This window comes from Propioniciclava sp. LT432, assembly GCF_059515965.1.
The window spans coordinates 56,254-113,515 of sequence record NZ_JCAKNE010000015.1 but is presented as its reverse complement, the minus strand read 5'-3'; the positions used below and the strand labels follow the sequence as shown (position 1 = coordinate 113,515).

Here is a 57,262-nt window from a genome sequence, read left to right as displayed (position 1 = left end):
GCCGAGTCCGTTGAGGAACACGGCCGCCGAGTCGGCGCGATAGGTCGCGGCTGTCGGGTCACCGGCGGAGACCTCGACCACCCTCGTCCGGTGGGCGGGGTCGGTGGCCGTCGTCCACGCGGAGTCGATCCCCAACAGCAGGGCCGGCAGGCCAACCAGCAGGCCCAGGACGACCAGGGCCCGGCGCACGTGCGTGCGGGCGCTGCGACGGCGGGACCGGTCGGCGAGCACACCACCACTCTAGGAGCCGGCCTCCCGGGCGGGCGGCTACGGCGTCGTCGTGGTCAGTTCACCACCGAACGTCACGGCGTTGCGGCAGGTGGTCGGCGCCGGGTCCGTGTCGGGGGGAGTGCCCGGCCGGTTGCACCTGACCTCCAGCTGGAGCCTGACGGGACCGGTCGCGACGAACGGAGTCACGAAGTGGTAGTCCGTGGTGCGGAAGCTCTCCAGCGCCTGGGTCAGGAGGACCCGGGTCCCCAGGCGCAGGGTCAGCACCCCACTGTCCCCCTGGGTGTTCTCGAGGACGAAGTCGGTCAGCGCAAGGCGCTGGCCCTCCGGGACGGTGAACGTGTCCGTCTCGGAGGTCCCCGTGGGTGTGTCCACCGTGAGGCGGTCGGTCGCGGGGGCGACGACCACCACCGGAGCGCTCGGCGCCGGTTCGGTCGGTGGCACGCCCGTGCCCGGGCTCGCCGACGGATCGGGCTGCGCGGCTTGGGCCTTCTCGGCGCTCGCCTGGCTCTCCGCCTTCGCCTGGTTCGCCTCGGCGGCCGCCTCCTGTGCGACGGCTGCCTGCGCCTCGGCCTGCCTGACAGGCTCCGCCACGGCGTCCTTGGCAGCCGCCTCGATGGTGGGGCGCAACACGAGGAACCACAGGGCGAGCAGGAGCAGTGCCAACGCCACCAGCGCGGCGATCGCCTTGAGGATCCAGGGTGGGAAGACGGGGTCCTGGACGTGACCCGCCTCCAGCCGTACCTCCTGGGCCCCTTGGGGTGCGACGACCAGCGCGAAGGGCATGGTCCTCGGGGAACCTCGCCACAAGCGGTTCGTCGCCCGAACCCGCACGTCGGCGAAGCTGGCGGTTCCGGGCTCCACGGTCAGGCTCTCCGGACGGGTGGCGACGACGAGGGCGTCCGACTCCACCACCGGCAGGAGCAACACCGTCACGGGTACGTTCCCACGGTTGTCGATCGCCACCTGGTGCCGACCGCCGTACTTGCCGTGGGAGGTCCGGGGAACCAGTTCCGCGGTCGTCTCCAGGAACGGCAGGACCTCCACGACCGCTTCGGGCACCACCGATTGGTCGGGGTGCTCGGTCGGGACGACGTGCACCCCGAAGCCCAGTTCGCCGGCGGGGACGTGGGACGCGCGCGGAGGGTGGATCTCGACCGTGGCCGTCCGCTCCGTGCCGGGGTAGAGGGTGAACTGGGACGGTTCGACGGTGGTCCAGGCGGCGGGGATGCCGACGATGTCGAGGCGGTAGTCCTCGACCACCTCGCCGGCGTTCCTCACGTTCAGGGGCACGGTGACGCGCGTTCCTGCCTCAAGAGTCACCCGGTCGGTCTCGAGTGTCGCAACGGTACTCACCCCTACAGGGTCCCGGTCCGAGACGGCCGCGTCAGGGAGCAACGGAGCGGACAACAGGGCAGCGAATCTGCCCGTTGAGCCCGCGTTGAGTGCACGTAGAGGATGCCCTGTCAGGCTCCCGAAAGGGCCACGAGGCCCGACATGACGAGTCCTACCCCCAGGAGGCAGTTCCATGGAACGTGTTCCCGTCGTCGTGCACGCGCGCGACCCGATCTCGGCCGCTGGTGTGGCCAGCCAGTTGAGGCATCGCCATGAGGTCACCGTCCTTCCCACGGAAGAGATGGACGCGGCCCGCGTGGCCATCATCGTCATCGATGCGTTGGACGAGGACGCGCTGCACCTCCTCCGCCAAGTCCAACGGCAGCGCGCCTGCCGCACCGTCCTGGTCGCGAGCAAGCTCGAGGACGGCGACCTCGTCTCGGCCGTCGAGGTCGGCGTCGTGGGCCTGGTGAGGCGCGACGAGGCCACGCCCGACCGGCTCGTCGACGTCGTGACCCGGGCGGCATCCGGGGAGGGGAGCGTGCCGCCCGACCTGTTGGGCCGGCTGCTCGACCAGGTCGGACGCCTCCAGCGGCAGGTCCTGACCCCACGGGGCCTGACGTTCACCGGCCTCGCCAAGCGTGAGTTGGAGGTCCTCAGGCTCGTGGCCGACGGGTTCAGCACCGTCGAGATCGCCGCCCAACTGGCGTACTCGGAGCGCACCGTCAAGAACGTGCTCCACGACGTCACGACGCGGCTCCAGCTCAGGAATCGCTCCCACGCCGTCGCCTATGCGCTGCGTCAGGGCCTGATCTGAGTTGCCCCTTCGTGCCGGTCCCGATGCCCCAAGGTCTGTCCGGCGGTCGTCGCGATCCCTCGGGGTGGGACGGGAGTGTAGGTGTCGAACGATGGAAGGGGTGCGAGCATGCGCCGGAGGAACCGCTGGACCGCGGTCGCGTTGGGGTGCGTGCTGACTCTCTTGGTCACCACTCAGGCCGGTGCGGTGCCCCTCCCGCCCGACGAGCCGCCCGGTGCCGGCTCGTCCGCCCTGCCCTCGGCGTCCGCCCCTGCCCCCCGCGTCGCCTTCACCGACGACAAGGATGAACTGGTGAGGAGGGACGAGCGCTGGTGCACTGCGTCCACGAGCACGGGCCCCTTCGACTGCTCCACCGCCGACCCGATCGAGGCCGGGGACGCGCACGTGGGCGAGGCGTCCGCGCGAGGGCGCGACCTGGTCTTCGTCAGCGACCGCGACGAGGCCTCCGGTGAGGTGTACGTGCGACGGGGACTGGGCGACGTGCCGACCCCGGATCCGTACCCCCCGCCCTCGGAGTCGCCCGCTCCCTCGCCCAGTCCCGCCGTGGACACCTTGGTGCGCATGACCTGCGACACCGCGACGGAGTCGCACCCGGTCCTGTCCCCGGACGGCGGCAAGGTCGCGTACGCAGCGAACGCGGGGGACGGGTGGGCCATCTGGGTGGCGTGGCTGTCCGACCCCAGCACCACCCTGGACGAACCGTTGCCCTGCGCCGACATGCCGCGCGCGAAGGTCGCCGACGGGCCGGGCGACGACCTCTGGCCGACCTGGGTCGGCGACGACGCCGTGGCGTTCAGCCGGAGTGGCTCCGCGCCACTGGACCCGCTCGGCGACCTGTACGCGGCAGACCTGGGGGAGCGGGGACAGGAAGTCCCGGCGACCGACGCCGTCCAGCTCACCAGCGGGCCGGCCGCGGAGACGCAACCGCGTGCCTTCCGCCAGCAGTTGTGGGGAGACGACCTCGAGTACTCCATCGTCTTCACCTCGACGCAGTTCAGGTCCGATGGTTCGCTGGCGATCATCGGCGACCTGCTCCCGGGGGAGATGGGGTTGCGAGCACCGTTGTCGTTGTGGCCGGGCGAACCGATCCAGAGCAGCGAGGCCACGGTCGTCCCCCTGGCGTGGACCGAGGAGTGGGGTGTGGGCTTCACGTCCACGCGAGACGACCCCCGAGGCGATGTCATGCTGGTGGCCCTGCAGCAGGACAGCGCCCGGGAGTTCACCTACGTGGCGGACCTGGAACTGCTGCAGACGGTCTCCGCCGATCTCGGGACGTCGGAGTCCCATGTTGCGTTCGTCCTCCAAGGGCCCTGGGACGACCAACTGGTCGCCGTCCACACCCGACACACACGCTCGGCTGACGTGTCCGACGTGGTAGCGGCGGACGGATCTTCCCGACGCATCGTGGCAGCCGGGGTGGAGGACGTCGCCGGCCAGGCCCGCGCCCTCGACGAGTCCTCGCCGACCTACTCCCCGGACGGGACACGCATCGCGTGGTCCCGGGTCGTGGGGGGTGGACGCGAGATCGTGACGGCCAAGGCGGATGGGACCGACGTCCGGCCCCTGCTGACGGACCGACCGCCATCCGCCCGGGACCTCGAGCCCGCTTGGTCTCCTGACGGGACGCGCATCGCGTTCATCCGCCGCGACAACGATCGCGAGGGTCCCGACCAGTCCCACGTCTTCGTGGCGACCGTCGCGACGGGAGTCGCGGTCCACCTCACGAGCGAGCCGAAGGAGGCCGCGTTCTGGGACGAGGGGCCGTCCTGGTCGCCGGACGGCCGGCAGCTCGTGATCGCACGCCGGGTCTCCCCCCACCCCGACCTGTCCGTCAGCATCGACGCCCCGCCGGACGCCACCCGCGGCGTCCCGTTCCAGTCGACGATCTCGGTGACCAATCAGGGTGGGGGCTCCAGCCCGGGTGGCTGGCTGTACATCAGGGCACCGTTCCCCTTGGCGACGAACGATGCTCGGTGTACCAGCCCCTTCGAGCCACCCACGTTGCTGGACTGCACCCTGGGGGCCCTGCCACCCGGCGGGACTGTGGACATCCAGGTGTCCGGTACCCCCGCCGAGCTCGGTACGAGCACACTGACGGGCCAGGTGGTCCCCTTCGGCGATGACGTCGAGACCGTCAACAACGAGGCCAGCGCTGACATCCGGGTGAGCGCCCTGCCTGATGTGGCGGTCCGCCTCGAGATCCCCACTCACCTCACACTCGACACGCCGGCGACGGCCACCGTCACCCTGACCAACGCGGTGGAAGCGGGGTCGACCGGGCCCTTCACCATCGAGGTGCTGTCCGTGCTGGAGGGGAGCGAAGCGCCTCGGGTCGACTTCACTCCGACCGTCCCCGGTTGCACCCCCGCTGGTCCGACGGGGTCCGACGAACTGTCGGCCACCCGTTGCGATGTGACGGACCTGGCGCCGGGCGCGACGACCACGCTGGTCCTTCCCGTCCGTGGCGCCATGGAGGGGGACGTGACCGTCCGCGCGGTCGCCGATGTGCTGCGGGACACGGACCTCTCCGACAACTCCGCCGAGGCGTCGGTCTCGGTCAGCTACTACCCGCCGGTCATCGACCTGGTTCCTCAGCCCGACCCGTCGTCGCCGGCCCCGTCCACCGTGGTGCGGATGGCCCCCGCGGCCCCGTCCGCAGGTGCCGGCGCGGTCCCGCAGCCCCAGGTGACTGTGGCGGCGGCGCTACCACCAGCCGAGCCCGTCAGCACGCTGTGGGTCCTCGACGCCCTCACGGGGGAGGGAGCGCCCCTCGCGATTCCGGCGGACCCGACGTGCCCGCCCACACGGGTGTGCTCTCCCACGCCGGTCGAGGGACGCGTCCCCGCGTGGTCCCCGGACGGTCGGTCGGTGGCCCACGAATACCGGGGTGACGTCCGGATCGCGACGCTGGCGGTGGCGGGCACGGTCGGCGCGGCCGGCACGCCGGTCACCGTGGCGACGGTCGTCCCGGTGACCGGCTTCGGCACCGACGGGACGCCGCTGCCGTCGCGGCCCCAATTGAGCGCTGCGACCGATCCCGCGTGGTCACCGGACGGACTGGAGTTGGCGGTCACGGGTCAGCCCGCCGGGCACCCCAGCCAGCTCGGCATCCATGCCCTGCGGCCCGACGGCACCGGACTGCGCACGCTGGCCCAGTCCCGCGGACCCGAGGGCGAGCCCGCGTGGCAGCCGTTCGCCGACCTGGCCGTGACGCTGGTCGCGACGCCCAACACGGGCCCGCTCGGCCTGTCGACCGTCCTCACAGCCACGGTGCGCAATGCGGGTCCGGCACGGCTCCCCGAGGCCACCCTGGTGGTCGACCTGCCGGTGGGACTTGCCCCGGGGGAGTCGCCCCCAGGGTGCACGCTCGCAGGCGGTACGTTCACCTGCCGCGTCACCGACCTCGCTCCAGGGCAGGAACTCGCCGTCGCCCTCCCCGCGACGGGTTCGGTGGCCGGCGATCACACCGTCACCGCCGTGGTGACGACCGACGTCCCCGACGGGGGCCCCGCCCCCAACTCCGCGACCGCCCTGATCACGGTGCAGGCGCCGCCTCCGGCCGACCTCGTGGCCGACCTCGCGGTCGAACTCACGTCGCCCCCCGTTGGCCACGTCGGGGGCAAGGGCTCGACCGTCGTGACCGTCCGCAACCTCGGACCCCAGGCGTCCACCGCGGCGACGCTCACCCTGCGCCACCCCGCCGGAGTGGTGACGGTGTCCGACGCGGACCCCTGCCTCAACGGCACGGGCAGCTGTCCGATCGCCGCCCTGGCCGTGGGTGAGGCCGTCACCTTCACGGTGACGACGACCTTCACGGCGGCCGGGGCCGGTGACGTCACCGCCGGCGTCACCCTCGACGACCTGGGCACGGCCACGAGCGTGCGCGACCCGGACGTGGACAACAACCAGGCGCTCATCGCCATCACGGTGCTGCAGCCGACCCTGCGCCTCTCGCCGACGGTCGTCACCCCCAACGGGGTGACCTTGGCGAGCGGGACCGACTTCCCGCCCGGCGCCCAGGTGGTGCTCACGTGGGACGTGGGCGCGATGCAGCGCATGGAACCGCTGACGGTCGCTCCCGACGGCACGATCGGCCCGGTCCAGATCGTGGTGCTCCGGCGTGACCAACTCGGGTTGCGCAACCTGATCGCGACCGACGGGTCGGGCGAGGGCTTCACGCCTGTCCGCGCCGAGTTGCTCGTGGCGCCGCGCAACGTCTCGCCTCCGAAGTTCGTCGAGAGGAACTGACCATGATCTCCGCGATCGACGAGGCACTGCGGTCCCTGATCCGCGCGGAGGTACTCGCCGGGTCGGACGTCGACGTCGTCCTCGACGCACCGACCAAGGATTGGGCCGCGCGGCGCAATGCCCCGACGATCGACGTCTACCTCTACGACATACGTGAGGACCTGCGACTCCGGGAACGCGGGTGGATCGACGTTCGTGATCCCGACGGCACGGTCGTCAGGCGTCCGTCGCCCCGGTTCTTCAAGATGTCCTACCTGATCACCGCGTGGACACAGCGACCCGAGGATGAGCACCGCCTCCTGGCGTCCCTGCTGCGGTGCTTCCTCAAGTACGAGGCGCTGCCCCCGGCGTTGGTCGTCGGTGAACTCGCGGAAACCGGCCTGCCGGTACGCCTCTCGGCGGGGCTGCCCCCGCCGGAGGATCGGGGCTTCGCCGATGTCTGGTCGTCCCTGGGTGGGGAACTCAAGCCGTCCCTCGACGTGGTGGTGGTGGCCCCCATGGACACCGGAGTCCGGTTCCAGGCCGGCCCGCCCGTGCAGGAGGGCCCCATTCTCACCCTCGCCGACCGGACGAGCGGTGGTCACGACCTGCGGCGCCAGCGACACGTCGTGCCGCCGACCGTCCCGTCGGGCGCCACTTCGGGTGGCTCCCCGGAGGGACAGGGGGAGGATGCGCCCTCACGCAAGCCGACCCGACGGCGGGCCGCCCGATGAGCGCGGCCGACGACGGGCAGGAGCTCCGGGTTCGCCTCGGATCGCTCCTGGTCCTCGTGCGGGAGTTGGTGGCGGCGAGGCGGTCCACCGACCCGACGGCGGACGACCCGTTCCGCGGCCTGTACCTCACCGACGAGGCGATCGACCGGGTGATCGACAGCGACGCGGACGCACTGCTGGACCTGGCCGGGGGCCTGGCGTGGGCCTCGGACGCCGTCGTGGCTCCCCAGGCACCCGGCCGGCTGGCGACCCTCGCCCGCACGTGTGGGCTGGCACCGCTGGACGTCGACCTGCTCATGGTCGCCCTCGCGTGTGACCTGGACCCCCGGTTCGAGCAGGTCTTCGGCTACCTCAACGACGACGTGACCCGGCGGCGTCCGTCGGTGGCCGTGGCTTTGGCGCTGTGCGGCGTCCCGCTGGCGTCCGCGGCCGGACGGGAACGCCTGACCTGCGGTCCGCTCATCGAGGCCGACCTCATCGTGGTCGAGGATGCGGACCGCCCGTTCCCGGGGCGCGCGCTCCGCATTCCCGACCGGGTCGTCGCCCACCTCCTCGGCATCGACGCGCCCGACGCCACGATCGCGCGCGTGCTCAGGGAGGTTCCCGCGGTCGCCTGGGGGGACGGGTCCCGACTGGCGGGCGCACTCGCCGGTGGCGCCACCGTGGCCTACCTCCGGGAACCGCCGACGGGGTCGGGCCTCCTCGTCGGTGTCGATGCACTGGCCACCATCGGACTCCGGGCACTGTCGGTCGACCTCGAAGCCCTCGCCCGGCACGAGAACCCCCTCGCGGCCGCGCGGAGTGTCGCCCGGGAGGCGCGCCTGCTCCGCGCGGGCATCGTGGCTTCCCCTGTCACGGACGCCGGAATGGGCCCCGAGTTGCTCGCCGCGCTGACCCCCGCCCCGTTGCCGCTGTTGCTGGTGGGCAGCGGCCCGTGGGACCCTGCGTGGTCCACGGACGTCCCCTTGTTCGTCGAGATCCCGAAGAGCACCTTGGTCGAGCGGGGTGACCTGTGGCGGGAGGCGTTCAAGGACACCGTCGTGGACTTCGACGCCGGCTACGCGACGTCGCAGTTCCTTCTCCGTCCCACTCAGGTGGCGCGCGCGGCGGGCGCGGCCCAACTCCAGGCGCGGCTGTCGGAGGACGGGCGGGTCACGGTCGAGCACGTCCGCGCCGGTGCCCGCAGCGAGAACGGCAGCCCGCTCCAGCGGCTCGCCCGACGCATCGAACCCGCCGTCGGGTGGAGCGACCTGGCCCTGCCGGTCGCGACCATGACGTCGTTGCAGGAAGTCGCGTCACGCGCGCGGCATCGGGAGCGCGTGCTGGGGGACTGGGCGATGCGTCCGGGCGGCGGCCGCGGTTTCGGGGTGGCGGCCCTGTTCGCCGGGGACTCCGGCACGGGGAAGACGATGTCCGCCGAAGTCGTGGCCGGAGAACTCGGCCTCGACCTCTACGTCGTGGACCTGGCCACCGTGGTCGACAAGTACGTCGGCGAGACCGAGAAGAACCTGGACCGGATCTTCCATGCTGCGGCCGGCGTCAACGGCGTCCTGCTGTTCGACGAGGCGGACGCCGTGTTCGGCAAGCGGTCCGAGGTGAAGGACGCCCATGACCGGTACGCCAACGTCGAGAGTGCCTTCCTCCTGCAGCGGATGGAGAGCTTTGACGGCCTCGCGATCCTCGCGACGAACCTGCGCGCCAACATCGACGAGGCGTTCACGCGCCGGCTGGACGTCATCGTCGACTTCCCCATGCCGGACGCCGCGCAGCGGCTGGTGCTGTGGCGCTCCTGCCTGCGCACCCTGCCGCAAGCGGAATCCCTGGACCTGGAGTTCTGCGCCCAGTCGTTCGAACTGAGCGGCGGTGGGATCCGATCGGCCGCCGTCACGGCGGCCTACCTCGCGGCGAACGCCGAGTGCCCGGTCACGATGGCACACGTCGTCATGGCCGTCCAGCGGGAGTATCGCAAGCTCGGGCGCCTCCTGGTCGAGCAGGAGTTCGGTCGCTACCACGCGATGCTGACATGAGTGCGCGGAAGGGCAGGACATGGTGCCCGTTGGGCTGCCTCCCCGCCTGTCCTCCGGCCCCGTCCACGATGGATCGTGGAGCCAGCACGAAGGGAGTTCACCATGCATGCGCACGACCATGACCATGCCGAACGGGAGTTCCTGCGCCCTTTGTCGCGCGTGGACGCGGGGAAGAGCGACGCCACGATCCTGCGCGCCGCCGCTGCCGGGCGGACCGACGTCGTGGGGCCGGACGGGTTGCTCCGGCTCCAGCGGGTGGTCGGCAACAACGCAGTCCAGCGCCTCGCCCGGACCGAGGAGGACCCGGTCACCGCTGTGCTGTCCAAGAGCAGCGGGTCGGCGCTGGACGGGCACGTCCGTCAGGACATGGAGCAGCGCTTCGGGACCGACTTCAGCGGAGTCCGGATCCACACAGGCTCGGACGCCCACGCGTCCGCCTCGTCGGTGAACGCCCACGCCTACACTGTCGGATCCAACATCGTCTTCCAGCGGGGCATGTACGAGCCCGATTCGCAGGCCGGCCGGACGATGCTCGCCCACGAGTTGACCCACGTCGTCCAACAGCGCTCCGGTCCCGTCGACGGGACGCCCTCGGCGCTCGGGGTGAAGGTGAGCGATCCCGGGGACCGCTTCGAGCGGGAGGCGGCTTCCAACGCCGAGCGGATCGTCGCCATGTCACCCGCCCCGGTTGCCGCCCCCGCGCAGGGGATCCAGCGCGTCGAGGCGACCGTGCAGCGGGACGAGGCGGAGGAGGAAGAGGTCCAAGGATCGTTCGAGCCGGGTGTTGCCGTGCAGCGGGATGAGGACGAGGAGGACGTCGCCTGAGCTGTGCCTCGAGGCTGAAGGAGAGTCCATGACGTCCCTTGCGACCCAAGCCCTGGCCGAGGCCCGGCGCAGGGCACGGCTCGCAGCGCCGCGGGCGGCGACGACCCCCGCGGCCCCGCCGCCGAACGCCATGCTGCAGGCTCTCCAACGCAGCGCGGGGAACGCAGCCGTCACCGCGCTCCTCCAGGCGAGGGGCCGTCCCGAGGGGACCGCCAAGGCGGACGCGCTCGACGCGGCGATCGCCCAGGCCCGCGGCAGTGACCCGGACCTGCGGGTCCTGGAGGACGGCCTGCGCGCAGCCACGAGTGTCGGCGTCCCGTTCGACATCGACGGAGCGGACCGGAAGCCACCCGCGGCCGCCCTCGCCGTCACCCGAACGGGGTTCGGTCCCTCGTCGGTCGCGGCCGCGAAGCCCGCCCGTCCAGCCAAGCCCGTACGGGCGAAGTCCCCGCTGGTGAAGGTTCCCAACCCGCAGGCGACGCCGCGGTCCAAGGGCACGGGGGCGGCTCCCTCGACGGGGACCGTGACGGCACCGTCGGCGTCCGTGGTGCCCGCGACGGGACCGGTCCATGTCTCGGCGCCGCCGGCCCCGCCCACTCGACTGGCACCGCAGGACGATCCTGCCTTCACGGCCGTGACGCGAGCGACCAAGCAGTACGCGCGGGGAAAGAAGGCGCACCCTCCCGCAGCCGCCAAGGCCCGGGAGGCGCAGGCTGCGGCCGTCGCGCCGGCGAACGACGTCGCGAGCCAGGCGGAGGCGGCCAAGCTCGACACGATGGATGCCCAGCCGGCGGGTTCGTTCGACAAGGTCGCATTCATCGCGGCGGTCAAGGCGGCGATCGAGGCGAAGGGCCCGAAGAACCTGGAGCAGGCCGCCGAGTTCAAGAAGTCGGGGCAAACGGGCCAGGTCAAGGACGAGGTCAAGGGCCTCGTGGGCGGCAACAAGGAGAAGTCGGCCGAGGCGATCGAGACGGCCACCGACGCCCCTCCGGATGCCTCCAAGGCCGTCGCGAAGCCAGTGGTGCCGATGTCGGCCGAGCAGCCGGGAGGTGTGGCGTCCATCGCGGCGGGCGGCGCGGTGCCCAAGCCGGCCCCCGCCGACCAGCTGAACCTCGCGGCCGGCAAGCAGCGGGCCGACTCCGAGCTGGCCCAAGCGGGTGTGTCACAGGAGCAGCTCGCCACCTCCAACGAGCCGGCGTTCACAGACGCGCTCGCCGCCAAGAAGGAGGCGGCCGCCCACGCCGAGACCGGTCCGGCGCAGTTCCGCCAGGCCGAGGCGGCGACGTTGGCCCAGAGCAAGGCCGGGGCCGACGCGGAGACGAAGGCGGCGGTGGGCGGCATCCAGTCGGCCAAGGTGGGAGCGCTGGCGCAGGTCACGGGCAACAAGTCGGCGACCAAGGCGAAGGACGAGGCCAAGCGGGCCGAGGTCGCGGCGAACGTTCAGGCGATCTTCGCGGCGGCGCAGGCGGACGTGAAGAAGACGCTCGACGGTATCGACGCGAAGGTCGACAGGGCCTTCGACTCGGGGGAGAAGGCCGCACGGGCCAAGTTCGAGGCGTTCGTCGAGGCCAAGATGTCGGCGTACAAACGCGAGCGCTACGGGGGCTGGCTCGGCGGCCTCAAGTGGGCCAAGGACAAGCTCGTGGGGATGCCCTCGACCGTGAACGAGTTCTTCGCGGCGGGCCGCGAGCTCTACCTCAAGGAGATGAACGGGGTCATCACCGGCGTCGCCGACATCGTCGCGGCGGACCTGGGAGCGGCCAAGGCCCGGATCGCCAAGGGGAAGGCCGACGTCGCCGCCTACGTGAAGACGCTGGGGCCGGACCTCGCGAAGGTGGGCGCCGAGGCGGCCGAGCAGGTGGCTGACCAGTTCGGCAAGCTCGAGTCGGAGGTGGACGACAAGCAGAACGCCCTCGTCGACAGCCTCGCCAGCAAGTACGTCGAGGCGCGGCAGGGCCTCGACGACCGGATCGAGGCACTCCAGGCGGAGAACAAGGGACTGGTCGACAAGGCCATCGGGGCGATCAAGGCCGTCATCGAGACGATCCTCAAGCTCAAGGACATGCTCCTCGGCGTCCTCGCTCGCGCCGCGGCGGCGGTCGGGAAGATCATCGCCGACCCCATCGGGTTCCTGGGCAACCTCGTGAACGCCGTCAAGTCGGGCATCGTCAACTTCAGCACCAACATCTACGACCACCTGAAGAAGGGCCTCCAGAAGTGGCTCCTCGGCGCGCTGTCCGAGGGCGGCATCGAACTGCCGGAGAAGTTCGACCTCAAGGGAATCGTCCAGCTGGTCCTATCCATCCTGGGGCTCACCTGGGAGCGCGTGAAGGCGCGCATCTTCGCGAAGGTGCCCGGGCTGCAGCCGGTCTGGGACAAGGTCGTCGGCGCGTTCGGCGTGCTCCAGGTGCTCGTGACCCAGGGCATCGCCGGCCTGTGGACGTGGGTGCTGGAGAAGGCCGGGGACATCAAGGAAGCGGTCATGGCCCAGATCAAGGACATGGTGGTCGTCCAGATCGTCAAGGCCGGCATCACGTGGCTCATCTCGATGCTCAACCCCGCCGGAGCGTTCATCAAGGCAGCCAAGATGATCTACGACATCGTCATGTTCTTCGTCGAGAAGGCGGCCCAGATCAAGGAGTTCGTCGACTCCGTGCTGGACTCGGTCGAGTCGATCGCCGCTGGCGGCGTCGGTGCGGTGGCGTCCAAGATCGAGCAGACCCTCGGAAAGCTCGTCCCGATCCTGATCGGGTTCCTCGCCTCGCTGCTGGGATTCGGGGGCATCTCGGACAAGGTCAAGAAGATCCTCGAGACAGTCCAGAAACCCGTCATGAAGGTCGTCGACTGGGTGGTCGGCAAGGCTGTCGGTCTGGGCGAGAAGTTCATCGGAATGGCGAAGCGTGTGGGCGGCAAGGCCAAGGCCTGGGTGAAGGGCAAGGCTGACGCCGGCAAGGCGTGGGTCGGGAACAAGGTGGGGGCGCTCCGTGACCGGCTCTTGGGGATCACCTTCAGGCGGAACTTCGTTGTGCGCGGCGAGCATCACTCGGTGTACAGCAAGAAGGGGGACCCCGGGCAGCTCTACACGGCTTCCGTCGAGACGCCGACCACGACGGCTGCGCCCACAGCGAGGATTCACAGCCTGCATGCTGACTTCCAAGCCGCCACGAGGCTGTACGTCGGCCTGGCGCAAGATGCTGCGGACGGGGACTCTGCCAAGGCGACCGCGCTTAGGGCCGCAGAAGCCACCGCACGCCGCCTTCTCGCGGACATCACGCGGGAGACCGCTGTGTACATGGGTGGAGGCGTCGATCCGCGGAATCCACGCGTTCCGGCACCCGGGGTCGGACGCATCGGCACCCATGGGAGCAAGCCCCTCAGTCTCCGAACCGGGGAACGAATCCACTGGCTCGAATCCGAGCATGTGATCCCCTACAAGGTCGGGCGCTTTGTCTGGGGAGCCTTGATGCTCGGACTTCCGGAACGCGGAGGCATTGAGGACAAGGGACAACGCACGATCATGATCTATGAGGGTGCAGCGGATCGAAAGACCCCCGACGACAATCGTGCCAGTGACGCCTTCGAGCAATGGCTCGATGAGAGCCGGATCCATCACTTCATCCGAGAAGCGAACGGTCCAGACGAGGCGCGAGAGCCCCTCCACACGCTAACGGATCGACTGGAGCAGGAACGGCAGTCGGCAGTGGAACGGACGAACCAAGCCATCGAGCAGGAAGGCGGGCAAACGGAACCGGGGTTCAACGAGACGAACGCTCAACGTAGGGCACCTGCCGGAAGTGAACAGCCCACCCCGGCTGCCGACCTGGTGGAGGCCGTTTCCAGACTCCAATTGGCTGACGTCTTGGCGTTGGTGACCGCAGCACAGCGAGTGCGAGGAGTTCGCCGCCGACGTCGCTGATGCGACGGGGGGAGTGATGCACAGCTGCATCACTCACACGGGTGGAACATGGCCCATGGCGAGTCGCGCGAAGTCCGCGACAGGACCCGTTCGCATGGCATCACGCTCGCGTCCGGCGCGTCTGGCGAAGCCCCCGTCACAGGCTCAAGCGCGCTCCTCGCGTGAAACGAGAGGGACTGGACGCCGGCGTCCGAACGGTTGCCCCTAAGGGCAGGGCGTCCGACCCAACCAGACGACCAGACGGACGTACCGGAAGCGATCGGGCAGGAAGACGCTGAGAGCACCCTGCAGTAGCTCTCGAGGAGGCGGCATGCCCAACTACCTATCGCCCGGTGTCTACGTCGAGGAGGTCGAGGCCGGTAGTCGGCCCATTGAAGGCGTCGGCACAGCCGTCGCTGCCTTCGTCGGCCTGGCGGAGAAGGGTCCGATGCACCAGCCCACACTCGTGTCGAACTGGACCCAGTTCACCGAGACGTTCGGCGACTTCATTCCCAACACCTACTTGGCCCACGCCGTCTACGGCTACATGCAGAACGGTGGGAGCAACTGCTTCATCGTGCGCGTGGGAGGCGGTGCCGACAACGGCAACGGGCACAAGCAGGCTTCCGTCGAGGCGGGAGCCAAGGGTGACCACAAGGCCCTCCAGGCGGGCCCGATGACCGCGGCCCTGGGTGGCTTCACCGTCACGGCGACCAACCCGCGGCACAAGTCCGTGAGCCTCGAGGTGTTCCCGCCCAAGGGCGACAACATGGGCGACGACATGTTCACGCTCAACGTCCTGGTCGACGGCAAGGTCGTCGAGAACTACGACAACGTGAGCACCAAGGAGGGCGAGAACTACGTCCTCACGCGCACCGCTCAGTCCAAGACGGTGAAGCTCGAGGCCACCGCGCCCGATGCCCCGCTGGTCAAGGTCGCCATGGGACCGGTGGCGCTCGCGGCGCCCGAGCCCGAGCCCGTGGCCCCCGCTCCCGCCGACCTGTCCGCCGACGACTACGTGGGTGACGTCTCCCAACGCACCGGCTTCAGCGGGCTGGAGGCCATCGACGAGGTGACCATGGTCGCCGTCCCCGACCTGGTCGCTGCGCTCGAGCAGGGCGCCATCGACCTCGAGACGTTCAAGGCCGTCCAACTGGGCATCATCGCGCACTGCGAGCTCATGGGTGATCGCATGGCCATCCTCGACCCGCCCCCGGCACTCAACCCGCAGCAGATCCTCAACTGGCGCGTCAACGAAGCGGGCTACGACTCGAAGTACGCGACCCTGTACTGGCCCTACGTCAAGGCCTTCGACCCGGCGACGGGAACCAACATCCACGTTCCCCCGAGCGGCCACATGGCCGGCATCTGGGCCCGCAACGACGACACCCGCGGCGTCCACAAGGCGCCCGCCAACGAGGTCGTCCGGGGCGCGGTCAGCCTCCAGACCCAGATCACGAAGGCCGAGCACGACCTGCTCAACCCCGTCGGGATCAACTGCATCCGTTCCTTCCCCGGCCGCGGGATCCGCGTGTGGGGCGCCAGGACGTTGTCCAGCGATCCGGCATGGCGCTACCTCAACGTCAGGCGCCTGTTCAACTACCTGGAGGAGTCGATTCTGGCCGGGACGCAGTGGGTCGTCTTCGAGCCCAACGACCCGCAGCTCTGGGCGCGCATCCGCCGCACCATCAGCTCCTTCCTCGTGAACGAGTGGCGCAAGGGCGCCCTGTTCGGATTCACCGCCGACGAGGCGTACTTCGTCAAGTGCGACTCCGAGACCAACCCCGCCGAGGGGATCGACGCCGGCCAGGTCGTCTGCCAGGTGGGGGTCGCACCGGTGAAGCCCGCGGAGTTCGTCATCTTCCAGCTGTCCCAGTTCTCGGGCGGCGTCAGCCTCGTCAGCGAATAGCTCACGACCACCACGAAAGGCCTGAACAATGCCACTGCCTGATGCATTCGACTCTGCACCCGCCAATGGGTTCCGGTTCATCCTCGACGGGATCGAAGTCCCCAAGGTCATCGAGGTCTCCGGTCTCAACCTGGAGGTCGACAAGATCGAGATGAAACAGCAGACGAAGGACGGCAAGTACATCGTCCGCAACGTCATCGGACGTCCCAAGGCGGGTCAGATCACCATCACCCGGGGCCTCACCGACAGCAAGACCATCACAGACTGGCTCAAGTTGGTGATGCAGGGCGACCTCCAGGGCGCCCGCAAGACGGCCGCCGTGGAGATCACCGACTACGCCGGTACCACCATCAAGACGCTCAACTTCACGAACGTCTGGGTGCAGAAGGTCGAGGTGAGCACCTTGAAGGCGGGTGCGACCGAGACCGCGACCGAGAAGTTCACCCTCTGCTTCGACGAGGGCTCGGTGGCGTGATGGCCCGCTCGCGCATCAACGGCTCGCTGGCGGATCTCGGTGCTCCGACAGACCTCGACCGTCCGGCTTCGTTCGTGCCCGAGCGTCCAACTCTTCGGACGGAGTTCGCCTTCGAGCTCCCGCGCGGCTTCGTCGACGCGGAGGGGGTCGTCCATCGGAACGGGATCATGCGACTCGCCACCGCCCGTGACGAGTTGCTGCCCCTCTACGACGCCCGGGTCATGGAGAACCCCGCCTTCACGACGGTGGTGCTCCTGGCCCGGGTGATCACCTCGCTGGGCACGGTGCCCTCGATCACCAGCCAGGTGATCGAGAACATGTTCGCGTCCGACGTCGCGTTCCTGCAGGACTTCTACCGTCGGATCAACACCGAGGGGCACACACGCGCCGCGGTGACGTGCCCGGAGTGCTCACACCGCTTCGCGGTCGACCTCTCCGGTGGGCGCCTGGGGGAATCGTGACGTACGCCGCCGACCGCATCTATGAAGAGGTGGCGTACGTGGCCTTTCACTTCCACTGGCAGCTCGACGACATCCTCGACCTCGAGCACGGCCAACGCCGCCGGTACGTGACGGAGATCGCCAACCTGAACGAGCGCATCAACGAAGGACGATGACGATGCGCTGGCCCTGGAGTCGCCGTGAGCCTGCCGAACCGACTGAGCCGGCCGGTCCGGCAGCCTCGCCGACAGCAGGCATGCAGGGCGTGGAACGCCCGACGGCTGCCTGGGCGTCCCTGCCGACCCTGCAGCCGACGCTGGGGGTGCCGAGCCTCACAACGTCCCCGATGGCGTTCGCCACGGGTTTGGCGGCCTGGCGCAGCAGTGCGTTGACCGGCCGGATGCAGCGCCAGGTCGACCCGGTGATGCACCGGGTGGGCCCGGACCTCACCGGCGGTGATTCTCCCCGATCCCACCCCACGGGGGCCATGCCGGCGATGCCCGTGGCGCAGCGACGCGCGGCCGCTTCGGGCGTCTTCCAGCGTCAGGGGCAGCTTTACTCCACCGACTTCGCGCAGGCGTCGGACGCCCCCGGCCCGGCCGTCCCGCTGGCCCCGCCGTCGCGGGCGCTCACGTCGGCGACGGACGACGGCCTGCCGGTCGTGCAGCTCACGAGCGAGCCGCTGCCGCCCGAGTTGCTGGTGGCGGAGTCGCGGTCCGTCGAGCCGTCCGGGGACCCGTCTCCCGCTGAGCCCCTGCACGTCGACCAGTCCCTGCCGGACGAGGCGGACGTGCCCTTCCTGCCCGCCGTGACCCCGGCGGAATCGGTGGCGCCGGTCGCACCCCTGACAGCGGACGCCACACCCTCGCCCCGCCGTGACTCCGTGTCGGACGTGTCCTCGCGTGCGTCGGTGCGTCCGGAGCCCTCTCCCGCCGCTGTGCAGCGGCTGTCCGCGACGGGCCCCCTTCCGGTGGCACGCCCCAGCTCGGTCCCCGTGGTCGCGCCGGACGCCACCTCTGAACCGGACGCCGTGGCCGCGCCGCACGCGGTCGCCGCGCCGGGCGCTGTGGCCGTGTCGGATGCCATCGCCGAGCCGGGTGTCGTCGCGAGGCCGGCCCCGGCGGACATGTCCTCGCGTGCGTCCGTGCGTCCGGAACCGTCACCCGCCGCTGTGCAGCGGTTGTCTGCGACGGGCCCCCTTCCGGTGGCGCGCCCCACCCCGGACGCCGTGACCGGACCCGATGCCGTAGCTGCACCGGACGCTCTGGCCGTGCCGGACGCCATGGCGGAGCGGGGCAGCGTCGCCGCGCCGGACTCTCCAGCACAGGGGACGCCCGCGACGCCGGCGACACCGAGCGTCCAGCGCACGGAGGCGACAGAACGGGTCGGCTCTGCGGGATCAGCCACCACGTCGAGCCGTCCGCGACTCGGACTGGGCGCGCCGCTGCCCTCGGGGACGGATTTCCCATCAGCACCTCCCACGGATTCCCGCTCGCCCGAGCGGACCGGCGAGACCCTCACCCGCGTCGGAGTCGAGTCGCCGCCGCCTGTCCGGCCACCAGACCTCCCGGTCGCCCAACGTCAGGCGTCCGACGGACGAGGCCCGGACGGTGTGGGCGCGGGCGTGCAGCCGTCTCAGGTGAACGAGGGCTCAACGACGGTGGACATCCCTTGGGTGGCCGGGGCCTCCTCCTCGGGCACCCCGAGAGCGGCCACCGGCGGTGACCAGCCCTCGGAGAGGGACTACGTACCTGCCGCCCCCGAGGCGACAACCGCTGGAGTCACGAGCCTCCCGTACTCACCCGTCGAGCCCACCGCAACGGGAGACCCGCCCGTCTTGGCCGTTCGGGCGGAGTCGCCCAATCTGGGCTCGCTGGGGGACATGGGCGATGCGGACGACCCGGCGCACCAGGAGCCGACGCACGTGGAGCCGGTGGACGTCGTGGCCCCCGAACCCGCGCGCCAGCCCACCACAGTGGACCTTGCTGTCGCGCAGCGTGTTGCCACGAGGCAGGTGGGCGATCCGGGCGACCCAGCCCCCAAGCTCGGAGAGGTGGTCCAACGCGCAGCGGGTGGGGCTTCGGAGCCAGGCGAGGTTCATCCGTCGCCCGTGGCGGGCCGCGTGCCGTCAGATCGCGAACCGCTCGGTGCCGTCGATGCCCCTCTGCGTACCGATGCGTACGGGGTTGGTGAGCGCGACGCCACGTCAGTGGGTTCAGCCGGGGCACCTCACGATGCGCGCGACGCGGTGGACGAGGGCCCGTCAGGGCCGACCCACCTTGTCGCTCCGGAACCCATCGCCGAGCCGGAGGGCTTGGAGTTGTCCGTGGCCCAGCGAGCCCTCCCGGACGAGGGCGGATCGCAGGGTGGCAGTTCCGTCGCGGCTTCCTCGTGGTCCGCGGCTGCGACGACCCACCCCGACGGGACCGGCGCCACCACCTCCCGTGTCGGACCGCACGCGCCAGCTGGCGGGGTTGATGGCGCCCCAGCGCGAGGAACCACGGCCGAGACGTTGGACCTCGTGACACCAAGCCCTGTGCACCAGCCCGCCCCCGTGGACCTGAACGTCAGCACGCAAGGCTCCCGTGTTCATGGCGCCACGCTCCAGCGCGACAGCATGCACGCCGGCGTGTCGGTGTCGGCCCTGCCGCTCGTGCCCCTCCAGCGCGTGGCCGACCTGCCCCCGTCGACACCCCTCATGTCCGTCGGGGGACCGCGTGTGGCTCGGCGGGGGAAGAGCGAGAGTGGGTCCACGACCTCAGCTCCAACGTGGGACGACGCTCCTGCCATCGACGCGCTGGAACCCGGCCCGGCGGTTCAGCTCTCCGACCCGACCCTCGACGTGACCCTCGACCTGGCCCCCGACCGCCAGGAGCCGACAGGCGCTCCCACCGTCGTCCAGGGTGCGTGGCTGCCAGGGCGGCGTGCGCAGCCCACCAGGCCGGCCCCGATGATCGGAATGCCGCTCGGGCGGCCCCGACCGCCGGCACCACTCCCCGTCGAGACCCCGGCCGGGCCCGAGCCGGAACCGCAAGCTCCGACAGTGCCCGAACCCGCGGCGTCAGCCGAGGTGGTCGACGAGGTAACGGCGGTGCCCCCCCGGACTCCGGAGCAGTTCTCGGCCACCCAAGCCGCCGGAGTGTCGGGCGTGGCCGGTCCAAACATGCCCGGAGGGGCGGCGTCCGACCCTGCCACCCAGGTGGAGGAACTCGCCCGCCAACTGTTCGACCCGCTGATGCTGCGCCTGCGTGCCGAACTGCTCGTCGACCGGGAACGGCGCGGGCTCAGGACCGACCGATGGTGAGAGGAGAGCAACCATGACCATCCTGCAGGACGTCCACACCGCGTTGTCGGTGGCCTTCGTCGTCAAGCTCGACGACCAGAACCTCGGCACCTTCAACAGCTGCGAGGGTCTGGGTGTCGAGGTCGTGATGGAGACCAGGGAGGAAGGCGGCAACAACGGCTTCGTGTGGCAGTTGCCGACCAAGCTCAAGTACTCCAACATCAAGCTCACCCGTCCTTTGGGCCGCGACACCGAGGCCATCGCGAAGTGGTTCGCCGGAATGGCGACGGGGTTCAAGCGCGGGGCCACGGGCACGATCGAGGCGATGACCGCCGACGGCACCGTCGTCGCGACCTGGGGCCTCATCGACGTGGTGCCGGTGCGCTGGTCAGGACCGAGCCTGTCCGCCGACTCCCCGAAGGTGCTGACGGAGACCGTCGAGATCGCCCACCACGGCTTCATCGCCAACGGGAAGGGGTGATCGTGATGTCGCCGAGCCCCGTCGCGTTCTCCGCCATCGGTTCCGGCGGCGCCGCTGCCGCCGGCGGACGCCCGAAGCTGGAGCACGCCTACCTGCAACTCCACGAGCCGTCGCCCGACGGGTCGCTGTCCAAGCCGGGGGCCCAGATCGGGAAGATCGACTTCCAGTTCAACCCGAAGGAGCTGAGCCTGAGCAAGTCGGCGAAGTGGATCAGGGAGACGGGCAAGGGCAACAAGAAGAGCGCACCGCCCCAGTACCAAGGTCCCCAGCCCTCCAAGCTCACGCTGGAGATGTTCTTCGACGCCTCGGACAAGCAGGACGACAGCGTCGTCAGGCGCGTGGAGCAGCTGTTCGCCTGTTGCGTCCCGACCGCCTCCTCGCACTCGAAGAAGAAGGCGTCGCCCCCGTGGGTGCTCTTCCGGTGGGGCGGGCTCACCGGCTTCCTGGCCTACATCAGCAGCGTCAACGCCAAGTACACGGTGTTCACCTCCGGGGGACTCCCCATCCGGGCGGTGTGCACCGTCCAACTCGACGAACTGGCGGGGGAGACCCCGGGGCAGAACCCGACGTCCGGCGGGCTCGTGCCGCGCCGGGTCCACGTCCTCCTGGAGGGGGACACGCTGCCGGGCATCGCCTACCAGGAGTACGGGGACGCGTCGATGTGGCGCGCGGTCGCCCGGGCCAACGGGATCGACGACCCGCTGCGGCTGAGGTCGGGCCGGACGATCCTCCTCCCCGCCGCAGAGGAGCTGTCCCATGCCGGGTGAGGAGACCAGCAGCACCCCCGTGATCAAGGTCACGGGATCACCCCTGTCCCCTGAGGTGGCCGCCCGGCTGGCGAGCGCCACGGTGGACGACTCCCTCGGCGTTCCCGACCTCCTCGTGCTGCGCTTCCTCGACGACGGCGCCGACGTGCTCGAGCGCGCGCGCCTCGAGATCGGCGCCGCCATCACGCTCGAGGTCCAGCAGAGCGGGCTGGGGGCGCCGACGCCCCTGTTCAGCGGGGAGGTGACCGCGGTCGAGGTGGAGCTGACGGCAGGCGGCATGCGGACGGTCGTCCGGGCGTACGACCTCTCCCACCGGCTCCACCACCGGAGCCACGTGGAATCCTTCGTGAACCAGAAGGCGTCCGACATCTTCGGGACGAAGGCGAGAGCCGCTGGGATCCGCGTGGGCGAGGTGACGCCGTCGTCGAGCGTCCTGGGCCACGTGGCCCAGCCCGGGATCAGTGACTGGGCATTCCTCCAGCACCTGGCCGTCCGGGACGGTGCCGTCCTGGGCGTCAAGGACGGCAAGCTCGAGTTCCGCCGGGCGACGCCCGCGGCGTCCGGGCCGAGCGCAGCCAGTGCGCGCCAGAACCCGCTCGTCCTCGAGAGGGGCGTCAACCTCGTCTCCCTGCGCGCGACGGTGACCGCCGCCGACCAGGTCCCGTCCGTCGAGGTCCGCTCCTGGGACGTCAAGACCAAGAAGGAGATCGTGGGCAAGGCGGCGGCGAGGACGAGCAGCGCCGTGCTGGCGGAGGTCGACCCAGCCAAGCTCGCGGACCGGGTCAAGGCAGCACCGTTGGTCGCCGCCGAGCCGGCACTGCGCGACCAGACCGCCTGCACCACGATGGCGACCGCCATCGCGGACCGGATCGCCGGGACGCACGCCGAACTGGAGGGCCACGCCCGTGGCAATCCCCAGTTGCGCTCCGGCACCGCCGTGAACCTGGTCGGGGTGGGCAAACCGTTCAACGGGCGGTACACGCTCACATCGACCCGTCACGAGTTCGGTACTGATCGTGGCTACCTGACCGCCTTCACCGTGAGCAACTCCTCCGACCGTACGGCGTACGGCCTCGCCACGGCGGGGGAGCAGGGCCGCGCGGCGGGTCGCATGCTCGGCGTCGTGGTGGGTGTGGTCAACAACGTGAACGACCCGGACAAGCTCGGTCGTGTGCAGGTCAGGTTCCCAGCCCTCTCCGCTGACTTCGTGAGCACGTGGGCCCGCACGGTGCAGGTGGGAGCCGGCGCCAAGCGTGGGATGGTCGTCCTGCCCGAGGTGGGCGACGAGGTGCTGGTGGCGTTCGGTCACGGTGACTTCGACGATCCGTACATCCTCGGCGGGCTCTACAACGGCAAGGACGAGCCCAGTGTCCCCTGGGCCAAGCACGTGGGGGACGGCGGGACGATCGAGCGGCGCGCGTTCGTCTCCCGGACCGGGATGGTGGTCGAGATGCTCGAGTCCCCCTCAGGGGAGAAGATCAACCTCTCGACCAGCGACGGGAAGCAGCGGATCACGCTCGTGCAGAAGTCCGACGCGACGATCGAGATCATCAGCGAGGGTCCCGTCACGGTCACGGCGAAGAAGGACGTCACGGTGTCCACCTCCGGGGGGAACATCGCCCTGGAGTCGTCGTCAGGCGACATCACGCTCAAGGGCACGAACATCACGCTCGACGCCAAGACGGACGCCGTGGTCAAGGGTGGGGCCAACGTCAAGCTCACCGGCCAGGCCTCGGGTGAGCTGACGGCCACCAACGTGAAGGTGGCCGCCCAGGGCATGGCTGAACTCTCGGCGAGCGGCGTCACCACCGTCAAGGGCTCGCTCGTCAAGATCAACTAGGAGGATCGATGCTGCCTGCCGCGCGCGTCACGGACCTGACCGGTCACCCGGGCGTCATCACCGGACCCGGTGTTCCCACGGTGCTCATCGGCAACCTGCCGGCCGCCGTGGTGGGCGACCTGCACACCTGCTCCTTCCCGCCGCCGGCGGTGCACCCGCCGACCCCCTTCCCCAAGGGGTCGGCCACCGTGCTGATCTCGTCGCGGCCCGCCCTGCGGGTCGGTGACATGGCCGGTTGTGGCGCACCGATCCTCCCGCCGGGTTGCCCGACCGTGCTGATCGGAGGCTGACGTGGCCGAGGAGTTCGTGGGTCGCGGCTGGGCCTTCCCCCTGCGGGCGGACCCCACGGGCGGCATGGCCCTGGTGTCGGGGGTCCGGGAGATCGAGGAGAGCATCCGCCTCATCCTCGCGACCGCCCCCGGGGAACGGCCCATGCGCCCCGAGTTCGGTTGCGCCGTCCACGACTACGTGTTCGCCCCGGCCGACTCGAGCACGGCCGGCGACATCGCCTATGCGGTCCGTGTCGCCCTGGAGCGGTGGGAGCCCCGCATCGACCTCGAGGCCGTGGACGTCCGGTTCGACGCCGTGGAGCAGGGCACGCTCTACATCGACATCCGCTACTCGCTGCGCGGCACCAACGACACACGGAACCTGGTGTTCCCGTTCTATGTCATCCCCACGAGCGAACGGAGTGGATCCTGATGTCGATCTCCCTGCCCAACCTCGACGACCGGAGATTCCAGGACCTGGTCGACGACGCCAAGCGCATGGTGCAGCAGCGGTGCCCCGAATGGACCGACCACAACGTCTCCGACCCCGGGGTCACCCTCATCGAGACGTTCGCCTACATCACCGACACACTGCTCTACCGGCTCAACCGCATCCCCGACAAGCTCAACCTGGCCTTCCTCGAGCTGGTGGGCGTCCGGCCGCACCCACCCACGGCCGCCACGGTGGACGTGACCTTCTGGCTCTCCGCCGCGCAGGACGTCGACGTCGTCGTCCGCCCTGGAACCCGGGCCAGTACGCTCCGCACCGAGCACGACGAGGCGACCGTGTTCGAGACGACGCGTGAACTCGTCATCCCCACACGGTCGATGATCGCGGTGGCGACGCAGGCGGGAGGTGCCGAGGTCGTGTCCCGCGCGCGGGAACTTCGCGAGGGGGCGGGATTCGCGGCCTTCAGCGCCAATCCCGTGGTCGGCGACGCCCTCCTGATCGCGCTGGATGAGGCAGCCCCGAACTGCGCGATCGCCCTGCAGTGGAACTGTGAGGTGACCGGCGTCGGGGTGAATCCCGAGCACCCGCCGCTGCGCTGGGAGGCCTGGACCGGCGACGAGTGGCGCCCGTGCGAAACGGAGCGGGACAGCACCGGCGGCCTCAACAAGCCGGGCTCCATCATTCTTCACGTCCCGTCCGGGCATGCCACTTCCGTCGTCGGAGGCGTCCGGGGCGGTTGGGTCCGCACCGTCGTGACGGAACCCGAGCCGGACTATCCGCCCTACGTCAATTCCCCCCTGGTGCGCTCGGTGGACGGCTACACAGCGGGTGCCACGGTGCCCGCCGTGCACGCGGAGGAGATCCTGGACGAGGCGATCGGGCTCTCCGCGGGCGTACCGGGCCAGACCTTCTCCCTCCTGCGGGCCCCCGTGGTCGACGACGGAGAACCGCTCCGCCTCGAGGTGGCGTCGGGGCCGGGCTGGGAGGAGTGGGCCGAGGTCGAGACGTTCGCCGACCACGGTCCGGACGACCTCGTGTTCCGCGTCGATCGTGCGGCGGGCGTGGTCGAGTTGCCCCCCGCCGTTCGGGAACCCGACGGGACGATGAGACGCTTCGGGGCGGTGCCGCCCAAGGGGGCGCCGCTGCGCGTCCCGGCCTACCGGGCCGGGGGAGGCCCGGCCGGGAACGTCGCGGCCAGGACCATCTCCGTCCTGCGCACGTCGGTCCCGCTCATCGACCGCGTCGAGAACCGGCGGTCGGCGAGCGGGGGGACCGCAGCCGAGACGCTCGAGGAGGTCCGCATCCGGGGGCCACTCGACCTGCGCACCCGCGACCGCGCCGTGACAGCGGCCGACTTCGAGATGCTCGCTCGGCGCGCGTCCCCGTCCCTCGCCCGAGTCCGCTGCGTGGCCGAGGGGGACTTGGGAGCTCGACTCCTCGTCGTGCCGGCGGCGCCGACCGGCCCGGACGGTCGGATCTCCTTCGAGTCACTGGTTCCGCCGGAGCCCATGCTCCGCGCGGTCGCGGAGTACCTGGACGAGCGTCGGGTGATCGGAACGCGGCTGGCCATCGAGCCGCCCACCTACCAGGGCGTCACGGTGGTCGCGCGGCTCATCGCTCGGCCCCGGCACGACCCGGACGCGCTGCGCTCGGCCGCGATTGCAGCGCTGTATGGGCACTTCAACGCCCTGACCGGAGGTCCGGACGGGAAGGGGTGGCCCTTCGGTCGGCCGGTCCACGCGGGTGAGGTCTACGCCGTGCTCCAGGGGCTGCCCGGGACCGAGCTCGTCGAGGACGTCAAGCTCTTCGCGGCCGACCCGACCACGGCCGAGCGCGGCGAGCCCACCGACCGGATCGTCATCGACCCCGACGCGCTGGTCTTCTCGTTCGGCCACCAGGTCCGCGTCGCGCGGGGGGTGTGACATGCGCGGTCTCGTGCCGGGGCTCGAGTCGCCCCACCCGTTGTTGCACCAGCTCCCCGGCGTCTTCCAGGACAGCGAGTTCACGGCCCGCTTCCTCACGGCGTTCGACGATGCGCTGGCCCCCGTGTTCAGCACGCTCGACAACCTCGGCGCCCACGTCGACCCCGAGACAGCGCCGGCGGACCTGCTGGCCTTCGTCGGCGCCTGGGTGGGGGCCATCCGGGAGGAGTGGACTCCTCTTCCCGCGCAGCGCCTCGCCGTCCGCGACGCCGTCGAGACGCATCGCAGGCGGGGGACGGCGGTGAGCCTGGCCCAGATGGTGCGGCACCTGACCGGAGGCGACGTGGAGGTCACCGACTCAGGTGCCACGCGCTGGTCGAGCGAGGCCGGTGGAGCCCTGCCGGGCACGTTCCCGGCGTGGGTTCGGGTCCGCATTTCCGTGGACGATCCGGACGCACTGGACGTCCGCCTCGTTGATTCAGTCGTGAGAGAAGCAATCCCGCCGCACGTGGCGCATGAGATCGAGGTGGTTCGACGATGAGTGAGATGGTCCGAGACGGTGGCAGCGTGCTGGTCTGCACCGAGTGCGGGGCGGTGAACGAGGTCGGGGTGTCGTTCTGCGGCGCCTGTGGTGCCTACCTCGAGTGGGACGGTGACAAGGTCCCGACGGCCGATCCGGAACCGGAACCCGAACCGGAGCCCGCGGTCGAGGCCGCCCCTGAACCGGAGAAGCCGACCTTCATGAGCAGGTTGAGGAGCGAGTTCGGCATACCCGAGGCGGGCGCGGCTTCCCCGGAAGCCGGTCCCCCGGGGCCCGCGGTCCCGAGCGCACCTCCGTCGGCCTCGGTGAGCCCGTCTCCGTCGGCTGCCGTGGCCGGCGCGACGGCATCGGCTGCCGTGGCCGGGGCGGCACCGGCCCCAGCCGAGGCGGTGCCCGCGGCAGCCAAGCCCGCTCCCGCGGCAGCCAAGCCCGCTCCCGCGGCAGCCAAGCCCGCTCCGGCAGCGGCCAAACCCACGGCCGCGCAGCCGGTGGCCATGAAGCCGGCGGTCGCCCAGCCCGTGGCGGTCAAGCCCGGAGCTGAGGCACTCCCCAAGCGCAAGAAGGGCGCTGACCCGGTCGACGACTTCGCCCCGCGCCCGGGCGAGACCGTGTGTGGGCAGTGTGGGGCGGGCAACGCTCCCGAGCGGAACTTCTGTCGCCGGTGCGGCAAGCCCTTGGCCGGCTCCCCGGTCGTCCCGACGTTGCCCTGGTGGCGCCAACTCTTCCAACGCCAGCCACGCACGGTCGCCGCCGGCACGCGCAACAACGTCCGTCGCCGCTCCAAGCTGCCGGGCCGCCTCCTGGCGGTCGCCGTCATCGCCGCGATCGCCTTCTCCGTCTACCGGTTCGTCTGGCCGGAGGTGGGCGACTTCGCGGTGGAGGCGGTTCAGGACCGGGTCTCGTCGACCCAGCGGCGGGAACCGACGGGCATCGATGCCTCGTCCGCGGCACCCGACCATGCGGCCGCGCTCGTCCGTGACGGCGATCTGGGCACCTACTGGATGCCGACCCAAGGGACGGATGCGACGGGCCAGTTCGTCGAGGCGACCTTCGACGGTCCGTTCCGGCTGGTGGCCGTCCAGTTCTTCAACGGTGCCTCCAGCGAGGACTCCGTGTACCTCACCGTCGGGCGTCCGGCGGAGGTCGTGCTCACCGCGACACTCCAGGACGGTACGGAGGAGAGGCGCGAGCTGACCCTGCGGGACGATCCCAAGCAACAGGACCACCTGCTGGGGATCAGCGACGTCACGAAGGTCCGGGTGACCATCAAGACCACGTTCGGCGACCCCGCGTCAGGGGTGGCCCTCCGCGAGGTGGCCTTCTTCACCCGTTCGTGAGGGGGTGGGCGGACGACGTGCGGGGGGAACCGCGCGTCGTCACCTCCGGCCGGACGCGGTGACCCCCAACGAGGCGAGGACGGCGGCGTACTCCTGCCGGGCACGCTCTGCCTCGGCGGGAGCACCGGCATCCAGGTGCGCCATGATCAAGGTGTGCCACGAGCTGTCCCGGAAGGGATCGATGTGGAGGCTGCGCTGCGCCGCTGTGACGGCGTCAGCGGGGTGGTCGCGACGCAGTTCGAGCTCGGCGAGTGTGGCTGCTGCTTCGGCGGCGGCCTGCCGATACCGATCTCGCACCGGGAGGACCCACTCGGCCGTGCCGTCCCCGGGCAGCACGTCGTCGGTGTAGAGGTCCAGGGCGGCACCCAGCGCCGCGACTTGGCTCGCGTCGTCCCCGACACGCTTGGCGGCGGGGGCTTCGACGAGCCGGCGGTCGAACCGCTGCAGGTCGGTCACGGGCTCGCCGCCCGGGGCCAGGACGTATCCCTCTCCCTGCCGCGCGACGAGCGTGCTGGCCAGGTCCGGGGCGACCGACCGGAACCCCTTCCTGAGGCTGGACATGGCGACATGCAGGTTGTGATGGGCCGAGAGTTCGCTGAGGTCGGGCCACAGGGCCTCGACGAACACATCCCGGTGGACGAGCGAACCTGCCTGCAGGGCCAGGATTCGGAGCACCTTCAGGGCCACGGGGCGCACGGGCAGGGACAGGGGGCGTCCGTTGCGGTCCAGCTTGAACTCGCCGAAACAGGTCAGCCGGATCCCGCCCCAGGACTCGGGCGGGGGTGGTGGGGTGGTGGACGGCAGGGGTTGGGGAAGGGTGCCGCTCAGGATGGTGGCCCTGAGGCGCGGGGCCGCGCTGGGCTGCTTCGCCGGCGTGGCCTCACGGGTCCAGGTCCAGGGGCGGATGCGCATGCCGGCGTCGATGGCCGTCCTCTGCGCCAGGTCCAGTAGTTCATGGGCCTGCTCGGGATGTGCCAGGCCCATGGCGGCGTATGCCACGGCCATCGGCCCAGGGGCTCCGATGGTGCGTGCGAAGGCGACTGCCGATGCGGTTGCCCCGGTGTCGGGCAGGTCGTCCTGACTGGTGACCAGGGCGTGCGCTGAGCGTGCCCACGCCTCCAGGGTGGGCGCGCCCACCTGGCGAAAGCGCTCGCACAGCCGCTCGAGCAGCGTGATGTCCGGCCGACCCGCGCGCACCAGCGCGACGGCGATCGCGCTCTCGATGAGGACGGAGCCCCAGGTGTCGCCCATCCGCTCACGTTCGTGAGCCAGGGCGCGGGCCTCGGCGCACGGTCGCTGGTCGCCGCCTCGGCACAGCGCCACCGCGTAGGCCAGACGAGTGAGCCAGCCGAGGCCGCGCCGGGAGACCTCGTGGTGGACCCGGTCGAGCTCGTCGAGGGGACCGGTCGGATCGACCAGTGCATCCACGGCTGCGAGCGCCAGCTCCGCTGCCAACCGGGACGCCTGCCCGTCCATCCGCTCCGAAGGATCGGGGAGCGCCGCCCGTGCGAGCACGGGGTAACCCTCGGCGAGCAACCGGAGGGATGCGGCCCCAGCTCGGTCCACCTCGGGCCGCGAGTGGGGGTGCGTCCTCGCGGCTTCGCGGAGGGCATCGTCGGTGCGCCCGTCGGCCAGGAGCAGGCGGGCGCGGGCGAGCCTGATCGCTGGCTGGTTCCCGGCGAGGCTCGGGGTCACCAGGGACAACATCCGTGTGGACCCCGGGACGACGGCCTCACCGTGTGAGGCCAGGAGCGCGGCCATGGCTGGTGCGTTCTCGGCTCGAGCGCGCGCGGCGAACGCCTCGACGGGATCGCCGAACTGCTCGGCGACGTGGGCTGCCCGGTCGTAGAGCCGGCGCAGTCCGGTGGGGCCGAGTTCCCGCAGCAGGCACGCGCGCAGATGGCTCCGCAGCACCGGGTGGTGGGTGTAGGACACCTCATCCGATGCGTTGCCCTCACGGTCGACCAAGGTCACGTGACGCGCGATCCGGGACAACATTCGGTGGCTGTTGCGGGTGCCCAGCAACGCGTCCAAGCGCTCTGCGGTGACCCTCTCGAACACGCTCGAAACACGCAGCACGTGGTGCACTCGCTCGCCCCGGAGGCCGGCCAGCACATGGCCGTCGACGTAGGCCTGGATGACTCCGTCGAGCGCGGCGGGTCGCCCAACGTGACGGGGGTCTCCGCTCAGGCGTCGGGCCAAGTACCACAGACGGAGGGCTGCGGCCCAGCCGCCGGTCCAGTCGGTGACCTCCAAGGGGCTCTCGCCGCTCAAGGGATCTCCATAGACGTCAGCGAAGAGCGTGCGGACCTCCCAAGGGCGGAAGGTGAGGTCCCGTTCGGTGACGATGCTGAGGTTCGGGACGTCATGACGCGCGAGGTTGAACGCCGGAACGCGCCGCGCCGCCAGCAGCACCGGCACATGGGGGGAGACCTCGTGGATGAAGCGCCCCAACTGCTCCCACCGTTCCGGTGTCGCAGCTGCGGGGACGTCGTCGATCACCACACCGCGGAGTGGCGCGCGATCCCGCCCCTGTCGCAGGAGCGAACGGGGCTCGGGGAGGCCTGCAGGGTCGAACCATTGCACGAGGCCGTCGCGTTCGTTGGCCCATTGGACGAGCAGCGTCGACTTGCCGAAACCGACCGGGGCCACCACCAGGGCGAGCCCACCGTTCGCGACGCCGGCGAGCTGGTTGAGCAGCCGGGCACGCCTCATCGTCGGTTGGGCCGGGGAGTGTCGCGCGGCGGTCAGGTCGCGGGCGCCGTCCACCTGCGTCGGGGACCACGGCCTGCTGGTGAGGCTCAGGTCAACGCTGGGTAACGTCTCGGGGATCATCTCCGAGACTCCTTCCGGGATCGTGGGGGTGAATCAATCTCCGGGACGCGCCTGGGGCGGTGCTGGGTGTGGATCGAGTGCTTACGTCACCTGTCATTGTGCAACGGGAACGCATGCCCGGAAAGACCTACGTGACCATTCCCTGAAAGTTTCCCTTCAGGGCATGACACGAGGTGATCTCATCCTGCTGTGGGTCCACCCTGATCACCATGGACCCAGGTCCCCGGTGCCCAGCGCCGGCCGGTTGCCGAGGTGCTAGGCGCGACGCACTGTCGACAGGACTTCGGCCACCGATCGTCTGGCGGTCTCATCCTGTCCGTCCGCCGAACTCACCACAATCGTGGCTCGTTCGCCCGAGTTCAGGGCGATCACGCTGAGCTCGTCGAGGTGGCCGTCGAGTGCGATGGTCCCCGTGACCATCCATCCCTCCATCGACCCCGTGTGGACGGGAGCGGACGTCAGCGTCAACGGCTGGGCCACAGCCGCATCGAGGAGGGCGATCGCCCAGGACTGCTCGGCCACGGCCTGCAGGTCAGGGCCGGGCACCGGGGACAATCCGATCGTCACCGTTGCGGTGGCCTGGAGAGATGCTGCCGCTCGACTGCAGTCGAGCCAGGAGAGGCTGTCCACCGGGATCCACTCGGGCGGTAGCGTGAGCACAACCTGCCCGTCGGAGAGGAGACTCGCGTCCCCCGGCGTCGGTCTGCAGCCCGGCTCCGCCGGGGCGTACGGATCCGCGGGGATGCTGGGCAGGGGAGGGGCGGTGATCACGGGCCCGCCCGCGCGCGGCGTCACCGAGGGAAGGCTGCTGGTGGACGGGATCGGCGACGCACTGGGGCGCGATGTGGGGGTGATCGTCACGGCGTCCGCGGGCACCGCTGTCGGCGACTCGACGGACGCCGGCGTGGCGCGGTCGGGCCGATCGGGGGTGATCAAGCCCGTGGCGAGTCCGAAGACCATCGCACCCACGAGGGCGGCGACCAGCCCGAGACCCACCCACGGCCAGGCTCCGCGACGCCCCCCGGCGGACTCGCTCGACCCGGTGGCTCCGGTCGAATCCTGGACGTTGGTGTGATCGGTCCAGCGCGTGCCGTCCCACCACCGCAGGCGCTCCGGCGTCCCGTCGGGGTCGTCGTACCAGCCGGGCTGGGGCATGGGGCTCCTTCACTTCCACTCGTCGCGCCACCATCGTAGGCGGCACCCCCAGCACCCGCTGCTAGGCTGACCCTCCGGTTGGGGGCGTTAGCTCAGCCGGTCAGAGCAGGGGACTCATAATCCCTGGGTCGCGGGTTCGAGCCCCGCACGCCCCACGAGGTCGATGTTGTCCTGTACCGGACGTCAGAGCTTGTAGCCGATCGTCTTCAGTAGTGCCCGCCGTTCGGTGACGTCGGCGTCCGTCTCGACGCCGAGCGGTGGCTCGCCGTCCACCACGCCCACGACGCCGCGGCCCCGGGGGGTGACGGCGACGAGGATGTCCACGGCGTTCGCCGTGGCGCAGAAGATGGTGCACACCTCGGGCACCGCGCGGACGGGATTGAGCACGTTGAGTGGGAACCCGTCACGCAGCAGGATCACGAACACGTGGCCCGCCGCGATCGCGCGGGCGTTCCGGGTCGCCAGCTCGACCAGTTCTGGGTCGTTGCCCGACCTGCGCACCAGCCTCGCCCCGGACGCCTCGCAGAACGCCACCCCGAAGCGCAGTGACGGGCTGACACCGGCCAGCGCCTCATGGAGGTCGTCGACCGTCTTGATGAAGTGTGCCTGCCCGACGATGACGTTCACGTCGTCGGGCTTGTCGATGGGAACCGCGTCCCAGGACAGCGTCGTCTCGGTCACGATCCCATTGTGGCACCGCGCCGTGCGACAGGACGCGGGGCCCGGCGCTTCATCGCGACGCGCCTTCCTTGACCGGTGGAACATCCGGTGCGGGACGCTCCACCTCACCGGACGGCGTCCGTTCTTGAACCGTGAGGAGGAAGAGCAGCCACCCGGCCAGGTAGGTGACCTGGATGAAGGCCTCCGTCAACACCGGCGCCGGCGTGAACGCGGGGTGGAACATCTGGAGGGCGACCACCGAGTCGCTGGCGACCAGGGTCACACCGGCCGATGCGGCCAGACAGGCCACCCGGCGGGGGAACCGGCCCCGCACCAGCCTGCCCGTGACCGTCACGGCCATCGTGCTGATCACCAGGATGAAGGCGGGCAGCACCACCTTCATCAGCGGGCTCAGGTACGGCCACAACAGCAGGCACAGGCCCACGCCCAGGGTGCCCAATGCTGCGACGACAGTGACCTCGCGGCGGCGGGGGCGTCCGCGCCAGAAGGCGCCCGTGATGAGGAGGTACGCCAGCGCGAACGTGCCCATGCCGAACAGTTGGCCCTCCGGCGCCACGACGAACCCGACAAGGAAGGCGTCGCCCACGGCGGAGACGGCGATGGCCACCGTGGTCAGCCAGCTGGTGGCCCCGCGGGGGCGGGCTGCCAGTGCGGCCAGGAACAACCCGACGACCGGGGGTGTCTCGAGCCACCGCACCAGGTCCTGGGGCGTCCGGCCGAGGATGAGTGCCGCCAGGACGACCCCGACGACGAAAAACAGGGCAACCGAGGCCCGCTGGGCTGTGGAGAGGTGCATGGTACGACCTCCGGGGGTCGAGCACGCCCACTGCGTGTACTGGCCAGCGTGGTGGCGCAGGTCGGCCGCTGCCGGTCGTTGACGAGGACCGGCGGCCGCATGACGATGGTCCGCATGACCGCGGCTGGCTTCGCACTCTCCCTGGACGAACTGCGGTCGGTCGCGGGGTTCGCCCTGGCCTGCGCCGAGCCCGTCCTGGTGATCTTCGCCAAGGAGCGTCCCGACGACCCGCGCCCGGCCGCCGCCCTGGACGCGGCGCGGATCTTCGCTGCGGGGGCCGCCCGGTCCCGCGTCCAGCGGACGATGGCGGTGGCCGCCCACCGGGCGGGTGAGGAGGTCGGGGCCGGGGCTGCCCGGCATGCGGCCATCGCGGCCGGTGATGCCGCCGGGTCGGCGTACCTCCACCCGCTGGCCAAGGCATCGCAGTTGCGCCACATCCTCGGTGCAGCCGTCCATGCCGCCCGTGCAGCCGAACTCGCCCGCGGCGACGACCCCGTCGTCGGGGAGTACGTGGTCACCGCGGCGGCACGGCGGGCCACGCCGATCGTCCTGGACGTGTTGTCGCGCTACCCCCGCGCGCCTCAGGGGAACAACCGTGTGGCGGTCCTGATGCACCGGCTGGACAGCCTGCTCCGGGACCCACCCCCACCCCCGCGCGTCGTGGACGACGTGGGGCCCTTCTTCCACGGAACGAAGTCGGTTCTCCATCCCGGCGACGTGTTGACCCCGGGCTGGCGCTCCAACTATGGGTCGGGTCGGGTCGCGAACCACGTCTACCTGACCGCGAGCCCCGACGGGGCGCCCCTGGCTGCCGAACTTGCGTCCGGGACCGGCCCGGGTCGCGTGTACCGTGTCGAGCCCTTGGGGGCGATCGAGGACGATCCGAACGTCACCGACAAGCGGTTCCCCGGCAATCCGACCCGCTCGTACCGCACCCGTGAGCCGGTGCGGATCGTCGAGGAGGTCCATGGCTGGACGCCGCCACCGGCGGAGGTGGTGCAGCACCTGCGAGCGCGGATGGGGGAGCTGGCCGAACTCGGCATCGAGGCCATGGACGACTGAATTCCCTGGACGAGGCCTACGGCCGACTCATGCGGTGGACGGGAGAGCAGCACCTCACGCCGTCCGGTCTGCTGTGGGAGTCCCACCTGAACGAGCCGTCGCCCTCAGCCTCCCTTCGAGCGCTCGCCGGACGGCGTCCGGGTCGGCCGTCGGGTCGAGATCGACGCGGACGCGCAGGGTCGCGGGCCCTGTTTGCGCCACCTGGCCGCTTCGGACGCCGCCCGTCTGGTCGAAGACGGCACCAACGCCAAGGGCAGGACGTCCACGATCTCCCCGTCGGCAGACCTGAGGTGGAGGACGTCGTCGTGTCGGCCGGCGACCCGCACCGCGGGCAGGGGCAGCCGCTGGGGCACGGATCGGGTCGAGCCATCACCGAATCGCCGAGGTCGTAGCGCACGATCGGCACGTGCAGCCACCCCTCGTGGCAGCCGAACGCGATCGGGTCGCACTCCGAGGAGCCGTACAGGTCGTGGACCGGGCACCCGAACACCGCCGACGCCCGCGCGCGGCTCTCGGGGGTGGACGACCCGCCACCGGTGATGGCGAGGGCGGGGGTCAGGCGCAGGCGTCCGGGTACTCCGCCAGCGGAGCGCCTGCGCGGACGCCGCGCCAGTGCTCGGCGTAGAAGTGCGAGGTGGGCCGCGGCGCGTCCGCGAGCAGGGCGGCAGCCCGGCATCGCGACTACCTGCGATCCCGTCGGCGCCGCCGCGTTTCGGGCCACCACAGGTCGAGGCCAACCCGCCACTCAACCCGGGCGGCCCCACGCTTGCTGACACGGTCCATGACCGGCCTCCTTCGGCGTGTCACCAGCGTGGGTCCTGGGCAGCCCCAGTGGTGGGGTGAAGGCGCTCACCGCGCCCGCAGGTCGCTCGTCACGTTCACCTTGCGGATCGTGCCACCGAACCTCGCCGCTCGTGCCTCGACGAGGTCGGCGACGCGGGCCGCGGACTCCTCGATCGCCATGTTCGTGGTGTTGATCACCGGGCAGCCGAGCTTCCGGAGGAGCGCTTGCACGGCGTCCAACTCGTCGTAGATCTGGGCGATGTTGGCGTAGCCGTCCTTCATGCGGCTCACGCCGAGGCCCTTGACGCGCTCGGCGCGGATCTGCTGGAGCTTCTCGGCGTCGATGGTGAGCCCGACGAGGCGCCACTTGTCCACGGCGTACAGCTCGGGTGGCGGCTGGATCCCGGGGACGAGGGGAATGTTGACCACCTTGTGGCCCATGTAGCCCAGGAAGATCGACAGGGGAGTCTTCCCCGAGCGCGAGGGACCGACGAGGCAGATGTCGCACTCGGCGAGGGCGGACGGTACGGCACCGTCGTCGTTGCGGACGGCGAAATCGATGGCTGAGATCCGGGAGAAGTAGTCCGCCTCGACGCCCACGGGACGCAGGGGGACCTCGTCCGGGCTCCTGCCGCTGATCGTCGCCAGCGCACGCATGGCGTCCGTCATGAGGTCCGCGAAGGGGATGTCGAGCTCGCGGCAGGCGTTCGTGACCATGTGCGCGAACTCCGAGTTGGCCATCGTGAAGAAGACCGCGATCGGACGGTCGGCCCCCGCCTTGACCTGGTCGAGCGCCGTGAGCAGCGCGTCGAGGGTCGTGATGCGACGGTGCCGGACGAGCCGGAAGTCGACGTCGGGGAACTGCGCCACGGCTGCCCTGGCGATCCGTGCCCCCGATTCGCCGGTGGAGTCGGCGAGGAGGTGGATCTCGAGGGGGTCGGTGGCGGTGGCGTCCATGCCGGCCAGCCTAGGGCGAGGTCCGTTCCCCGGCTCGGGAAACGCGGTCAGGCGTGATCGTGTGCGTGTGCGTGCGCATGGTCGTGCGCGTGTTCGTGACTGTGGTGGTGTGCATGGGGGTGATCGTGGTGGTGGACCGTCCCACTCCGGCCCTCCTGCTCGACGACGCGCTCCCAGTCGGGCCCGGACAGGGCGATGGCGGCCGCCGGGAACAGGCCGTTGTCCTCCTTGTCGATGTGGTGGCGCAGCGCGTCCTCGAACGCCGTGACGGCGGAGAAGTCGCCGCCGGCGACGCGAGCGAGGAGGGTGTCCAGCGTGGTGTGCTCGCCGCAGAGGGTGTGGATGTGGTCGGTGAACTCCTCCTGCTCGGCCATCACGGCGAACAGCCCCACCTCTTCGGAGACCGTGTGCGGGTCGAGCAGGGACGCCACGGTCGCTGCCTGGGTCCGGACCTCGCCCACGTCGCCGGCCTCGCAGGCGCGTCGCAGGTCACCGGTGGCGTTGATCACCGCCACGTGCTCGGCCATGAGCCGGCCGATGGGGCCGATCGCTTGGCACCCGCAGTAGCTGCACATGCAGTCCTCCTGGGTCATGGGGGTCGGGTGATCCCCCGCCCACAATTATTACACAGCGAAATGTAGATAATGGCAGCGCTGACTCCCCGCACGGACCATCCCACTCGTGCAAGGATCACTCCATGCCGTTCCTGATCGTCGCCACCGACATGCCCGACAGTCGCGCCCTGCGCCAGCAGGTGCGTCCGGACCACCTCGCGTACCTCAGCGCGAACGAGGACAAGCTCCTGCTCGCAGGCGCCCGTTGGGGCGACGACGGCGAGACCTGCCTCGGGAGCGTGCTCGTGGTCGACGTCGAGACGCGCGAGGAGGCCGAGGCCTTCGCCGCGGCGGACCCGTACAGCCAGGCGGGGTTGTTCTCCGCGGTCGAGGTCACGGTTTACCGCGTGGCCTTCCTTGACCGCACCAGTCGTCTGGCCTGACCTGCCATGTCCACCCGGTGGATCGACCAGCCCGACCACGTCCGCTGGCTGCAGGAGCAGTTCGTCCGCCAATTGGCGTTCGCGCGACGGTTCCCCCACCCGGACGGGGGCGCCTGGTACCTGGGCGCGGACGGACACCCCGACCGGACTCGTCCCGTCCAGACGTGGATCACGGCGCGGATGCTCCACGTCCACTCCCTCGGCCACCTGGCCGGCATCCCCGGCTGCGCACCTTTGGCCGAGGCGGCGCTGCGGGGGCTGGTCGGCCCCCTGCGCGACGCGGAGAACGGCGGCTGGCTCGCCTCGGTCGGTCCCGGCGCCGGACAGCGGGACGACACCAAGGCCGCGTACGCCCATGCGTTCGTGGTGTTCGGCTCGTCGTCCGCGACTGTCGCCGGCATCGAGGGCGCGGACGCCCTCCTGGCCGATGCGCTGACCGTGCTCGACCGGCGGTTCTGGGAGGAGGGCCCCGGGCTGCACCGCGACGCGGGCACGGCCGACTGGGCGACCTTCTCCGACTACCGCGGGGTGAACGCCAACATGCACGCCGTGGAGGCGCTGCTCTCGGCGTCCGACTCCACGGGGGAGCGTGCGTGGCTCGACCGCGCCCACCGGATCACCACGACGGTGCTGGGCTGGGCGGCGGACAACGACTGGCGCATCCCCGAACACTTCGACCCCGACTGGCGCCCGCTCCTCGAGCACCATCGCGACCAACCCGACCACCCGTTCGAGCCCTATGGCGCGACCGTCGGGCACGGACTGGAGTGGGCGCGGCTGGCGCTCCACGTGCGGGCCGCGCTCGGGGAGTCGGCCCCGGAACCCCTGCTCGAGGGTGCGCGGCACCTCTTCGACCGCGCGGTGGTGGATGGCTGGCACGCCGATGGCGCGGACGGTTTCGTCTACACGACCGACTGGTCGGGGACGCCGGTGGTCCACCAACGCATGCACTGGGTCGCGGCCGAGGCGATCTCCGCCGCCGCAGCCCTCGCGGCGGCCACGGGTGAGGCGGAGTACGAGGCCTGGTACCGGCGCGTCTGGGACTACGCCCAGCGGTACCTCGTCCAACCGGACGGCTCCTGGGTGCACGAACTGGACGTGGCGAACCGACCCGCGGAAACCGTGTGGCCCGGGCGTCCGGACCTGTACCACTCGGTGCACGCCGTGCTGCTGCAACGGCTGCCCTTGGCGCCGAGCGCCCCCACGGCGATCGCCCGGGGGCTGTTGCGCTGAGCTAGCCGGCGCCCTCGGATCCCTCGCCCGGGTTCACGTCGCCCTCCGCGGCGGCCTCGGCGTGCGGCATGCCCGGTGTGGCCTCACCGGGGTCGATGTCGCCCTCGGCGGGTTCCTGTGCGTGGTGGCGCAACGGATCGATGTCGCCGATGTCGTCGGTGTTCTCGGAGCTCATGGCTGTGCCTCCTCCTCGTTGACGTGATGCCATTGTCGCCCGGCCGGGAGGTGCTGGCTAGGGTGACCCCATGGCGATCGACATGTCGGCGGACGCGTTCGAGGAACTGGTGAACGACGCCCTCGACACGGTTCCCGACGAACTCTTCGCGCTCCTGGACAACTGCATCGTCGTCATCGAGGACGACGCCCCCGCCGACGACCCCGAGCTGCTCGGCCTGTACGAGGGCGTCCCGCTGACCGAGCGCGACTCGAACTACACCGGCGTGTTGCCCGACCAGATCCGCATCTTCCGCAACCCCACCCTGGCGATCTGCGACACCGAGGAGGACGTGGTGGAGGAGGTGCACATCACGGTCGTCCACGAGATCGCCCACTACTTCGGCATCGACGACGACCGACTCCACGACCTCGGCTACGCCTGACTGAGCACCACCGGCACGCGTGCCCAGCCGCCGACGGGCGCGACCTCGCGCCGGGGCGCCTCGCCGTCGGCGAACCCGATCCACCCGGTGGACGCGAGCGCCTCCTGGACCGCGATGCGCAGTTCCATCGTCGCCAGCGGACGCCCCGGGCAGACGTGCGCGCCCAGGCCGTAGACGACGTTGTGCCGCGCGTTGGCCCGGGGATCGAAGGCGTCCGGATCACCGAAGACCTCGGCGTCCCGGTTGGCCGACGTCCAGTGCAGCTTCACGCGCGCGCCCGCCGGGAGGTCGACGCCGGCGATGTGGACCGGGCACGTCGTCACGCGGCGGTTCGACAGGAAGGGGTCGTCGATGCGGAGGACCTCGTCGATGGCGGCGTCCAGGTCGGCGTCCGACACGCCCGAGCGCAGGTGCCGCTGGACGTCCTCGTGGCGCGCGAGGAACGCGAACAACACCCCCACGCAGAGCGCGATCGATCCCAGGTCGCCGCCGGTCCAGTTGCGCAGGACCGACACGATCTCCTCATCGGTGAGGGGCCTGCCATCAATGGTGTCGCGCATCAAGCGGGTGGTGAGGTCGTCGGGCGCGTCGTCCCCGGCGGCCCTCCGCGGCTCGAGGATGGAGCGGATGATCGCGTCGAAGTCGGACGCCACCACGGCCGTCCGCGACCGGTCGCCTGACCGGGAGGCCTCGTAGTTCTCGGCCATCCAGGCCAGCAGGGGAGCCTCGTGGTCGGTCGGCCACCCCAGCCAGGCGCTCTGGGCGCGGACGGCGAACACGGCCCCGAGGTCGTGCACCGCGTCGACGGACGTCCCGCGCGGCAGCTCCGCGAAGAGAGCGCGGGCGATCGACCGGAAGCCGTCCGCGTGGGGAGCCAGCTCACCCTCGGTGAAGTAGCGGTCGAGGGTGGCGCGGGCCGCGCGGTGGGCGTCCCCGTCGAGGCCGTTGGGCACCTGCAGGAAGGCCGACACCGCGCTGCTGAAGCGCTCCGCGTCCAGCGCCGCCTCGGTGACGTCGGCATGACGCAGCAACACCCACTCGCCCCGGGCGTTCCGGATGACCCGGTGGTCCGGCCGTAGTTCGTCGGTGTACGCGCGGAGGTCGCGGCCGGCGGGGTCCAGGTCGTCCGGGATGTGGTCGGTCATGCCCCCATCCTGCCCGGAGCCCCCCGCCCCCGCAGCAGGCGCCACACCTGCGCGCCCACGCCGCCCGCGGCGTTCGATCCGATGACCGGGAAGCGCTCACGCAGGAGGGGATGTCCGTTCGCCATCACGAAGGGGTGCCCGGCGTACTCGAGCATGGCCAGGTCGTTGGGCATGTCCCCGAACGCGGCGACCTCGTCCGCTGTGATGCCCCGCTCCTCGGCCAGGCGGGCGATGCTGGCCGCCTTGGAGACCCCGGGGGCGCTCATCTCGAGCAGGGCGCGCCGGCCCTGCGTGACCGAGTGGGTGACCTCCGCGCGTCCCCCGAGCACCGACGAGGCGGCCGCGAGCAGCTCGTCGGGGTCGGCGTCCGGGTGCAGGGCCAGGAACTTGACCACGTCGCCGGCGTCCTCCAGGACGCTCGGCCAGCGGCCGCGCCGCGTGGCCGCCTCCTCAGCGGTGACCCGCTCCCCCCCGGGGACGTGCAGGGCCCAGGACTCCTCGGTGGTGAACCGGCGCCCCTCGTCCACGCCGAACAACAGCTCGGGGAGCGCATCGCGCAGGTCGGCGGCGAGCGACCGGATCAGGGGGACCGGAAGCGCATGGCTGTGCACGACCTCGTCGCGGTGCAGGTCGTAGACGACCGCGCCGTTGCTCGCCACCACGAGGGGGTCGGCGTCCGCGATGGGGCCGAGGACGTCCAGCCAGCGCAAGGGTCGGCCGGTGGCGACCACGATGACGATGCCGGCGTCGGACGCGGCACGCAGCGCGTCCGCCTCGGATGCGGTGATGCGGCCGGAGGGGTCGAGCAGCGTCCCGTCGAGGTCGGTGGCGATGAGGCGGACGGCGGTCACAACCGTCGGTCCGGGGTGGGGGAGGGGGCCCCTCCCGTCTCGCCGGGCGTCGGCTGGGCGGACGCCGGTGAGGGGGAACCCGACTCGGGTGACGGCGACCCGGACTCCGGGGACGCCGAGGCGGAACCGGACGCCGACGTCGGCACGGGGGGAGGCGGCGCCTGGGGCGGCGTGGCCTGGAAGATGAGGATCGCGATCAGCACCGCCAGCGCCATGAGCAGCATCATGATGAGCCAGGAGGCCAAGATGGACAGCCAGCCCGCCCGGGTCGTCCGCCCGGGCCACGGCAGCGGCCACGTGCGGGTCAGTCCCGGGGTGACCTTGTCTATCCACGGCAGTTCGTAGTCGGGGCCGGACGGCGTGCCCTTGGGTGGCAGCCAGCTGAGGTCGACCTCGGCGAGGATCCGGTGGGCCTCGTCCACGGCGGCACCGCTGCCGTCCCACGCGAGCGCCACCCACGGGGCTTCCGGGACGGCGTCCGGCGCCGGCGGCGTGTCGGCGGGAGGCACCGTGCGGTGCCCGAGGCGTCCGCCGGACTGCCCGCGGCCGCCGCGGGCCAGCACCGTGTCGATGTGCATCTTGTCGACGGTGCCCGCGAGCCGGTCCACGGCCGCGGCGTCCGCGCTCGCGCCCTCGCTCAGCAGGACGAGCATCACGTGCTCGCCCGCCTCGGAGTGGGCGGTGTAGGCGACGCCGGAGGGGGTGGCCACCAGGCGCGCGTCGAGCCACCAGTCGCCCACGCGCGGCGGGTCGACCGCCAGGAGCGGGTACAGCAGTGGCTCGGTCATCGGGGTCCATTGTGCCCGATCCCCTCGGTGGCCCCCTCAGGACAACCGGGTAAGGTTTTGCGGAGTCCGACACAACGAGGAGACAACGCGCGTGACAAGCCCAGCCCAGACCACCTCCACGCGCGAGGCGGCAGACGTCCTCGGTGAGGCGATCGCCGAGGTGCAGTCCGTGATCGTGGGCCAGGAGCACATGGTCGAACAGCTGATGGTCGGCCTGCTCGCCAAGGGGCACGTCCTCCTCGAGGGCGTGCCCGGCACCGCGAAGACGCTGGCCGTCCGGACGTTCGCCCAAGTGGTCGGCGGCGACTTCGCGCGCATCCAGTTCACGCCCGACCTGGTGCCGTCCGACATCGTCGGTACCCGCATCTACTCGGCACAACAGGAGAAGTTCGACGTCAGCCTCGGCCCGGTGTTCGTGAACTTCGTGCTCGCCGACGAGATCAACCGAGCGCCCGCCAAGGTGCAGTCCGCCATGCTCGAGCTGATGGCCGAGAAGCAGGTCTCCATCGGCGGCAAGACCTACCCGGTTCCGCAGCCGTTCATCGTCATCGCCACCCAGAACCCCATCGAGTCCGAGGGTGTCTACCCGCTGCCCGAGGCGCAGCGCGACCGCTTCCTCCTCAAGGTCGACGTGCCCTACCCGCGTGGCAACGAGGAGTTCGAGATCCTGCGCCGCATGTCGGTGCGTCCCCCCGAGGCGCGCACCATCCTCGATCCCGTGCGCGTGAAGGCGCTGCAGGACCAGGCGAGCAACGTGTTCGTGCACAACCTCGTCGCCGAGTACGTCGTCCGCCTCGTGCTCGCGACACGGACGCCGACCGAGTTCGGCATGCCCGACCTGGCGCCGGTGATCCAGGTCGGCGCCTCCTCGCGCGCGACGCTCGGCCTGGTGGCCGCCGCCCGTGCGCTGGCGCTGATCCACGGCCGTGACTACGTGCTGCCCACCGACGTCCAGGCGGTCGCCCGCGACGTGATGGCCCACCGCATGGTCCTCGGCTTCGACGCGATCGCCGACAACGTCTCGCCCACCCAGGTCGTGGAGCGGATCGTGGCCATGGTGCCCGCACCGACGCCGGTCTGGAATGAGCAGCAGCGCGCTCAGGCCCGGGAGGAGCACCGCTACGAGCCGCGTGTCGAGGCCCACCAGGCGCCGCCCGATGGCCTCTGAGCAGTTGCCGAACCGGGAGTCGCCCGGCTTCGCGCCACCCGCGGATGACCTGGGCGCCGTGGCGTCCGTCCTGCGCGAACCGACCGGTGCGACGCTGCCCCTGGGCAAGCTCGCGCCAGAACAGGCGTTGAAGCGACTCGAGCTGACGATCGTCCGGCGCATGGAGGGCTTCCTCCAGGGCGACCACCGCGGCTTGCTGCCCGGCCCCGGGTCGGAGACCAACGACGCCCGGGCCTACGTCCCCGGCGACGACGTCCGGAAGATGGACTGGGCCGTGACGGCCCGCACCCGGACGCCCCACGTCCGCGACACCATCGCCGACCGCGAGCTCGAGGTGTGGGCGCTGTTGGACGTCACTCCGTCCATGAACTGGGGCACCGAGGGTGTCACCAAGCGCGACCTGGGCATCGCCGCGATCGCGACCATCGGGTTCCTGGGCCAGCAGCAGGGCGACCGCTTCGGGGGGGTGTTGATGCGCCCCGACACGTTGGTGCGCATCCCGGCCCGCTCCGGCCGCATGGCGCTGTACTCGTTGCTCAGCCGACTGTTGTCCGAGCCGATCGTGCCCGACCACAGCGAGGGGCCCTACACGCTGGCCAAGGGCATCGACCAACTCGCCCGCACCCAGCGGCGGCGGGGGCTGCGGGTGGTCGTGTCCGACTTCCTCTCCCCGAACGACACCGAGCTCGACCCGAACGTCGCCCCCGACTGGGAGCGGGCGCTGCGCCGGCTCGCCGTGCGCAACCAGGTCATCTGCGTCGAGGTCGTCGACCGCCGCGAGGTCCAGTTCCCCGACGTCGGGGACATCCTGATCCGGGATCCGGAGTCGGAGTTCGCCCGCTACATCAACACGTCGGACGCCGACGCCCGGGCGCGCTTCAACGCCGCCGCCGCCGCCCAACGCGAGCGCGTCCGCATCTCCCTGCGCCGAGCGGGGGTGGGCCACATCCAGCTGCGGACCGACCGTGACTGGGTGCAGGACATCGCACGCTTCGTCCTGGCGTACCGGCGGGTCGCCGCCCAACTCCACCAGCCGCCCCAGGGGGTGACCCGGTGAACCTGTCGGAGATGTTCCTGCAGCCCGAGCGCCTGTGGTGGCTCCTCCTGGTCCCGGTCCTGGTCGCCGCGTACCTGTGGGCCTCCCGCCGCAAGGGGCGGCAAGGCATGCGGTTCACCAACACCGCCGTCCTGGGTCGCGTGGTGCGCCGGCAGTCGCAGTGGCGCCGTCACCTGGCCGTGGCGCTCTCCCTGGCCTCCTTGGTCGCGCTGGTCCTCGCCTGGTCGCGTCCGAACGGCGTCGAGAAGGTGCCGCGCGAACGCGCCACCGTGGTGCTGGTGATCGATGTGTCCCGGTCCATGGCCGCGACGGACGTCGAGCCCTCCCGGTTGGAGGCGGCCCAACGCCTGTCGAAGGCCTTCCTCTCGGAGTTGCCGGAGCGCTACAACGTGGCCGTGGTCAGCCTGTCCGGCAACCCTGCCACCCGCCTGAGCCCGACCACCGACCGTGTGTACGCCAACCGCGCCATCGACGCCCTCACGCTGCAGGACTCCACGGCGGTCGGCGACGCCCTCTACGTCGCACTCAGCGCCATCCAGATGGCTCCCCGCGGTGACGACGGGTCCACAGCGCCGGGCGCCATCGTGCTCCTGTCCGACGGGGTCAACACCGCCGGGCGGTCGCCGATCCAGGGGGCCGCTGCCGCGCGGGACGCGAACGTCCCCGTCCACACCATCGCCTACGGCACCGAGAACGGGTCGGTCGACCTCGACGGCAAGCGCGAGCGCGTTCCGCCGGACGAGGAGCTCATGGCCGAGATCGCGAAGGTGTCCGGCGGCACGACGTACACGGCCGAGTCGGCCGGTGACCTCAGCCGCGTGTACCAGAACCTCGGGTCGGAGGTCGGCTTCGAGGAGGTCAAGAAGGAGACCACCGCGACGTGGGCCGGATACGGCCTCGCGTTCGCGGTGCTGGCCGCCCTGGCCGCCGTCTCACTGGGGGCGAGGTGGCCGTGATGACGCCGTTGATCGCGTTCTTCCACCCCGAGCGGCTGTGGCTGCTCGCGCTGGTTCCCGCCCTGCTGGGTCTGTACGCCCTCCTGGTGGGGCGAAGCCGGTCCCGGTCGCGCAGGGTCGGCATCGACAACCTCGCCAAGGTGATGCCGAAGCAGGCCGCGTGGAAGAGGCACGTCGCCGTGGTGGCGGCCGTGGGCAGCCTCGCCTCGCTCGTCGTGGCGTTCGCCCAGCCGAAGGACGCCGTCGACGTGCCGCGTGAGCGGGCAACCGTCGTGATGGCGATCGATGTCTCCCGCTCGATGGAGGCCACCGACGTCGAGCCGAACCGACTGGACGCGGCCAAGGAGGCGGCCGTGAGCTTCGTGGACCTGCTGCCGCGTGGCTTCAACGTGTCGCTGGTGGCGTTCGCGGGGTCGTCCTCCATCATCACGCCGCCCACGCAGGACCGCGGGCTGGTGAAGCGGGCGATCGAGAACCTGCAGTTGGCGCCTTCCACGGCCATCGGTGAGGGCATCTACTCCTCACTCGACGCCTTGCAGCTCGTGCCCCCCGACCCCCTGGATCCGGACGCACCCACGCCGGGTGCGATCGTGCTGCTGTCGGACGGCACCACCAACATCGGCCGTCCTTCGTTGGCCGCCGCGCGCGACGCCAAGGCCTCCGGCATCCCCGTGTACACCATCGCGTACGGAACGCCCGGCGGCTACGTCGTCAGCAACGGCCGGCGTGAACCCGTCCCGGTCAACCCGGCTGAGCTGAGCGCAGTCTCCCGCGAGTCGGGCGGCGAGGCGTTCCAAGCGGGGTCACGCAACGAATTGCAGCGCGTCTACTCCTCGATCGCGCGGTCGGTCGGCTTCGAGAAGGTCGACCAGGAGGTCACCGAGCTGTACGCGGGCATCGCCCTGGCGTTCGCCGTGCTCGCCTCGCTCGCCGTCCTGTCGTTGGCCGCGCGCTGGCCCTGACGTCGACGACGGATCCCTCTGAGGCTGCCCGGACGTGGTGAGATGGGACGGTGACCATCGCCGACCAACTCACCACCGCCCGCTCCCGCATCGATGCCGCCTGTGCGCGCGTGGGGCGTGACCCCGGCGAGGTCGAACTGCTCCCGGTCAGCAAGACGCACCCCAGCGAGGCCATCCGTGAGGCGCACGCCTGGGGGGCCGTCCGGTTCGGCGAGAGCCGCCCGCAGGAACTCGAGGCCAAGGCGTCCGAGCTGGCCGACCTGGCCCTCGATTGGGTCTTCATCGGCCATCTGCAGTCGAACAAGGCCAGGATCGTCGCGGAGTTGGCGGCCGAGTTCCAAGCGCTGAACTCGCTGAAACTGGCCGAGGTGCTCGACCGCCGGATGCAGGCGCTGGGGCGCAGGCTCCCGGTGCTGGTCCAGGTCAACTCGTCCGGGGAGGAGACCAAGTTCGGGTTCGCGCCCGACGAGGTCGCCGCCGCCGTGCGCGCGGTGCGGCAGCTGGACGGGCTCGAGGTCCGTGGGCTGATGACGCTCGCGACGAACACGGACGACCAGGATGACGTCCGCTCCTGCTTCACCACCATGACCGACCTGCGGGACCGCCTCCGCGACGAGCACGGGGGTGGTTTCGACACGCTCAGCATGGGCATGTCGGGCGACTACGAACTCGCGGTGGAGTGTGGATCGACCTGCGTCCGGCTCGGGACGACGATCTTCGGTCCGCGCGCCTACGCCTGAGCCCGGTGCGGGGGGTCAGTTCGCGAGGTACTCGAGGTTGACCTCGGACGTCGGGTCGAAGAAGTTCGCCTCGCCCGTCCGCGGACGCACGTGCAGCACCTCGTCGGCCACGTGACGTGATCGCTTGTCCGCACGGATCACCACGCGGCGACCGCGGACCGAGACGGGTGAGTCGTCCGTCATGATCGGGGCGCAGTGCAGGAACAGCTCCGACCCCAGGTTCTCCACGAGCTCGACTTGGAGGGGAAGCGCACCGTCGGGACGCGCCGCGCCCGAGCCGACGACCTCCCAGTTCTCCGGGCGGATGCCCACCACCACCCGGTCGCCGACGCGGGAGCTCCACGGGCGCGGCAACCCGAGGTCGGTGCCGTGACCCTCGCCGATGACGGCGCGGCCGTCGGTGACGGTGACCCCGTCCAGGAGCGAGATGGCCGGGGAGCCGATGAAGCCCGCCACGAACGTGTTGATGGGCCTCTCGTAGAGGGTCGTGGGGGAGTCCACCTGCTGGAGGACGCCGTCCCTGAGCACGCACACCCGATCGCCCATGGTCATGGCCTCGGTCTGGTCGTGGGTGACGTACACCGTGGTGACTCCGAGTTCGCGCTGCAGGTGTGCGATCTGTGAGCGGGTCGAGACGCGCAGCTTGGCGTCCAGGTTGGACAACGGCTCGTCCATGCAGAAGACCTTGGGGTCGCGCACGATGGCGCGACCCATGGCCACGCGCTGGCGCTGGCCACCCGACATGGCGCCGGGCTTGGTGTCCAGCAGGTCCTCCAACTCGAGCATGGCGGCGGCCCTGACCACCTTCTCCGCAATGGTGGCCCTGGGGACCTTCGCGTTCTCGAGCGCGAACGCCAGGTTCTGGCGCGCGGTCATGTTGGGGTAGAGGGCATAGCTCTGGAACACCATGGCGGTGTCGCGGTCCCGGGCAGGCGTGTTGCTGACATCGACGCCGTCGATGAGGATCGAGCCCTCGTCGACCGGCTCCAGACCGGCCAGCATGCGCAGGGTGGTCGACTTGCCGCAGCCGGACGGGCCGACGAGGACGAGGAACTCGCCGTCGCCGATCGTCAGCGACACGCGGTTCACCGCGGGGGGCCGCTTGGGGTCGTAGATGCGCGAAGCCTGCCGGAACTCGACGGTCGCCATGGTGTTCCTCCTGGAGCTACGGGGTGGTCAACAGACGCGAGGTCACTTCTTCAGCTTGGGCGTGATGTCGCGGTCGATGACCTTCTGGGTCTCCTCCTGCAGGGCGGTGAAGACCGTGGTCACGTCCTGGCCACCGACGGTGATCTTGTCGAGCGCCCCACCGATGCGGGCGCCACCACCCGGCACGAAGACACGGGCCGCGTCCTGCGGGGCCGTGTTCTCGTTGAGTTGCTTGATGGCGGTCATGGCGTTCGGGTTCTGCTCCAGGTAGGCCTTCTCGGCCGGGTCCTCCACGGCGTCCTTGCGGACGGGCATGTAGCCGGTGGCCTGGGTGAAGGCGATCGTGTTCGCGGTGTTGGTCAGGAAGTCCACGAACTTCACCGCCTTGAGCTGGCGCTCCTTGGCGATGCCCGCGGGGATGGCGAGGCCGGCGCCACCGGTGCACGCCCCCGGCTTGGGGCCGGGCAGGTAGGTGGTGATGAACGGGAACTTCGCCGCCTTGGTCAGGCCGCCCAGCGAACCGGTGGACTGCAGCAGGCCCGCGGAGCCGCCGATGCCGAAGGTGTTGTTGGCGTCCTTGGCGATGCCGATGTGGCCGAGCTTGTACTGCTCGGCGAGGAACTCGCCCGCCTTGATCGAGTTGGCGTCGGTGAAGGCCGGCTTCCACTCGTCGGAGTACTTGCCGCCGAACGTCCAGATCATGCCCTGGAAGTACCAGTCGAGGTAGTTGCTGCCGTCCGGGATCATCAGGACGGGCTTGTCGCCCAGGAGGGGCTTGAGCTTGCCCGCCCACTCGGCGAACTCGTCCCACGTCTCGGGACCGCGGTCGACCGGCAGGCCGGCGGCCTGGAGCAGGTCGGTGTTCCAGTACATGAGGGTGGTCGAGCGCGCGTAGGGCATCCCGTAGTGCTTGCCGTCGTAGGCGTAGTCCTCACGCAGGGTGTCGACGTAGGTGTCGGCCTTGACGCCGGCCTCCTTCCAGAGGTCGTCCAGCGCGGCCGTGGCGCCGTTCAGGGCGAAGTTGAACCAGGTGACGTCGGAGGCGACGATCACGTCGGGCAGTTGGCCCCCGGCGAGCGCGGCGTTGAACTTCTGGCCGAGCTCCTCGTAGTTGGCGCCGCCGTCGATCAACTCCACCTTGGAGTCGGGGTTGGCCGCGTTCCAGGCGTCGATGATCTTCTGCTCGACCTCCTTCGACGACCCGGGGTGGTTGGACCAGAACTGCAGCGGACCCGTCGACGCCTGCTGCGCGGCGGCCGGGGCGGTGCCCGGGCCGGCGCAGCCGGCGAGCGCTGCGGCGGTGACGCCGGCCCCGGCGAGGCCGAGGAAGGAACGGCGGTTGATCATGGTGGTGCCTTTCGGTCGGTGGTGCGGGGTCGGACGCGGTGGCGTCCGGTCTGGGGTGGGGGTGGGGTCGGGGGCGGGATCAGCCCTTGACGGCGCCGGCGGTGAGGCCCTTGATCATCCGCTTCTGGAGGACCAGGAAGATGACCAGGATCGGCAGGACGGTCAGGACCGTGCCGGCCATGACCGGGCCCCAGTTGGTGAGACCCTCGTTCTGCTGCAGCTTGGTCAGGCCGACCGGCAGCGGCATGACGGCATCGGTGTCGGACATGAGGAACGACCACTGGTACTGGTTCCACTCGGTCACGATCGTGATGAGCGTGAACGCGATGACCGTGGGCCAGGACAGGGGGAGGACGACGCGGAACAGCGTTCGGAAGAAGCTCGTCCCGTCCAGGCGCGCCGCCTCCATGATCTCCTTGGGCAGGCTCAGGAAGTGGTTGCGCATGAGGAAGCAGCCGAACGCGACGCCCGCCAGCGGCACGATGATGCCCTGGAACGTGTTGCGCCAGCCCAGGTTCGCGACCAGTGAGTAGTTGCTGATGATGGTGATTTGGTTGGGCACCATGAGCGCGGCGATGACCACCAGGAACAGCGTGTTGCGCAGCGGGAAACGCAGGAACGCGAACGCGTACGCCGAGAGGACGCCCAAGGTGACCTGGACGACGGTCAGCACCGCCGTGATCACGATGGAGTTCCTCAGGTAGGTGAGGAACGGCACCGTTTCGGTGAGGTAGGCGTAGTTCTCCGGCGCGAACGGGTTCGGCCACCACGTCACCGGGTCGGAGTAGATGTCCGGGTGGGTCTTCAGCGAGGTCACCAGGATGAAGTAGAGCGGGACGGCGATGACGGCGACGGTCACGGCCAGGGCGAGGTACCCCGTGATCCTCGCGCCCAGGGACTTCTCGTCGGGGTGGCGCCGGCGCGGCGCCCGCCGTCCGTCGGACGCCGGGGAGGGGACGACGGGGCTGACCACAGGGGCGTACTCGGTGCTCATGGGCTCAGTCCTGCCTGTCCTGGAAACGGACCTGGATGAGCGTGATCACCAGCACGACCAGGAACATGATCGAGGCGACCGTGGCGCCGTACCCGGCCCGGGCGTTGGTGAAGGTCTCCTGGTACACCTGGAAGACCATCGTGGTCGTGCCGATGCCGAGCGGGCCGCCGCCGGTCATGGCCTGGATGATGTCGAAGACCTGGAAGCTCGACAGCAACACCGTCACCGACAGGAAGAACGTCGTCGGGCGCAGCTGGGGCAGGGTCACCCGGAACAGCCGGCGGACGGCCGACGTGCCGTCGATCTCGGCGGCCTCGTCGAGATCCTTGCGGCGGCCCTGGAGGGCTGCCAGGTAGATGACGAAGACATAGCCGAGGTTCTTCCAGATGTACGTGACCGTGACCATGAAGAGGGCCCAACCGGGCACTTGGTAGAAGTTGGGGGAGCTGAGGCCGAACCGGCCCAGGACGTCCTGGATGAGGCCGAAGCTGGGGTCGAACACGAACTGGAAGGCGACGCCGATCGCCGCGCCGGAGATGACGTACGGCATGAACACCAGGGATCGGACGGCGCCACGGCCGAACAGCTTCTGGTCCAGCAGCAGCGCCAGTGCCAGGCCGAGCACCATCGAGCCGACGACGGCCGCGACGGTGAAGATGACCGTGTTGGACACGATCATGAACGTGTCCGAGGAGGTGAACCACTCGACGTAGTTGCCCAGGCCGATGAAGCGCGCGGTGGGGGAGCTGATGTTCCAGTCGTAGAGCGAGAACCGGACGTTGTCGAGCAGCGGGCGGTACGTGAAGACAGCCAGCAGGATGAGGTTGGGGGCGACCAGCACGACCGCGAGAAGGACCTCCCGCAGGTTCCAGCGCTGCTTGCGCCGGGGCGGGTCGTCCGTCGTCGTGGCGCGAGCCGACACCGTGGAAGTGGTCACGCCCGAGAAGTTAGACCCGCTCGGTTTCGCGTTGCCCCTTGTTGGGTTACGGGTTGGCCAACCGCGGGCAACCAGTTGCCGAAGGGACCAAGCGCTCAGGAGCTGAGCGTCGCCAGGGTTTGCGGTCGTTCCGCCGACACCTCGGCGACGTGCCCCAGGAACAGCTCGGCGCACGCGATGGCGTCCGTCAGTGCGCTGTGGGCCTTGTAGCGGGGGAGGCCGTAGCGCGTCCGGGCAGTCCACAGGCGCAACTCCCCGGCACGCGCCTCGTCGTCGAAGCCGCGGTTGATGAACCGGTCGTGCAGGACCAGGGTGTCGACGACGGGGGTGACCAGCGGCGCCCCGTACAGCCGCTCGCACAGCAGGGACAGGAACCGCGTCTCGATCATGGCGAAGTGGGCGAGCATGGCCCGGCCCGCCAGCGCGTCCAACACCTGGTCGACCGCCTCCGCGACGGGCGTCCCGGCGGCGACCTGGTCGTCGGTGATGCCGTGGAACACCGCCGACTGGCCCACCTCGGTGTCCGCGGCCAGCACGAGGTGGCCGGCGCCCGCCAGCGTGATCGCCTCCCCGTCGACCGGCACCCAGCCGACGCTCAGCACGGTGTCCTTCCGGGGGTCCAGGCCGGTGGTCTCCACGTCGAGGGCCAACAGGCGCAAGGCTGACGCCGGAGTGCTCGGCGGTTGCACCGGCACCCGGTAGAAGTCCGCCAACGCACCGGACGCCCGGGCCGCGGCCCGGGCGCGACGACGCTCCAACGACGGTCTGAACAGGCCGGCCATCACGAGGTGACGTCGGTGCGGTAGGTGAACGCGAGCGCCTTCTGCATCGACCGGATGATCGTGAAGGCCTCGCGCAGGTGACGCCGTTCGAACGAGCTGAGCGCGGCCGGCAGGACGTGGTTGTCCGGGGAGTCGCCGTTCTTGAGCTGGCGGACCTGGTGGCGCAGGCGCACGTAGTTGATGAACTCGAAGGCGTCGGCGAGGTCGTCCGCCTTGTCCGCCGAGAGCGCACCGGACTTCGCGGCCTGCTGCAGGCGATCGTGCGTGTTGAGGTCGGTGTCGCCCTTGGCGAGGGCGAACAATCGCGCCATCTGGACGATCGGCGCGACGCCGCCCGCCTTGATGTCGAGGGTGTTGGCGTGCTCGCCGGAGTCGGCCAGGACGAAGTCACGGAAGAACCCGATCGGCGGTTCGAAGCGTTGCGCCTGCTTGGCCATGTGGGCGAGGAAGCGCGTCGCGCCCGGGGCCCGCTGGACGACCGCGGCCTGCAGGGTCTCGTACAGTCGCTGGTCCCCGTGGACGGGACGCATGTCGAAGAAGGTCTGCGCGTTGAGCAGGGCGTCCGGCTCGGGGGCGTTCATCCACCCCGCGAAGTGGGAGCCCCAGGTGGAGCGACGAACGCGCCACTGCGGGTTCGACGCCATCATGTCGCCGGGGCACCGCTCGAAGCCGCACGCCTCCAGTCCGTCGACGACCTGGTCCGCGAGCTGGCCGAACCACGCGACCTGCTCGTCGGTGGCGGAGTCGTCGATGATGATCGCGTTGTCCTGGTCGGACTGGAGGCCGGTCTCGAGGCGCCCCTGGGAGCCGAGCGCGACCCAGCAGTAGGGGACCGGGGCCGGGCCGAGCTCGACCTCGGCGATCTCGAGGAGCCTGCGGGTGAGGGCGTCCACGATCGCGGTGACGACGCGCGCGACGTCCTCGGCGGTGGCGTCCTGGGTGACGGCGTGCATCACCACCTGCGGGATGCGTCGGGCGCTCGCGACGAGGCCGGGCACGTCGGTCTGCTTCTCGACCTCCCCGACGAGGTAGCTGGGGTTGGCCTGCTCCAAGCGCATGAGGTCACCGGAGGAGACCATGCCCAGCAGCCGTCCGCCCTCCACGACGGGCAGGTGGTGCCAGCCGCGGCGCGCCAGCAGGACCAAGACCTCGAACGCCAGGGTGTCGGGGTCGATGGTGACCGGGTCGGGGGTCATCACCGTCGCCACGGGTGCGTCGGTCGGACGCCCCTGGGCGATGACCTTGGTGCGCAGGTCGCGGTCGGTGAGGATGCCGACCAGCCGGCCGGCGGGGTCGCCGGCCGGTTCGGTGACCAGCAATGCCGAGACCCGGTGCTCGGTCATCGATTCGGCCGCCTCGCGGATCGTGCGGTCCGGGCTGATGGTGATTGGGTCCCTGCGGATGATCTCGCTCGCGCGCGTGCGCAGGATGGCCGACCCGGCCCCCTCGGCATGGGTCGCCGCGACGGCATGGCGCAGCCGGCCCGCCTGCCGGCGCAGGTAGAAGTCGGCGAACTCACGGTGCTCGCCCATCAGGGCGTGGAAGACCTCGCTGGGCAGCAGGAGGCAGAGCGAGTCCTCGTGGGCGCGCAGCGTGTAGAGGCTGGGGTCCCCCGACAGCACCGAGGACACGCCGAAACTGCCGCCGGGGTCGTTGCGCTCCACGAGGGCGCCTTGGGCGTCGATGATGTTGACCGCGCCGGAGCGGAGGATGAACAGGTGGTTGTTGCGCTGCCCCAGGCTCACGATCGGCGTCCCGCGGCGGTAGTACTTGACCGTGAGCTGCCGGGGCAGCTCGTCCAGCACGGCCGGGGGCAGCGTGTCGAAGGGTTCGTGCCGTGCCAGGAAGTCCCGGATCTCGACGAGTTCGACGTCCATGCACCGATCGAACCGGAGGCGGTCCGAAAAATCCACCCGATCGCGTTGTGTGTCGAACATGTTCCAACATCGCCCCGGCCCTGCCTCCCGGTGCGGGCCGGTGCGCGACGGACGTATGCTGGAGGTCCGTGGGCATCGCGCAGCAGACCAAGCACATCTTCGTCACCGGGGGCGTCGCCTCCTCCCTCGGCAAGGGCCTGACGGCCTCCAGCCTCGGCTCCTTGCTCGTCGCGCGGGGACTCCGCGTCACGATGCAGAAGCTCGACCCGTACCTCAACGTCGACCCCGGCACCATGAACCCGTTCCAGCACGGCGAGGTGTTCGTCACCGAGGACGGCGCCGAGACAGACCTGGACATCGGCCACTACGAGCGGTTCCTGGACGTCAACCTCTCCGCCGAGGCCAACATCACCACGGGAAAGGTCTACTCGACCGTGATCGCCAAGGAGCGGCGCGGCGACTACCTGGGGGACACCGTGCAGGTGATCCCGCACATCACGAACCAGATTCGCGACGACATGCAGGCGATGGCCGGCGAGCACACCGACGTGGTGATCCACGAGATCGGCGGCACCGTCGGCGACATCGAGTCGCTCCCGTTCCTGGAGGCGGCCCGACAGGTGCGCCGCGAGGTCGGCCGCGAGAACTGCTTCTTCCTGCACGTGTCCCTGGTGCCCTACATCGGGCCGTCCGGTGAACTCAAGACCAAGCCCACCCAGCACTCCGTCGCCGCCCTGCGTCAGGTCGGCATCACGCCGGACGCCGTTGTGGCGCGCTGCGTCCGCGACGTGCCCGCCTCGATCAAGCGCAAGATCGCGCTGATGTGCGACGTGGACGAGGAGGCCGTCATCTCCTGTCCCGACGCCTCGTCCATCTACGAGATCCCCGCGGTCCTCTTCAACGAGGGGTTGGACGCCTACGTCGTGCGTCGCCTGGGCGTGAAGTTCCGCGACGTCGACTGGCGTCGCTGGGACGACCTGCTCCAGCGCGTCCGCCACCCCCGGGAGGACGTGACGATCGCGCTGGTCGGCAAGTACGTGGACCTGCCCGACGCCTACCTGTCGGTCACGGAGGCACTCCGCGCGGGTGCGTTCCACCACTGGGCCAGGGCCGACATCCGCTGGGTGCCGTCGGATGAGTGCGCGACGCACGAGGGGGCGGCTCGTCTGCTCGGCGACGTCGATGCCGTCGTCGTCCCGGGGGGCTTCGGGATCCGGGGTGTCGAGGGCAAGCTCGGTGCGCTCACCTACGCGCGGGAGAACGGGATCCCCACGCTGGGCCTGTGCCTGGGCCTGCAGTGCATGGTGATGGAGGTGGCCCGCAACCTGGCGGGCCTGCCGGGCGCGGCGTCCACGGAGTTCGACCCCCGCACCGAGCATCCGGTGATCTCGACGATGGCCGAGCAGCACGCGTTCGTGGAGGGCGCCGGCGACCTGGGTGGCACGATGCGGTTGGGCTCCTACCCGGCCGTGCTGCAGGAGGGGTCGCTCGTCGCCGAGGCGTACGGAACCACCGAGGTCTCCGAGCGGCACCGGCACCGGTACGAGGTCAACAACGCCTACCGTGACCGGCTCGAGGCGGCCGGACTGCACGTCTCGGGCACCTCCCCGGACGGCACCCTCGTCGAATTCGTCGAGTTCGACCGCGCGCAGCACCCGTTCTTCGTGGCGACCCAGGCCCACCCCGAGTTGAAGTCGCGCCCGACCCAGGCGCACCCGTTGTTCGCGGGCCTCGTCTCCGCCGCCCTCGAACGCCGGCGCAGCCAGCGTCTGGTGGGATGAACCCCGTGTCGTCCTCCTTGCGCGTCCTGACCGGTGACGAGGTCACCGACGAGCCGCTCGCCTGGCCGGTGCGTTCCCACACACTGCTGGGCGGCGGGCTCGTGTCCGACTTCGTCCGTGACGAGGTCCTGACCCCGGCCGGCGAGGTGATGAAGCGCGACTACCTCCTGCACCCCGGCGCGGTGGGGATCATCGCCCTCGACGACGCCGAGCGCGTCGTGGTCGTGCGCCAACTCCGGCACCCGGTCGGATTCCGGCTGGTCGAGCCTCCGGCCGGCCTCATCGACGCGGGGGAGACCTCGTGGCTGGCGGCGGCCCAACGCGAGCTGGCCGAGGAGGTCGAGCTGGCGGCGTCCGACTGGCGCATCCTGGTCGACTACATGACGTCCCCGGGCTGCCTGCAGGAGACGCTCCGCGTCTTCCTGGCCCGGGGCCTGACGCGGGTGGGGCGTCCCGACGGGTTCGTGGTCGAACACGAGGAGGCCGAGATGGAGGTCTGCCTGGTCGCCCTCGACGAACTCGTGGAGGCGATCTACGCCGGACGCATCCAGAACCCCACGATGGTGGTCGGCACCCTGGCCGCGTACGCCGCCCTGCGCACCGGCAGGGTGGACGCGCTGCGTCCGGCCGACAGCCCGTGGCCCGCGCGCGGGGCGAAACAGGCTCGCGACGCCCGGATCCATGCCCTCGGCGGACAGACGCGGCCGCGTTGACCCCCCTCGAGCGAACCGTCGGCGCCTACCTGGACCACCTCGAGGCCGAGGTGGGCGCCTCGGTGCACACCGTGTCGGGCTACCGGCGTGACCTCGCCCGATACGTGGCCTTCCTGGCAGGCGAGGGGGTGACCTCCGTCGCCGACGTGCACCCCGACCAGGTGCAGGCGTTCGCGGAGCGGCTGCGGGCCGGGGGAGTGGACCGTCCGCCGCTGGCGCCCTCCAGTGTGGCGCGTGCGGTGGCGTCCGTCCGGGGGTTCCACGCGTTCGCCGTCCGCGACGGTGACGCGGACGACAACCCGGCCGCTCGCGTCTCGGCCCCCAAGCAGGGGAAGCGCCTCCCCAAGGCACTGTCGGTCGACCAGGTGCAGGCATTGTTGGACGTCCCGGACCGCACGACGCCGGTCGGCCTGCGGGACGCCCTGCTGCTGGAGTTGCTCTACGGCACCGGCGCGCGTGTCTCGGAGGTCTGCGCGTTGGACGTGGACGACGTCTCGGCGCAACTCCAGGATCCCGACCTGGGCGTCCGGCTCTTCGGCAAGGGGCGCAAGGAACGGATCGTGCCCCTGGGGTCCTTCGCCCGGACGGCCGTCGGGGAGTGGCTGGTGCGTGGGCGTCCGACCTTCATCGCCCGGGCGTCGCGGCCCGGCCCGGCGCTGCTGCTCAACGCGCGCGGCGGACGCCTGTCCCGACAGTCCGCCTTCAACATCCTCACCGAGTGCGGCGAGCGCGCCCGCCTCGGGGTGCCAGTGAGCCCGCACACGCTGCGCCACTCGTTCGCGACGCACCTCCTCGATGGCGGGGCGGACGTGCGGGTGGTGCAGGAGCTCCTCGGGCACGCCTCGGTGACCACCACGCAGATCTACACGCTCGTGACCGTCGAGCACCTGCGGGAGGTCTTCCTCAGTTCGCACCCGCGCGCGCGGGCCTGACGGGCTGTCGTGGTCAGCGGGCGGTCATCCGTCCATCGGGATCGATGCGGTCGAGGATCGCGTCCGATATCGCGGCGAGTTGCTCGAGCTGCTCGGCGCTCAGGGCGTCCAGGAACGACTCGCGGACCTGCGTGACGTGACCCGGCGCCGCCTCGACGAGCACCTGGTAGCCCTCGTCGGTC

The 57,262-nt window shown here is 70.7% G+C and carries 51 protein-coding genes and 1 tRNA gene (2 of these 52 running past the window's edge); 32 read left to right on the top strand and 20 right to left on the bottom strand.

What is annotated here, in order from left to right; all coding sequences use genetic code 11:
- Together AC5YDV_RS10105 and AC5YDV_RS10100 are read right to left on the bottom strand one after the other, a co-directional pair.
- On the bottom strand, window positions 1-231 hold the beginning of the coding sequence (locus AC5YDV_RS10105; protein WP_496183404.1) for a hypothetical protein. It extends 837 nt beyond the left edge of the window; 231 of the gene's 1,068 nt are visible here — the first part of the coding sequence; the start codon lies at window positions 229-231; its stop codon lies beyond the left edge, outside the window.
- A gap of 36 nt (window positions 232-267) precedes the next feature.
- Complete coding sequence (locus AC5YDV_RS10100; protein WP_496192479.1) at window positions 268-1,521, bottom strand: COG1470 family protein; 1,254 nt, start codon at window positions 1,519-1,521, stop codon at window positions 268-270.
- A 235-nt stretch (window positions 1,522-1,756) separates the two neighbouring features.
- On the opposite strand from AC5YDV_RS10100, the gene AC5YDV_RS10095 reads away from it, so the two are divergent.
- From AC5YDV_RS10095 to AC5YDV_RS10005, 19 genes are all read left to right on the top strand, one after another.
- On the top strand, window positions 1,757-2,380 hold the full coding sequence (locus AC5YDV_RS10095; protein WP_496183402.1) for a helix-turn-helix transcriptional regulator: 624 nt from the start codon (window positions 1,757-1,759) through the stop codon (window positions 2,378-2,380).
- Window positions 2,381-2,488: 108 nt separating this feature from the next.
- Window positions 2,489-6,628 carry a hypothetical protein gene (locus AC5YDV_RS10090; protein WP_496183401.1) on the top strand — a complete coding sequence of 1,380 codons (4,140 nt, stop codon included), beginning with the start codon at window positions 2,489-2,491 and terminating at the stop codon, window positions 6,626-6,628.
- A gap of 2 nt (window positions 6,629-6,630) precedes the next feature.
- Window positions 6,631-7,341 (top strand): Pvc16 family protein, encoded by a 711-nt coding sequence (locus AC5YDV_RS10085; protein ID WP_496183400.1) that lies wholly within the window; start codon window positions 6,631-6,633, stop codon window positions 7,339-7,341.
- Window positions 7,338-9,368, top strand: coding sequence for an ATP-binding protein (locus tag AC5YDV_RS10080; RefSeq protein ID WP_496183399.1), 2,031 nt, complete (start codon window positions 7,338-7,340; stop codon window positions 9,366-9,368). Before AC5YDV_RS10085 ends, AC5YDV_RS10080 begins: the two co-directional genes overlap by 4 nt.
- Before the next feature lie 75 nt (window positions 9,369-9,443).
- Window positions 9,444-10,193, top strand: a complete 750-nt coding sequence (locus AC5YDV_RS10075; RefSeq protein WP_496192478.1) for an eCIS core domain-containing protein — start codon at window positions 9,444-9,446, stop codon at window positions 10,191-10,193.
- A 28-nt stretch (window positions 10,194-10,221) separates the two neighbouring features.
- Window positions 10,222-14,109, top strand: coding sequence for a hypothetical protein (locus AC5YDV_RS10070; RefSeq protein WP_496183397.1), 3,888 nt, complete (start codon window positions 10,222-10,224; stop codon window positions 14,107-14,109).
- Between the two features lie 310 nt (window positions 14,110-14,419).
- A complete protein-coding gene (locus tag AC5YDV_RS10065; RefSeq protein ID WP_496183396.1) occupies window positions 14,420-15,997 on the top strand; it encodes a phage tail sheath family protein in 1,578 nt (525 codons plus the stop codon).
- Window positions 15,998-16,025: 28 nt separating this feature from the next.
- A complete protein-coding gene (locus AC5YDV_RS10060; RefSeq protein WP_496183395.1) occupies window positions 16,026-16,472 on the top strand; it encodes a phage tail protein in 447 nt (148 codons plus the stop codon).
- Entirely contained in the window at window positions 16,472-16,933 is a 462-nt protein-coding gene (locus tag AC5YDV_RS10055) for a hypothetical protein (protein WP_496183394.1), read from the top strand. Before AC5YDV_RS10060 ends, AC5YDV_RS10055 begins: the two co-directional genes overlap by 1 nt.
- Window positions 16,930-17,088 carry a DUF6760 family protein gene (locus AC5YDV_RS10050; RefSeq protein WP_496183393.1) on the top strand — a complete coding sequence of 53 codons (159 nt, stop codon included), beginning with the start codon at window positions 16,930-16,932 and terminating at the stop codon, window positions 17,086-17,088. The genes AC5YDV_RS10055 and AC5YDV_RS10050 overlap by 4 nt, the downstream gene beginning before the upstream one ends.
- 89 nt (window positions 17,089-17,177) lie before the next feature.
- Window positions 17,178-20,216 carry a hypothetical protein gene (locus AC5YDV_RS10045; protein ID WP_496183392.1) on the top strand — a complete coding sequence of 1,013 codons (3,039 nt, stop codon included), beginning with the start codon at window positions 17,178-17,180 and terminating at the stop codon, window positions 20,214-20,216.
- A 13-nt stretch (window positions 20,217-20,229) separates the two neighbouring features.
- Entirely contained in the window at window positions 20,230-20,676 is a 447-nt protein-coding gene (locus tag AC5YDV_RS10040; RefSeq protein WP_496183391.1) for a phage tail protein, read from the top strand.
- Window positions 20,677-20,681: 5 nt separating this feature from the next.
- Window positions 20,682-21,443 carry a CIS tube protein gene (locus AC5YDV_RS10035; protein WP_496183390.1) on the top strand — a complete coding sequence of 254 codons (762 nt, stop codon included), beginning with the start codon at window positions 20,682-20,684 and terminating at the stop codon, window positions 21,441-21,443.
- A complete protein-coding gene (locus AC5YDV_RS10030) occupies window positions 21,433-23,283 on the top strand; it encodes a VgrG-related protein (RefSeq protein ID WP_496183389.1) in 1,851 nt (616 codons plus the stop codon). The genes AC5YDV_RS10035 and AC5YDV_RS10030 overlap by 11 nt, the downstream gene beginning before the upstream one ends.
- Window positions 23,284-23,291: 8 nt before the next feature.
- Window positions 23,292-23,573, top strand: a complete 282-nt coding sequence (locus AC5YDV_RS10025; protein WP_496183388.1) for a PAAR domain-containing protein — start codon at window positions 23,292-23,294, stop codon at window positions 23,571-23,573.
- A gap of 1 nt (window position 23,574) precedes the next feature.
- Window positions 23,575-23,985 carry a GPW/gp25 family protein gene (locus AC5YDV_RS10020; RefSeq protein ID WP_496183387.1) on the top strand — a complete coding sequence of 137 codons (411 nt, stop codon included), beginning with the start codon at window positions 23,575-23,577 and terminating at the stop codon, window positions 23,983-23,985.
- Window positions 23,985-25,925, top strand: coding sequence for a putative baseplate assembly protein (locus tag AC5YDV_RS10015; RefSeq protein WP_496192477.1), 1,941 nt, complete (start codon window positions 23,985-23,987; stop codon window positions 25,923-25,925). The genes AC5YDV_RS10020 and AC5YDV_RS10015 overlap by 1 nt, the downstream gene beginning before the upstream one ends.
- A gap of 1 nt (window position 25,926) precedes the next feature.
- Entirely contained in the window at window positions 25,927-26,466 is a 540-nt protein-coding gene (locus AC5YDV_RS10010; protein ID WP_496183385.1) for a phage tail protein I, read from the top strand.
- Window positions 26,463-27,803 (top strand): zinc ribbon domain-containing protein, encoded by a 1,341-nt coding sequence (locus tag AC5YDV_RS10005; protein WP_496183384.1) that lies wholly within the window; start codon window positions 26,463-26,465, stop codon window positions 27,801-27,803. The genes AC5YDV_RS10010 and AC5YDV_RS10005 overlap by 4 nt, the downstream gene beginning before the upstream one ends.
- Before the next feature lie 39 nt (window positions 27,804-27,842).
- Here AC5YDV_RS10005 and AC5YDV_RS10000 read toward each other — a convergent pair whose 3' ends face one another.
- A complete protein-coding gene (locus AC5YDV_RS10000) occupies window positions 27,843-30,638 on the bottom strand; it encodes an AfsR/SARP family transcriptional regulator (protein WP_496183383.1) in 2,796 nt (931 codons plus the stop codon).
- A 255-nt stretch (window positions 30,639-30,893) separates the two neighbouring features.
- Window positions 30,894-31,793: a DUF2510 domain-containing protein gene (locus tag AC5YDV_RS09995; RefSeq protein WP_496183382.1), complete on the bottom strand. Its 900-nt coding sequence runs from the start codon at window positions 31,791-31,793 to the stop codon at window positions 30,894-30,896.
- Between the two features lie 81 nt (window positions 31,794-31,874).
- Between AC5YDV_RS09995 and AC5YDV_RS09990 the strand changes: the two genes are divergently transcribed.
- A tRNA-Ile gene (locus AC5YDV_RS09990) sits at window positions 31,875-31,948 on the top strand.
- 28 nt (window positions 31,949-31,976) lie between these two features.
- Here AC5YDV_RS09990 and AC5YDV_RS09985 read toward each other — a convergent pair.
- Window positions 31,977-32,474, bottom strand: a complete 498-nt coding sequence (locus AC5YDV_RS09985; protein ID WP_496183381.1) for an adenosine-specific kinase — start codon at window positions 32,472-32,474, stop codon at window positions 31,977-31,979.
- 49 nt (window positions 32,475-32,523) lie between these two features.
- Window positions 32,524-33,270, bottom strand: coding sequence for a lysoplasmalogenase (locus tag AC5YDV_RS09980; RefSeq protein ID WP_496183380.1), 747 nt, complete (start codon window positions 33,268-33,270; stop codon window positions 32,524-32,526).
- Between the two features lie 114 nt (window positions 33,271-33,384).
- Between AC5YDV_RS09980 and arr the strand changes: the two genes are divergently transcribed.
- Window positions 33,385-34,332 carry an NAD(+)--rifampin ADP-ribosyltransferase gene (gene arr, locus AC5YDV_RS09975; protein WP_496192476.1) on the top strand — a complete coding sequence of 316 codons (948 nt, stop codon included), beginning with the start codon at window positions 33,385-33,387 and terminating at the stop codon, window positions 34,330-34,332.
- A 104-nt stretch (window positions 34,333-34,436) separates the two neighbouring features.
- Here the strand turns inward: arr and AC5YDV_RS09970 are convergent, their stop codons facing one another.
- The 3 genes from AC5YDV_RS09970 to AC5YDV_RS09960 form a co-directional block, all read right to left on the bottom strand.
- A complete protein-coding gene (locus tag AC5YDV_RS09970; protein WP_496183378.1) occupies window positions 34,437-34,685 on the bottom strand; it encodes a hypothetical protein in 249 nt (82 codons plus the stop codon).
- Window positions 34,686-35,181: 496 nt separating this feature from the next.
- Window positions 35,182-36,072: a pyruvate, water dikinase regulatory protein gene (locus AC5YDV_RS09965; RefSeq protein WP_496183377.1), complete on the bottom strand. Its 891-nt coding sequence runs from the start codon at window positions 36,070-36,072 to the stop codon at window positions 35,182-35,184.
- A 47-nt stretch (window positions 36,073-36,119) separates the two neighbouring features.
- Window positions 36,120-36,647, bottom strand: coding sequence for a hemerythrin domain-containing protein (locus AC5YDV_RS09960; RefSeq protein ID WP_496192475.1), 528 nt, complete (start codon window positions 36,645-36,647; stop codon window positions 36,120-36,122).
- A 122-nt stretch (window positions 36,648-36,769) separates the two neighbouring features.
- On the opposite strand from AC5YDV_RS09960, the gene AC5YDV_RS09955 reads away from it, so the two are divergent.
- Both AC5YDV_RS09955 and AC5YDV_RS09950 read left to right on the top strand, forming a co-directional pair.
- A complete protein-coding gene (locus tag AC5YDV_RS09955; protein ID WP_496183375.1) occupies window positions 36,770-37,069 on the top strand; it encodes a YciI family protein in 300 nt (99 codons plus the stop codon).
- 6 nt (window positions 37,070-37,075) lie between these two features.
- Window positions 37,076-38,302 carry an AGE family epimerase/isomerase gene (locus AC5YDV_RS09950; RefSeq protein WP_496183374.1) on the top strand — a complete coding sequence of 409 codons (1,227 nt, stop codon included), beginning with the start codon at window positions 37,076-37,078 and terminating at the stop codon, window positions 38,300-38,302.
- A gap of 1 nt (window position 38,303) precedes the next feature.
- Here the strand turns inward: AC5YDV_RS09950 and AC5YDV_RS09945 are convergent, their stop codons facing one another.
- The gene (locus AC5YDV_RS09945) at window positions 38,304-38,477 is read right to left on the bottom strand and encodes a hypothetical protein (RefSeq protein WP_496183373.1); all 174 of its coding nucleotides are present in this window, start codon (window positions 38,475-38,477) and stop codon (window positions 38,304-38,306) included.
- Between the two features lie 70 nt (window positions 38,478-38,547).
- On the opposite strand from AC5YDV_RS09945, the gene AC5YDV_RS09940 reads away from it, so the two are divergent.
- Window positions 38,548-38,901, top strand: a complete 354-nt coding sequence (locus AC5YDV_RS09940; RefSeq protein ID WP_496183372.1) for a metallopeptidase family protein — start codon at window positions 38,548-38,550, stop codon at window positions 38,899-38,901.
- Here AC5YDV_RS09940 and AC5YDV_RS09935 read toward each other — a convergent pair.
- Genes AC5YDV_RS09935 through AC5YDV_RS09925 form a run of 3 tightly spaced genes read right to left on the bottom strand, consistent with a single transcriptional unit; the run spans window position 38,892 to window position 41,685 of the window.
- Complete coding sequence (locus AC5YDV_RS09935; RefSeq protein ID WP_496183371.1) at window positions 38,892-40,046, bottom strand: cytochrome P450; 1,155 nt, start codon at window positions 40,044-40,046, stop codon at window positions 38,892-38,894. The two genes, AC5YDV_RS09940 and AC5YDV_RS09935, sit on opposite strands and share 10 nt — an antisense overlap.
- On the bottom strand, window positions 40,043-40,897 hold the full coding sequence (locus tag AC5YDV_RS09930) for an HAD hydrolase family protein (protein ID WP_496183370.1): 855 nt from the start codon (window positions 40,895-40,897) through the stop codon (window positions 40,043-40,045). The genes AC5YDV_RS09935 and AC5YDV_RS09930 overlap by 4 nt, the downstream gene beginning before the upstream one ends.
- Window positions 40,894-41,685, bottom strand: a complete 792-nt coding sequence (locus tag AC5YDV_RS09925; RefSeq protein ID WP_496183369.1) for a hypothetical protein — start codon at window positions 41,683-41,685, stop codon at window positions 40,894-40,896. Before AC5YDV_RS09925 ends, AC5YDV_RS09930 begins: the two co-directional genes overlap by 4 nt.
- Window positions 41,686-41,776: 91 nt before the next feature.
- On the opposite strand from AC5YDV_RS09925, the gene AC5YDV_RS09920 reads away from it, so the two are divergent.
- The 5 genes from AC5YDV_RS09920 to AC5YDV_RS09900 are packed head-to-tail and all read left to right on the top strand — an operon-like array spanning window position 41,777 to window position 46,568.
- A complete protein-coding gene (locus AC5YDV_RS09920; RefSeq protein ID WP_496183368.1) occupies window positions 41,777-42,853 on the top strand; it encodes an AAA family ATPase in 1,077 nt (358 codons plus the stop codon).
- Window positions 42,843-43,910, top strand: coding sequence for a DUF58 domain-containing protein (locus AC5YDV_RS09915; protein WP_496183367.1), 1,068 nt, complete (start codon window positions 42,843-42,845; stop codon window positions 43,908-43,910). The genes AC5YDV_RS09920 and AC5YDV_RS09915 overlap by 11 nt, the downstream gene beginning before the upstream one ends.
- 11 nt (window positions 43,911-43,921) lie before the next feature.
- Window positions 43,922-44,866 carry a VWA domain-containing protein gene (locus AC5YDV_RS09910; protein WP_496183408.1) on the top strand — a complete coding sequence of 315 codons (945 nt, stop codon included), beginning with the start codon at window positions 43,922-43,924 and terminating at the stop codon, window positions 44,864-44,866.
- On the top strand, window positions 44,857-45,828 hold the full coding sequence (locus tag AC5YDV_RS09905) for a VWA domain-containing protein (RefSeq protein ID WP_496183366.1): 972 nt from the start codon (window positions 44,857-44,859) through the stop codon (window positions 45,826-45,828). Before AC5YDV_RS09910 ends, AC5YDV_RS09905 begins: the two co-directional genes overlap by 10 nt.
- A 50-nt stretch (window positions 45,829-45,878) precedes the next feature.
- Window positions 45,879-46,568, top strand: a complete 690-nt coding sequence (locus tag AC5YDV_RS09900) for a YggS family pyridoxal phosphate-dependent enzyme (protein ID WP_496183365.1) — start codon at window positions 45,879-45,881, stop codon at window positions 46,566-46,568.
- A 15-nt stretch (window positions 46,569-46,583) separates the two neighbouring features.
- Here the strand turns inward: AC5YDV_RS09900 and AC5YDV_RS09895 are convergent, their stop codons facing one another.
- The 6 genes from AC5YDV_RS09895 to AC5YDV_RS09870 form a co-directional block, all read right to left on the bottom strand.
- Window positions 46,584-47,717 (bottom strand): ABC transporter ATP-binding protein, encoded by a 1,134-nt coding sequence (locus tag AC5YDV_RS09895; protein ID WP_496183364.1) that lies wholly within the window; start codon window positions 47,715-47,717, stop codon window positions 46,584-46,586.
- A gap of 42 nt (window positions 47,718-47,759) precedes the next feature.
- Window positions 47,760-49,064: an ABC transporter substrate-binding protein gene (locus tag AC5YDV_RS09890; protein WP_496183363.1), complete on the bottom strand. Its 1,305-nt coding sequence runs from the start codon at window positions 49,062-49,064 to the stop codon at window positions 47,760-47,762.
- A gap of 79 nt (window positions 49,065-49,143) precedes the next feature.
- Entirely contained in the window at window positions 49,144-50,058 is a 915-nt protein-coding gene (locus AC5YDV_RS09885; RefSeq protein ID WP_496183362.1) for a carbohydrate ABC transporter permease, read from the bottom strand.
- Between the two features lie 4 nt (window positions 50,059-50,062).
- On the bottom strand, window positions 50,063-50,995 hold the full coding sequence (locus AC5YDV_RS09880) for a carbohydrate ABC transporter permease (RefSeq protein WP_496183361.1): 933 nt from the start codon (window positions 50,993-50,995) through the stop codon (window positions 50,063-50,065).
- Between the two features lie 95 nt (window positions 50,996-51,090).
- On the bottom strand, window positions 51,091-51,777 hold the full coding sequence (locus AC5YDV_RS09875; protein ID WP_496183360.1) for an exonuclease domain-containing protein: 687 nt from the start codon (window positions 51,775-51,777) through the stop codon (window positions 51,091-51,093).
- On the bottom strand, window positions 51,777-53,654 hold the full coding sequence (locus AC5YDV_RS09870; RefSeq protein ID WP_496183359.1) for a putative nucleotidyltransferase substrate binding domain-containing protein: 1,878 nt from the start codon (window positions 53,652-53,654) through the stop codon (window positions 51,777-51,779). The genes AC5YDV_RS09875 and AC5YDV_RS09870 overlap by 1 nt, the downstream gene beginning before the upstream one ends.
- 128 nt (window positions 53,655-53,782) lie before the next feature.
- Here AC5YDV_RS09870 and pyrG point away from each other — a divergent pair, with 128 nt between their 5' ends.
- From pyrG to AC5YDV_RS09855, 3 genes are read left to right on the top strand one after another with little or no spacing between them, the layout of a single operon-like run.
- The gene (gene pyrG / locus AC5YDV_RS09865) at window positions 53,783-55,435 is read left to right on the top strand and encodes a CTP synthase (RefSeq protein ID WP_496183358.1); all 1,653 of its coding nucleotides are present in this window, start codon (window positions 53,783-53,785) and stop codon (window positions 55,433-55,435) included.
- A 5-nt stretch (window positions 55,436-55,440) separates the two neighbouring features.
- Complete coding sequence (locus AC5YDV_RS09860) at window positions 55,441-56,148, top strand: NUDIX domain-containing protein (protein ID WP_496183357.1); 708 nt, start codon at window positions 55,441-55,443, stop codon at window positions 56,146-56,148.
- Window positions 56,145-57,080 (top strand): site-specific tyrosine recombinase XerD, encoded by a 936-nt coding sequence (locus tag AC5YDV_RS09855; protein WP_496183356.1) that lies wholly within the window; start codon window positions 56,145-56,147, stop codon window positions 57,078-57,080. Before AC5YDV_RS09860 ends, AC5YDV_RS09855 begins: the two co-directional genes overlap by 4 nt.
- A 13-nt stretch (window positions 57,081-57,093) precedes the next feature.
- Here the strand turns inward: AC5YDV_RS09855 and AC5YDV_RS09850 are convergent, their stop codons facing one another.
- Window positions 57,094-57,262 carry the final stretch of a MarR family winged helix-turn-helix transcriptional regulator gene (locus tag AC5YDV_RS09850; RefSeq protein WP_496183355.1) on the bottom strand. It continues 308 nt past the right edge of the window, so the window shows 169 of its 477 coding nt (coding positions 309-477); its start codon lies off the right edge, out of view — the gene reads right to left on this strand; the stop codon is at window positions 57,094-57,096.

Coding starts and splice junctions, on each gene's coding strand:
- AC5YDV_RS09925 (WP_496183369.1), bottom strand. CDS start 41,685: ATGACCGAGCCACTGCTGTACCCGCTCCTGGCGGTCGACCCGCCGCGC.
- AC5YDV_RS09950 (WP_496183374.1), top strand. CDS start 37,076: ATGTCCACCCGGTGGATCGACCAGCCCGACCACGTCCGCTGGCTGCAG.
- AC5YDV_RS09890 (WP_496183363.1), bottom strand. CDS start 49,064: ATGATCAACCGCCGTTCCTTCCTCGGCCTCGCCGGGGCCGGCGTCACC.
- AC5YDV_RS09910 (WP_496183408.1), top strand. CDS start 43,922: ATGTTCCTGCAGCCCGAGCGCCTGTGGTGGCTCCTCCTGGTCCCGGTC.
- AC5YDV_RS10015 (WP_496192477.1), top strand. CDS start 23,985: ATGTCGATCTCCCTGCCCAACCTCGACGACCGGAGATTCCAGGACCTG.
- AC5YDV_RS10060 (WP_496183395.1), top strand. CDS start 16,026: ATGCCACTGCCTGATGCATTCGACTCTGCACCCGCCAATGGGTTCCGG.
- AC5YDV_RS09885 (WP_496183362.1), bottom strand. CDS start 50,058: ATGAGCACCGAGTACGCCCCTGTGGTCAGCCCCGTCGTCCCCTCCCCG.
- AC5YDV_RS09940 (WP_496183372.1), top strand. CDS start 38,548: ATGGCGATCGACATGTCGGCGGACGCGTTCGAGGAACTGGTGAACGAC.
- AC5YDV_RS10085 (WP_496183400.1), top strand. CDS start 6,631: ATGATCTCCGCGATCGACGAGGCACTGCGGTCCCTGATCCGCGCGGAG.
- AC5YDV_RS10030 (WP_496183389.1), top strand. CDS start 21,433: ATGCCGGGTGAGGAGACCAGCAGCACCCCCGTGATCAAGGTCACGGGA.
- AC5YDV_RS10010 (WP_496183385.1), top strand. CDS start 25,927: ATGCGCGGTCTCGTGCCGGGGCTCGAGTCGCCCCACCCGTTGTTGCAC.
- AC5YDV_RS09870 (WP_496183359.1), bottom strand. CDS start 53,654: ATGGACGTCGAACTCGTCGAGATCCGGGACTTCCTGGCACGGCACGAA.
- AC5YDV_RS09895 (WP_496183364.1), bottom strand. CDS start 47,717: ATGGCGACCGTCGAGTTCCGGCAGGCTTCGCGCATCTACGACCCCAAG.
- AC5YDV_RS10080 (WP_496183399.1), top strand. CDS start 7,338: ATGAGCGCGGCCGACGACGGGCAGGAGCTCCGGGTTCGCCTCGGATCG.
- AC5YDV_RS09960 (WP_496192475.1), bottom strand. CDS start 36,647: ATGTGCAGCTACTGCGGGTGCCAAGCGATCGGCCCCATCGGCCGGCTC.
- AC5YDV_RS10040 (WP_496183391.1), top strand. CDS start 20,230: ATGACCATCCTGCAGGACGTCCACACCGCGTTGTCGGTGGCCTTCGTC.
- AC5YDV_RS09875 (WP_496183360.1), bottom strand. CDS start 51,777: ATGGCCGGCCTGTTCAGACCGTCGTTGGAGCGTCGTCGCGCCCGGGCC.
- AC5YDV_RS10005 (WP_496183384.1), top strand. CDS start 26,463: ATGAGTGAGATGGTCCGAGACGGTGGCAGCGTGCTGGTCTGCACCGAG.
- arr (WP_496192476.1), top strand. CDS start 33,385: ATGACCGCGGCTGGCTTCGCACTCTCCCTGGACGAACTGCGGTCGGTC.
- AC5YDV_RS09935 (WP_496183371.1), bottom strand. CDS start 40,046: ATGACCGACCACATCCCGGACGACCTGGACCCCGCCGGCCGCGACCTC.
- AC5YDV_RS10025 (WP_496183388.1), top strand. CDS start 23,292: ATGCTGCCTGCCGCGCGCGTCACGGACCTGACCGGTCACCCGGGCGTC.
- AC5YDV_RS10055 (WP_496183394.1), top strand. CDS start 16,472: ATGGCCCGCTCGCGCATCAACGGCTCGCTGGCGGATCTCGGTGCTCCG.
- AC5YDV_RS10070 (WP_496183397.1), top strand. CDS start 10,222: ATGACGTCCCTTGCGACCCAAGCCCTGGCCGAGGCCCGGCGCAGGGCA.
- AC5YDV_RS09915 (WP_496183367.1), top strand. CDS start 42,843: ATGGCCTCTGAGCAGTTGCCGAACCGGGAGTCGCCCGGCTTCGCGCCA.
- AC5YDV_RS10095 (WP_496183402.1), top strand. CDS start 1,757: ATGGAACGTGTTCCCGTCGTCGTGCACGCGCGCGACCCGATCTCGGCC.
- AC5YDV_RS09980 (WP_496183380.1), bottom strand. CDS start 33,270: ATGCACCTCTCCACAGCCCAGCGGGCCTCGGTTGCCCTGTTTTTCGTC.
- AC5YDV_RS09955 (WP_496183375.1), top strand. CDS start 36,770: ATGCCGTTCCTGATCGTCGCCACCGACATGCCCGACAGTCGCGCCCTG.
- AC5YDV_RS10000 (WP_496183383.1), bottom strand. CDS start 30,638: ATGATCCCCGAGACGTTACCCAGCGTTGACCTGAGCCTCACCAGCAGG.
- AC5YDV_RS10065 (WP_496183396.1), top strand. CDS start 14,420: ATGCCCAACTACCTATCGCCCGGTGTCTACGTCGAGGAGGTCGAGGCC.
- AC5YDV_RS10090 (WP_496183401.1), top strand. CDS start 2,489: ATGCGCCGGAGGAACCGCTGGACCGCGGTCGCGTTGGGGTGCGTGCTG.
- AC5YDV_RS09995 (WP_496183382.1), bottom strand. CDS start 31,793: ATGCCCCAGCCCGGCTGGTACGACGACCCCGACGGGACGCCGGAGCGC.
- AC5YDV_RS10035 (WP_496183390.1), top strand. CDS start 20,682: ATGTCGCCGAGCCCCGTCGCGTTCTCCGCCATCGGTTCCGGCGGCGCC.
- AC5YDV_RS09965 (WP_496183377.1), bottom strand. CDS start 36,072: ATGGACGCCACCGCCACCGACCCCCTCGAGATCCACCTCCTCGCCGAC.
- AC5YDV_RS09945 (WP_496183373.1), bottom strand. CDS start 38,477: ATGAGCTCCGAGAACACCGACGACATCGGCGACATCGATCCGTTGCGC.